At 71.7% G+C, this 57671-nt stretch carries 45 protein-coding genes, 5 pseudogenes and 1 riboswitch (2 of these 51 running past the window's edge); of the genes and pseudogenes, 36 read left to right on the top strand and 14 right to left on the bottom strand.

Going from position 1 to position 57671, the window contains the following annotated elements:
- The 4 genes in view from N5I75_RS26140 to N5I75_RS26155 are tightly spaced (at most 50 nt apart) and all read right to left on the bottom strand, a layout consistent with a single transcriptional unit that may run on beyond the window.
- A protein-coding gene (locus N5I75_RS26140) for an iron-siderophore ABC transporter substrate-binding protein (RefSeq protein ID WP_476681190.1) crosses the window boundary here: on the bottom strand, nucleotides 1-133 show its 5' portion. The gene continues 884 nt to the left of window position 1, outside the view; only the first 133 of its 1017 coding nucleotides appear in the window; it begins with the start codon at nucleotides 131-133; the stop codon falls past the left edge of the window.
- A 19-nt stretch (nucleotides 134-152) separates the two neighbouring features.
- Complete coding sequence (locus N5I75_RS26145; RefSeq protein ID WP_476681192.1) at nucleotides 153-971, bottom strand: ABC transporter ATP-binding protein; 819 nt, start codon at nucleotides 969-971, stop codon at nucleotides 153-155.
- Nucleotides 972-1021: 50 nt separating this feature from the next.
- Entirely contained in the window at nucleotides 1022-2059 is a 1038-nt protein-coding gene (locus N5I75_RS26150) for a FecCD family ABC transporter permease (protein WP_476681300.1), read from the bottom strand.
- 8 nt (nucleotides 2060-2067) lie between these two features.
- A complete protein-coding gene (locus N5I75_RS26155) occupies nucleotides 2068-3090 on the bottom strand; it encodes a FecCD family ABC transporter permease (RefSeq protein WP_476681194.1) in 1023 nt (340 codons plus the stop codon).
- A gap of 168 nt (nucleotides 3091-3258) precedes the next feature.
- Between N5I75_RS26155 and N5I75_RS26160 the strand changes: the two genes are divergently transcribed.
- Complete coding sequence (locus N5I75_RS26160) at nucleotides 3259-3816, top strand: MSMEG_1061 family FMN-dependent PPOX-type flavoprotein (protein ID WP_476681196.1); 558 nt, start codon at nucleotides 3259-3261, stop codon at nucleotides 3814-3816.
- A gap of 29 nt (nucleotides 3817-3845) precedes the next feature.
- Nucleotides 3846-4248: pseudogene (locus tag N5I75_RS26165) on the top strand (endonuclease V); the annotation flags it as partial.
- Nucleotides 4249-4275: 27 nt separating this feature from the next.
- Here N5I75_RS26165 and N5I75_RS26170 read toward each other — a convergent pair.
- On the bottom strand, nucleotides 4276-5511 hold the full coding sequence (locus N5I75_RS26170; protein WP_476681198.1) for a saccharopine dehydrogenase family protein: 1236 nt from the start codon (nucleotides 5509-5511) through the stop codon (nucleotides 4276-4278).
- A 179-nt stretch (nucleotides 5512-5690) separates the two neighbouring features.
- Between N5I75_RS26170 and N5I75_RS26175 the strand changes: the two genes are divergently transcribed.
- The 4 genes from N5I75_RS26175 to N5I75_RS26190 all read left to right on the top strand — a co-directional run bounded on the left by N5I75_RS26175 (nucleotide 5691) and on the right by N5I75_RS26190 (nucleotide 11944).
- Nucleotides 5691-6860, top strand: coding sequence for a CaiB/BaiF CoA transferase family protein (locus tag N5I75_RS26175; RefSeq protein WP_476681200.1), 1170 nt, complete (start codon nucleotides 5691-5693; stop codon nucleotides 6858-6860).
- A gap of 8 nt (nucleotides 6861-6868) precedes the next feature.
- Nucleotides 6869-8011 carry an acyl-CoA dehydrogenase family protein gene (locus N5I75_RS26180; protein ID WP_476681202.1) on the top strand — a complete coding sequence of 381 codons (1143 nt, stop codon included), beginning with the start codon at nucleotides 6869-6871 and terminating at the stop codon, nucleotides 8009-8011.
- 25 nt (nucleotides 8012-8036) lie between these two features.
- Nucleotides 8037-9251, top strand: coding sequence for an acetyl-CoA C-acetyltransferase (locus N5I75_RS26185; RefSeq protein WP_476681204.1), 1215 nt, complete (start codon nucleotides 8037-8039; stop codon nucleotides 9249-9251).
- A gap of 521 nt (nucleotides 9252-9772) precedes the next feature.
- Entirely contained in the window at nucleotides 9773-11944 is a 2172-nt protein-coding gene (locus tag N5I75_RS26190) for a 3-hydroxyacyl-CoA dehydrogenase NAD-binding domain-containing protein (RefSeq protein ID WP_476681206.1), read from the top strand.
- Nucleotides 11945-11970: 26 nt separating this feature from the next.
- Here N5I75_RS26190 and N5I75_RS26195 read toward each other — a convergent pair whose 3' ends face one another.
- Entirely contained in the window at nucleotides 11971-12753 is a 783-nt protein-coding gene (locus N5I75_RS26195; protein WP_476681302.1) for a MerR family transcriptional regulator, read from the bottom strand.
- Between the two features lie 249 nt (nucleotides 12754-13002).
- Here N5I75_RS26195 and N5I75_RS26200 point away from each other — a divergent pair, with 249 nt between their 5' ends.
- The 3 genes from N5I75_RS26200 to N5I75_RS26210 all read left to right on the top strand — a co-directional run bounded on the left by N5I75_RS26200 (nucleotide 13003) and on the right by N5I75_RS26210 (nucleotide 15726).
- Nucleotides 13003-14466, top strand: coding sequence for an amino acid permease (locus N5I75_RS26200; protein WP_476681208.1), 1464 nt, complete (start codon nucleotides 13003-13005; stop codon nucleotides 14464-14466).
- A gap of 44 nt (nucleotides 14467-14510) precedes the next feature.
- Nucleotides 14511-14792 carry a hypothetical protein gene (locus N5I75_RS26205; protein WP_476681210.1) on the top strand — a complete coding sequence of 94 codons (282 nt, stop codon included), beginning with the start codon at nucleotides 14511-14513 and terminating at the stop codon, nucleotides 14790-14792.
- Between the two features lie 94 nt (nucleotides 14793-14886).
- On the top strand, nucleotides 14887-15726 hold the full coding sequence (locus N5I75_RS26210) for an oxygenase MpaB family protein (protein ID WP_476681212.1): 840 nt from the start codon (nucleotides 14887-14889) through the stop codon (nucleotides 15724-15726).
- Nucleotides 15727-15991: 265 nt separating this feature from the next.
- Here N5I75_RS26210 and N5I75_RS26215 read toward each other — a convergent pair.
- Nucleotides 15992-17466 (bottom strand): annotated as a pseudogene (locus N5I75_RS26215) (M1 family metallopeptidase).
- Between the two features lie 236 nt (nucleotides 17467-17702).
- Between N5I75_RS26215 and N5I75_RS26220 the strand changes: the two are divergent.
- The 4 genes and pseudogenes from N5I75_RS26220 to N5I75_RS26235 all read left to right on the top strand — a co-directional run bounded on the left by N5I75_RS26220 (nucleotide 17703) and on the right by N5I75_RS26235 (nucleotide 24459).
- A complete protein-coding gene (locus N5I75_RS26220; RefSeq protein WP_476681214.1) occupies nucleotides 17703-19676 on the top strand; it encodes a Xaa-Pro dipeptidyl-peptidase in 1974 nt (657 codons plus the stop codon).
- A complete protein-coding gene (locus tag N5I75_RS26225; RefSeq protein WP_476681216.1) occupies nucleotides 19673-20956 on the top strand; it encodes a M14 family metallopeptidase in 1284 nt (427 codons plus the stop codon). The genes N5I75_RS26220 and N5I75_RS26225 overlap by 4 nt, the downstream gene beginning before the upstream one ends.
- 167 nt (nucleotides 20957-21123) lie before the next feature.
- Nucleotides 21124-22743: a BCCT family transporter gene (locus tag N5I75_RS26230; RefSeq protein WP_476681304.1), complete on the top strand. Its 1620-nt coding sequence runs from the start codon at nucleotides 21124-21126 to the stop codon at nucleotides 22741-22743.
- A gap of 79 nt (nucleotides 22744-22822) precedes the next feature.
- Nucleotides 22823-24459 (top strand): annotated as a pseudogene (locus N5I75_RS26235) (ABC-F family ATP-binding cassette domain-containing protein).
- A gap of 71 nt (nucleotides 24460-24530) precedes the next feature.
- On the opposite strand, the gene N5I75_RS26240 reads toward N5I75_RS26235, so the two are convergent.
- The gene (locus N5I75_RS26240; RefSeq protein ID WP_476681218.1) at nucleotides 24531-26903 is read right to left on the bottom strand and encodes a Tex family protein; all 2373 of its coding nucleotides are present in this window, start codon (nucleotides 26901-26903) and stop codon (nucleotides 24531-24533) included.
- Between the two features lie 102 nt (nucleotides 26904-27005).
- Nucleotides 27006-27881 carry an SCO6745 family protein gene (locus N5I75_RS26245; RefSeq protein ID WP_476681220.1) on the bottom strand — a complete coding sequence of 292 codons (876 nt, stop codon included), beginning with the start codon at nucleotides 27879-27881 and terminating at the stop codon, nucleotides 27006-27008.
- A 116-nt stretch (nucleotides 27882-27997) separates the two neighbouring features.
- On the opposite strand from N5I75_RS26245, the gene N5I75_RS26250 reads away from it, so the two are divergent.
- On the top strand, nucleotides 27998-28960 hold the full coding sequence (locus N5I75_RS26250; protein ID WP_476681222.1) for a GlxA family transcriptional regulator: 963 nt from the start codon (nucleotides 27998-28000) through the stop codon (nucleotides 28958-28960).
- A 346-nt stretch (nucleotides 28961-29306) separates the two neighbouring features.
- Nucleotides 29307-29942: a DJ-1/PfpI family protein gene (locus N5I75_RS26255; RefSeq protein WP_476681224.1), complete on the top strand. Its 636-nt coding sequence runs from the start codon at nucleotides 29307-29309 to the stop codon at nucleotides 29940-29942.
- On the opposite strand, the gene N5I75_RS26260 is transcribed toward N5I75_RS26255, so the two are convergent.
- Nucleotides 29929-30720, bottom strand: coding sequence for an enoyl-CoA hydratase/isomerase family protein (locus N5I75_RS26260; RefSeq protein ID WP_476681226.1), 792 nt, complete (start codon nucleotides 30718-30720; stop codon nucleotides 29929-29931). The two genes, N5I75_RS26255 and N5I75_RS26260, sit on opposite strands and share 14 nt — an antisense overlap.
- 257 nt (nucleotides 30721-30977) lie before the next feature.
- Between N5I75_RS26260 and N5I75_RS26265 the strand changes: the two are divergent.
- Nucleotides 30978-31489: pseudogene (locus tag N5I75_RS26265) on the top strand (ATP-binding protein).
- Between the two features lie 6 nt (nucleotides 31490-31495).
- Here N5I75_RS26265 and idi read toward each other — a convergent pair.
- The 3 genes from idi to galE form a co-directional block, all read right to left on the bottom strand.
- A complete protein-coding gene (gene idi, locus N5I75_RS26270) occupies nucleotides 31496-32089 on the bottom strand; it encodes an isopentenyl-diphosphate Delta-isomerase (protein WP_476681228.1) in 594 nt (197 codons plus the stop codon).
- A 177-nt stretch (nucleotides 32090-32266) separates the two neighbouring features.
- Nucleotides 32267-33202 carry a cation diffusion facilitator family transporter gene (locus N5I75_RS26275; protein WP_476681230.1) on the bottom strand — a complete coding sequence of 312 codons (936 nt, stop codon included), beginning with the start codon at nucleotides 33200-33202 and terminating at the stop codon, nucleotides 32267-32269.
- 191 nt (nucleotides 33203-33393) lie between these two features.
- On the bottom strand, nucleotides 33394-34386 hold the full coding sequence (gene galE / locus N5I75_RS26280; RefSeq protein ID WP_476681232.1) for a UDP-glucose 4-epimerase GalE: 993 nt from the start codon (nucleotides 34384-34386) through the stop codon (nucleotides 33394-33396).
- 265 nt (nucleotides 34387-34651) lie between these two features.
- On the opposite strand from galE, the gene N5I75_RS26285 reads away from it, so the two are divergent.
- From N5I75_RS26285 to N5I75_RS26375, 19 genes are all read left to right on the top strand, one after another.
- Nucleotides 34652-36430 carry a DUF5941 domain-containing protein gene (locus N5I75_RS26285; protein ID WP_476681306.1) on the top strand — a complete coding sequence of 593 codons (1779 nt, stop codon included), beginning with the start codon at nucleotides 34652-34654 and terminating at the stop codon, nucleotides 36428-36430.
- Nucleotides 36427-37179: a phosphocholine cytidylyltransferase family protein gene (locus tag N5I75_RS26290; RefSeq protein ID WP_394428921.1), complete on the top strand. Its 753-nt coding sequence runs from the start codon at nucleotides 36427-36429 to the stop codon at nucleotides 37177-37179. The genes N5I75_RS26285 and N5I75_RS26290 overlap by 4 nt, the downstream gene beginning before the upstream one ends.
- A complete protein-coding gene (locus N5I75_RS26295) occupies nucleotides 37167-38234 on the top strand; it encodes an iron-containing alcohol dehydrogenase family protein (RefSeq protein ID WP_476681234.1) in 1068 nt (355 codons plus the stop codon). Before N5I75_RS26290 ends, N5I75_RS26295 begins: the two co-directional genes overlap by 13 nt.
- Entirely contained in the window at nucleotides 38212-38991 is a 780-nt protein-coding gene (locus N5I75_RS26300; RefSeq protein ID WP_476681236.1) for a CDP-alcohol phosphatidyltransferase family protein, read from the top strand. The genes N5I75_RS26295 and N5I75_RS26300 overlap by 23 nt, the downstream gene beginning before the upstream one ends.
- Before the next feature lie 44 nt (nucleotides 38992-39035).
- Nucleotides 39036-39881 (top strand): glycosyltransferase family 2 protein, encoded by an 846-nt coding sequence (locus tag N5I75_RS26305; RefSeq protein ID WP_476681308.1) that lies wholly within the window; start codon nucleotides 39036-39038, stop codon nucleotides 39879-39881.
- A gap of 93 nt (nucleotides 39882-39974) precedes the next feature.
- On the top strand, nucleotides 39975-40910 hold the full coding sequence (locus N5I75_RS26310; RefSeq protein ID WP_476681238.1) for an ABC transporter permease: 936 nt from the start codon (nucleotides 39975-39977) through the stop codon (nucleotides 40908-40910).
- The gene (locus N5I75_RS26315) at nucleotides 40903-41688 is read left to right on the top strand and encodes an ABC transporter ATP-binding protein (RefSeq protein ID WP_476681240.1); all 786 of its coding nucleotides are present in this window, start codon (nucleotides 40903-40905) and stop codon (nucleotides 41686-41688) included. Before N5I75_RS26310 ends, N5I75_RS26315 begins: the two co-directional genes overlap by 8 nt.
- Before the next feature lie 362 nt (nucleotides 41689-42050).
- Nucleotides 42051-42962, top strand: a complete 912-nt coding sequence (hpnC, locus tag N5I75_RS26320; RefSeq protein WP_476681242.1) for a squalene synthase HpnC — start codon at nucleotides 42051-42053, stop codon at nucleotides 42960-42962.
- The gene (hpnD, locus tag N5I75_RS26325) at nucleotides 42959-43909 is read left to right on the top strand and encodes a presqualene diphosphate synthase HpnD (RefSeq protein WP_476681244.1); all 951 of its coding nucleotides are present in this window, start codon (nucleotides 42959-42961) and stop codon (nucleotides 43907-43909) included. The genes hpnC and hpnD overlap by 4 nt, the downstream gene beginning before the upstream one ends.
- A 166-nt stretch (nucleotides 43910-44075) precedes the next feature.
- Nucleotides 44076-45518: a hydroxysqualene dehydroxylase HpnE gene (hpnE, locus tag N5I75_RS26330; protein ID WP_476681246.1), complete on the top strand. Its 1443-nt coding sequence runs from the start codon at nucleotides 44076-44078 to the stop codon at nucleotides 45516-45518.
- A gap of 77 nt (nucleotides 45519-45595) precedes the next feature.
- Nucleotides 45596-46654 (top strand): polyprenyl synthetase family protein, encoded by a 1059-nt coding sequence (locus N5I75_RS26335; protein WP_476681310.1) that lies wholly within the window; start codon nucleotides 45596-45598, stop codon nucleotides 46652-46654.
- Nucleotides 46655-46756: 102 nt separating this feature from the next.
- Nucleotides 46757-48769 carry a squalene--hopene cyclase gene (gene shc / locus N5I75_RS26340; RefSeq protein WP_476681248.1) on the top strand — a complete coding sequence of 671 codons (2013 nt, stop codon included), beginning with the start codon at nucleotides 46757-46759 and terminating at the stop codon, nucleotides 48767-48769.
- Nucleotides 48766-49416, top strand: a complete 651-nt coding sequence (locus N5I75_RS26345; protein WP_476681250.1) for a phosphorylase family protein — start codon at nucleotides 48766-48768, stop codon at nucleotides 49414-49416. The genes shc and N5I75_RS26345 overlap by 4 nt, the downstream gene beginning before the upstream one ends.
- A gap of 5 nt (nucleotides 49417-49421) precedes the next feature.
- Nucleotides 49422-50444, top strand: coding sequence for an adenosyl-hopene transferase HpnH (hpnH, locus tag N5I75_RS26350; protein ID WP_476681252.1), 1023 nt, complete (start codon nucleotides 49422-49424; stop codon nucleotides 50442-50444).
- 7 nt (nucleotides 50445-50451) lie between these two features.
- A complete protein-coding gene (ispG, locus tag N5I75_RS26355) occupies nucleotides 50452-51618 on the top strand; it encodes a flavodoxin-dependent (E)-4-hydroxy-3-methylbut-2-enyl-diphosphate synthase (protein ID WP_476681254.1) in 1167 nt (388 codons plus the stop codon).
- Between the two features lie 49 nt (nucleotides 51619-51667).
- Complete coding sequence (gene dxs, locus N5I75_RS26360; RefSeq protein ID WP_476681256.1) at nucleotides 51668-53575, top strand: 1-deoxy-D-xylulose-5-phosphate synthase; 1908 nt, start codon at nucleotides 51668-51670, stop codon at nucleotides 53573-53575.
- Complete coding sequence (locus tag N5I75_RS26365; RefSeq protein ID WP_476681258.1) at nucleotides 53572-54957, top strand: aspartate aminotransferase family protein; 1386 nt, start codon at nucleotides 53572-53574, stop codon at nucleotides 54955-54957. The genes dxs and N5I75_RS26365 overlap by 4 nt, the downstream gene beginning before the upstream one ends.
- A gap of 89 nt (nucleotides 54958-55046) precedes the next feature.
- Complete coding sequence (locus N5I75_RS26370; RefSeq protein WP_476681260.1) at nucleotides 55047-55682, top strand: helix-turn-helix domain-containing protein; 636 nt, start codon at nucleotides 55047-55049, stop codon at nucleotides 55680-55682.
- Nucleotide 55683: 1 nt separating this feature from the next.
- Nucleotides 55684-55815, top strand: a complete 132-nt coding sequence (locus N5I75_RS26375; protein ID WP_476681262.1) for a DUF6126 family protein — start codon at nucleotides 55684-55686, stop codon at nucleotides 55813-55815.
- A gap of 9 nt (nucleotides 55816-55824) precedes the next feature.
- Here the strand turns inward: N5I75_RS26375 and N5I75_RS26380 are convergent, their stop codons facing one another.
- Complete coding sequence (locus tag N5I75_RS26380) at nucleotides 55825-56622, bottom strand: tyrosine-protein phosphatase (RefSeq protein ID WP_476681264.1); 798 nt, start codon at nucleotides 56620-56622, stop codon at nucleotides 55825-55827.
- 318 nt (nucleotides 56623-56940) lie between these two features.
- Nucleotides 56941-57127: riboswitch (cyclic di-AMP (ydaO/yuaA leader) on the top strand.
- A 5-nt stretch (nucleotides 57128-57132) separates the two neighbouring features.
- Here N5I75_RS26380 and N5I75_RS26385 point away from each other — a divergent pair.
- A pseudogene (locus N5I75_RS26385) lies at nucleotides 57133-57671 on the top strand (M23 family metallopeptidase); it runs 216 nt beyond the window's last position.

Below are 57671 nucleotides of genomic sequence, written 5' to 3' on the forward strand. Positions count from 1 at the left end.
TCTGCCCGGCGCTGTCGGCCTTGGCGTCGTCCGAGTCCGAGCCGCAGGCCGCGAGCGAACCGGCGAGCGCGAGGGCGACGGCGCCGACGAGGAAGCGGAGGCGGCCGGAGCGGGGGGTGGTGGGGGAGGACATGAGGGGCTCTCTCTTCTTGCTAGTGGTGCGGGGAGGCGGCGCGGATGTGGTGGCGCCCCATGGGGACGATGAGCGGGGTGCCGGACGCCGGGTCGGGGACGACGGCGCTGCGCAGCCCGAAGACCTTCTCGACGAGGGACTCGGTGACGATGTCCGAGGGCGCGCCCTCGGCGACGATCCGGCCGTCCTTCATCGCGACGAGGTGATCGGCGTAGCGGCAGGCGAGGTTGAGGTCGTGCAGGACCACGACGAGGGTGACGCCGCGCTCCCGGTTGAGGTCGGTCAGGAGGTCGAGGACGTCCAGCTGGTGGCTGATGTCGAGGTAGGTCGTCGGCTCGTCGAGCAGGAGGACGTCCGTCTCCTGGGCCAGGGCCATGGCGATCCAGACGCGCTGGCGCTGGCCGCCGGAGAGTTCGTCGAGGGAGCGTTCGGCGAGGTCGAGGACGTCGGTGGCGTGCAGCGCGGTGGCCACGGCCTCGTCGTCGGCGGGCGTCCACCGCCGGAACCAGCCCTGGTGCGGATAGCGGCCCCGGCCCACCAGGTCGGCGACGGTGATCGACTCGGGGGCGACCGGTGTCTGCGGCAGCACGCCGAGTACCGCCGCCACCTCCTTGGTGGACATCTCGTGCACGCTGCGCCCGTCGAGCAGGACCGTGCCCGCGGTCGGGGCGAGCAGCCGGGCCATCGAGCGCAGCAGCGTCGACTTGCCGCAGGCGTTCGGGCCGACCACGACGGTGATCCGGCCGGCCGGGATGTCGACATCGAGGTCGCGGACGATCCGGCGCTCGCCGTATCCGAGTTCGAGCCCACAGGCTTGCAGGGTGTGCGCGGAAGCCACGGAGGTCTCCTGGTGTGTGCGTGCGGGGGACGGTTGCGATGCGGGCACGGTCAGCCGCCCTGGCCCGCGCGGTTGGAGCGGGCGAGGAGCCACAGCAGGTACGGGGCGCCGATCACGCTCGTCACGATGCCGACCGGCAGCTGCGTGCCGGGGATCAGGTGCTGCCCGGCGAAGTCGGCGACGATGACGAGCAGTGCGCCCGTGGCGGCCGACGGCAGCAGCGCCGCGCCCTGGCCGGGGACCAGGCGGCGCGCGATGGGCGGCGACACGAAGGCGACGAACCCGACGGGCCCGGCGGCGGCCGTCGCCACGCCCGCGAGCGCGGTGGCGCAGGCGAGGAGGGCGAGCCGGTCCCGTTCGACGCGCGAGCCGAGCCCGCCCGCCGTGTCGTCGCCGAGCTGGAGCGCGGGCAGCGCCCGCGAAACCAGGACGGTCAGCGGCACGAGCAGCGCGGCGCCGACGAGCAGCGGCCAGAAGTGCGGCCAGGACCGCCCGTTGAGACTGCCCGCCAGCCACAGGAACGCGGTCTGCGCCTCGGTGACGTCGGAGCGGGTCATCTGGTACGAGATGACGCTCGACAGGCCCGTGCCGATGCCCAGGCCGACGAGGACGAGCCGGTACCCGCTCACGCCCTTGCGCCAGGCGAGCAGATAGACCGCCGCGCCGGTGGCCAGGGACCCGGCGAGCGCCACGAACGACAGCGGCGTCCCGCTCAGCCCGGCGAGCCCGCCCGCCAGGACGACGGCGGCGCCCGCGCCCGAGCTCACCCCGATCACGTCGGGGCTCGCCAGCGGATTGCGCAGCAGGGTCTGGAACACCGCGCCCGACAGGCCGAAGCAACAGCCGACGAGCAGCGCGAGCAGGGCGCGCGGCAGGCGCAGTTCGAGGACGACGAACCGCGTTCCGCTGTCGCCGCCGCCGAGCAGGGTGGTGAGGACATCCGGGACGGGGACCGTGTAGTCGCCGAAGCCGAGCGTCACGCACAGGGCGGCGAACGCGGCCAGGAGAAGACCCCCGCTGACGGCGGCGAACCGGACGCGTCCACGACGGCGCGCGGCGGACACCCGGGCCACGGCCCCCACGGGCATTGCGCTGCTCACAGCTCCACCGTCTTTCTGCGCCGCACGAGCAGGACGAACGGGATCGCGCCGAGCGCGGCCGTCATGACGCCGACCTGGACCTCGCCGGGCCGGGCGATCAGCCGTCCGACGACATCGGCGAGGAGCAGCGCGGCGGGCGCGAGCAGGGCGCTGTACGGCAGGATCCAGCGGTAGTCGGGGCCGGTGATCAGCCGCGCCGCGTGCGGAACGGCCAGGCCCACGAAGGCGATCGGGCCCGCGACGACCGTGGCGGCCCCGCACAGCAGGACGACGCACGCCGCGGCGCCGAGCCGCGCCAGGGCGATCCGCTGGCCGAGCCCGCGCGCGGTGTCGTCGCCGAGGGCCAGGGTGTTGAGCTGCGGGCCGAGCGCGAGCGCCAGGACCGCGCCGACCGCGATGAAGGGCAGCGCCTGCCACAGGACGCCGCCCTCGCGGCCGGTGAGCGAGCCGACCTGCCAGAACCGGAACTGGTCGAAGGTCCTGCTGTCGGTGAGCAGCATCGCGCTGGTCAGGGCGGAGAGCGCGGCGGCGACGGCGGCCCCGGACAGGGCCAGCTTCACCGGGGTCGCGCCTTCGCGGCCGAGGCTGCCGATCCCGTAGACGAGGACGGCGGCGAGGCACGCGCCGAGGAAGCCGAACCAGATGTACTGCCGCGGCTCGGTCAGGGCGAGCACGCTGATGGCGAAGACGACGAAGACGGAGGCCCCGGCGTTGACGCCCAACAGGCCGGGGTCGGCGAGGGGGTTGCGGGCCACGCCCTGCATGACGGTGCCCGCGAGGCCGAGCGCGAGGCCCGCGAGGAGCCCGGCCGCCGTGCGGGGCATCCGGACCTCGCGCACGACGAGCTGCGCGCGGACGCCGCGGTCGGGGCGGAAGAGGCCGTCGACGACATCGGGGAGCGGCACATGCCCCGAGCCGACGCCGAGGCTGAGCGCCACGGCGGCCCCAAGGACGAGGGCGACCCCGCCAAGGCCGAGGAGCAACCGCCCCGTTCTTCGTCCTGCCACGCTGACCTGCACTGGTTCCGTTCCCGTGATCGCTGTTCGGCCGCGCAACGGCCGACACCGGAACGAAGAGTTCCAGGCGTAAGGTGAGGCTAACCTAACACCCGATAATGTTTACACGGCAACTACCCTGACGATCACCCCGCGCCGCCGTCGGGGGCCCGTACGAAACATGGAGTCGGCTTGCTGCACACCACGGACACCGCGGACACCACGGACACCGGCTACGTGGAACTGGGCTCCGCGGAACAGCTGCGCGAGATGCTCGGCGAGCCGCACCCCATCGTCATCGACAAGGTCCACCCGCGCCTGGAGGAGCTGGACCGCGACATCATCGCCCGCTCCCCGTTCTGCCTGCTCTCCACCGCCGACGCCCACGGCAACTGCGACGTGTCGCCGCGCGGGGACGGCCCCGGCTTCGTCCACATCGTCGACGACACCACGCTCGCCCTCCCCGACCGGCCCGGCAACCGGCGCGGCGACAGCTTCCACAACATCCTGGAGAACCCGCACGCGGGCCTGCTGTTCCTGATACCCGGCGCGACCCAGGTCCTCCGCGTCAACGGCCGGGCCCGCATCCTCACCGACGCGCCCTTCTTCGACGCCATGACGGTCAAGGACCAGCGCCCCGCCCTCGCGCTGCTCCTCGACATCGACGACATCTACCTGCACTGCCCGCAGTCGCTGCGCCGCTCGGGCCTGTGGAAGCCGCAGACGTGGGAGCGGCTCGCCGGCTCGTAGGCTTGCCGGATGCGGATGAGCACGGGGTGCTGGAGGCATTGAGGACCGACCCCGGTCTCGTCGTCCGCGACGGCTACGGGCTCGCCCACCCGCGCCGCTTCGGCCTGGCGAGCCGTCTGGGCGTCGTCACCGGGCTGCCGACGATCGGCGTCGCCAAGAACCCGTTCGCCTTCACGCACGGCGCCCTGGGGTGCGGGCGGGGGGAGCGCCGCCGCGCTGCTCGACGGCGACTCCGGAGGCGAGGAGGTCGGCCGCGCCCTGCGCACCCGCGACGGCGTGAAGCCCGTGTACGTCTCCGTGGGCCACCGCGTCTCCCTGGCGAACGCCTGCGCGCACACGCTCGCCCTCACCCCCGCCTACCGCCTCCCGGAGACAACCCGCAGGGCCGACCGGCTGTGCCGGGACGCGCTGCTCGCCCACGCGCGCGCGTGAGCGCCGTGCGGTGGCCATGAGCGCCGTCTACCGCCGCGCGGCGACCCGGAAGGTGATGCCCGCCTTCTGCAGACGGTCGATCAGGGCGTCCCCCATCGCCGCCGCCGTGGTCACCTGCCCGGCGCTGTACGGGAGTTCGTCCTGCGCCAGGCACATCGCGGACTCCGCCAGCATCTTCGCCGTCTCGCCGTACCCGGGGTCGCCGCCGGACACCTCCGTGTAGACCCGGCGCCCGCCGCCCTCGCCGACGAACCGCACCGAGAACCAGCTCTTGGCGCGGCGCGCCTCGTCGGGCCCGTCGCCGGGTTGCAGCCGCCCGCCCAGCCAGCGCCGTACGGGCGGCACCTGCGCGGCGGCGAACAGCGCCCCGGCGACCGCGACGCCGCCCACCGCGAACGGCAGCGTGCGCATCGCCGCGTAGTGCCGGTAGCGGAAGTCGGGGCCGTAGCGCTCCAGGGCCCGCGCCGAGCGCTGCACCACCTGCGGGTCGATCGTCGGCAGCGGCACCGCCCACGCCCCGACCTCCTTGGCGAAGCGCGGCCCGGCCGTCGGCGCGTACGCGGCGCGGCCCACGAGACGCGGCTCGTGGCGGCGGCGCTCCTGGTGCGCGGCGAGCATCTGCCGGGCGCGCCCGAACTGGTTGAGGGCGGTGGCGAACGTGCCGCCCGAGACCGTCGCGTTCGTCCGTACGAAACCGTCGACCCGCAGCGGCACGCCCTCCGGCAACTGCCGTACCGTGAAGTACGCGCCGAGGTCGTGCGGGATCGAGTCGAAGCCGCACGCGTGCACCAGGCGGGCGCCCGTCTCCCGCGCGCGTGCGTCGTGCCGCACGTACATGAGGTCGACGAACTCGGGCTCGCCGGTGAGGTCCACGTAGTCGGTGCCCGCCTCGGCGCACGCCGCCACCAGCGCCTCCCCGTACCGCAGGTACGGGCCGACGGTCGTGGCGACGACCCGCGTACGGGAGGCGAGTTCGCGCAGCGACACCGCGTCGGCCACGTCCGCGCGTTCCAGCGGGAGCACCGCGCACGCCGGATCGATGCCGGTGAGCCGCTCGCGCAGCCGCTCCAGCCTGCTCATGTCGCGCCCGGCGACCGCCCAGCGCAGCCCCTCCGGGGCGTGCGCCGCGAGGTACTCGGCGGTGAGCATCCCGACGAAGCCGGTCGCGCCGAACAGGACCACGTCGTACGCCCTGTCCGCGCCCTTGTCCGCGCCCTTGTTCGTGCGGCGTCCGGAGTCGTCCGCGCTGCCAGACCTGTTCATGACACCCCTTACGTCGGTGGGGGCGAGGCTAGCGCGCGGGGGCGCCGGGGTCAGCGCCGGGCCTTCGCGCGTCGCAAATTGACTGAGCGCTTGCTCGCTGGGGGGTTGTGCTGACCGGGGCGGCTTCATAGCATCACTGGTGTTACATCAGTTGTGTCACAGACTGGGGGCGTGGCGGGATGGCAGTGGCAGCCACGGAAGCCGGCGGCGGCCCGCTCGCCGGGGTGCGCGTGGTCGAGCTGGCCGGGATCGGCCCGGGACCGTTCGCCGCGATGCTCCTGGCCGACCTCGGCGCCGACGTCGTACGGGTGGACAGACCCGGCGGCGCGGGGCTCGCGATCGACCCCGCGTACGACGTCACCAACCGCAACAAGCGGTCCGTGATCGTCGACCTGAAGAGCGCGGACGGCGCCGAGGCGGTGCTGCGCCTCGCCGAGCGCGCCGACGTCCTGATCGAGGGCTACCGGCCCGGCGTCACCGAGCGGCTCGGTGTCGGCCCGGACGCCTGCCACGCCCGCAACCCGAAGCTGGTCTACGGCCGGATGACCGGCTGGGGCCAGGACGGGCCGCTCGCCCAGCGCGCCGGGCACGACATCGGGTACATCGCGGTCACCGGCGCCCTTTCCATGATCGGCAAGCCCGACGAGCCGCCGACCGTCCCCGCCAACCTCGTCGGCGACTACGCGGGCGGCGCCCTCTACCTCGTCGTCGGCGTCCTCGCGGCCCTCCATCACGCGCGCGCGACCGGCGCAGGACAAGTCGTCGACGCCGCGATCGTCGACGGCACATCGCACCTCGCCGCGATGATCCACGGCATGCTCGCGGCTGGCGGCTGGCAGGACCGGCGCGGCGCCAACCTCCTCGACGGCGGCTGCCCCTTTTACGGCACCTACGAGACCGCCGACGGCCGGTACATGGCGGTCGGCGCCCTCGAGCAGCGGTTCTACGACGAGTTCATGGCGCTCATGGGCCTCACCGAGACCGCGCCCGCCCGCGGCGACCTGGCCCGCTGGGGCGAGCTGCGCGACGCCGTCGCCGCCCGCTTCAAGCAGCGTACGCGGGACGAATGGACCGAGGTCTTCGCGGGCTCCGACGCCTGCGCCGCGCCCGTCCTCTCCCTGCGCGAGGCCCCGGACCACCCGCACCTCGCCGCCCGCGCCACCTTCGTCGGCCACGACGGCATCACGCAGCCCGCGCCCGCGCCGCGCTTCTCCGACACGCCGACCGCCGTGCGCTCCGGCCCGGCCCAGCCGGGTGCCCACACGGCGGAGGTGGCCCGCGACTGGGACGTACCGGACCTGATGACCGACACCTCCAGCACCTCTGGCACCCCTACGAAAGGCAGTTGATCGCGAGCATGGAGCGACGCCTGTTCAGCGCCGAGCACGAGGCGTTCCGCGAGACCGTCCGCACCTTCCTCGCCAAGGAGGTGACCCCGCACTACGAGCAGTGGGAGAAGGACGGCATCGTCGCGCGCGAGGCCTGGCTCGCCGCCGGACGCCAGGGCCTGCTCGGCCTCGCCGTCCCCGAGGAGTACGGGGGCGGCGGCAACGACGACTTCCGCTACAGCGCCGTCCTCGCCGAGGAGTTCACGCGCGCGGGCGCCGCGGGCCTCGCCGTCGGCCTGCACAACGACATCATCGGCCCGTACCTGACCTCCCTTGCCACCGAGGAGCAGAAGCGGCGCTGGCTGCCCGGCTTCTGCGACGGTTCCACGATCACCGCCATCGCGATGACCGAACCCGGCGCCGGCTCCGACCTCCAGGGCATCCGCACGACGGCGGACGACAAGGGCGACCACTGGCTGCTCAACGGCTCCAAGACCTTCATCTCCAACGGCATCCTCGCCGACCTAGTCGTCGTCGTCGCCAAGACCACGCAGGACGGCGGCGCGCACGGCCTCTCCCTCCTCGTCGTCGAGCGCGGCATGGACGGCTTCACGCGCGGCCGCAACCTCGACAAGATCGGCCAGAAGGCGCAGGACACGGCCGAGCTCTTCTTCGACGACGTACGCGTCCCCAAGGAGAATCTGCTCGGTGAGCTCAACGGCGCCTTCATCCACCTCATGACCAACCTCGCCCAGGAGCGCATGGGCATCGCCGTCGCCGCCATCGCCGCCGCCGAGCACCTCCTGGAGATCACCACGACGTACGTCAAGGAGCGCGAGGCGTTCGGGCGGCCGCTCGCCAAGCTGCAGCACATCCGGTTCGAGATCGCCGAGATGGCCACCGAGTGCGCCGTCACCCGTACGTTCCTCGACCGCTGCATCGAGGACCACGCGGCCGGCACGCTCGACGCCGTGCACGCCTCCATGGCGAAGTGGTGGGCGACCGAGCTGCAGAAGCGCGTCGCCGACCGCTGCCTCCAACTCCACGGCGGATACGGGTACATGACCGAGTACCGCGTCGCGAAGGCGTTCACCGACGGGCGCATCCAGACCATCTACGGCGGCACCACCGAGATCATGAAGGAGATCATCGGCCGCTCGCTGCTGTCCTGATCACACCTCGTTGAAAGGCACTTCCGTGACCACTGACGCGTACGTCTACGACGCGATCCGCACCCCGCGCGGGCGGGGCAAGGCCACCGGCTCCCTGCACGGCACCAAGCCGATCGACCTCGTCGTCGGCCTCATCCACGAGATCCGGGCCCGCTTCCCCGGCCTGGACCCCGCCGCGATCGACGACATCGTGCTCGGCGTCGTCGGCCCCGTCGGCGACCAGGGCTCCGACATCGCCCGTATCGCCGCGATCGCGGCCGGACTGCCCGACACGGTCGCCGGGGTGCAGGAGAACCGCTTCTGTGCGTCGGGCCTGGAGGCCGTCAACCTCGCCGCCATGAAGGTCCGTTCCGGCTGGGAGGACCTCGTCCTCGCCGGTGGCGTCGAGTCGATGTCGCGGGTGCCGATGGCGTCCGACGGCGGGGCCTGGTTCGCCGACCCCATGACCAACTACGACACCGGGTTCGTGCCGCAGGGCATCGGCGCCGACCTCATCGCGACGATCGAGGGGTTCTCGCGGCGCGACGTGGACGAGTACGCGGCGCTCTCCCAGGAGCGGGCCGCCGCCGCGGTGAAGGACGGGCGGTTCGACCGGTCGGTGGTCCCGGTCAAGGACCGCAGCGGGCTGACGGTGCTCGACCGGGATGAGTTCCTGCGGCCGGGGACGACGGCCGACTCGCTCGCCAAGCTGAAGCCGTCCTTCGCCGACATCGGTGAACTCGGCGGGTTCGACGCGGTCGCGCTGCAGAAGTACCACTGGGTCGAGAAGATCGACCACGTCCATCACGCGGGCAACTCCTCCGGCATCGTCGACGGGGCCTCCCTCGTCGCCATCGGGTCCCGGGAGGTCGGCGAGCGGTACGGGCTCGCGCCGCGCGCGCGGGTCGTCTCCGTCGCGGTCTCCGGTTCCGAGCCGACCATCATGCTGACCGGGCCGGCGCCCGCGACCCGCAAGGCGCTCGCCAAGGCGGGCCTGACGATCGACGACATCGATCTGGTCGAGATCAACGAGGCCTTCGCGGCGGTGGTGCTCCGCTTCGTCCGGGACATGGGTCTGTCGCTCGACAAGGTCAATGTGAACGGCGGGGCGATCGCGCTCGGGCATCCGCTCGGTGCGACCGGGGCGATGATCCTGGGCACGCTCGTCGACGAGCTGGAGCGGCGGGACCTCCGGTACGGGCTGGCGACGTTGTGCGTCGGGGGTGGGATGGGGATCGCGACGATCGTGGAGCGGGTGTAGCGCCGTAGGGGTGGGCGTGCGTTGCCGGGTGCGGCGTACGTCGTGGCTGGTCGCGCAGTTCCCCGCGCCCCTGGAGCATGCGGCTTCGCCGCCATGCCCGGACGGGCGTCTGCCATGTCGTGCCGCGTCGCCGGCTGCCCCGCCCTCGTGGCTGGTCGCGCAGTTCCCCGCGCCCCTGAGATGCGCACTCCGTGCGCCATCCCAGGAGACGCGGCGGCGCGTCACCGGGGAAGGCCCGGCGAAGCCGCAAGCCTTCAGGGGCGCGGCTAACTGCGCGCCGAGCCACGGCGGCGCCGCAGTCGATCAACCGCCCAGGGGCGCGGGAGCCGCAGTCGGACAACCGCCCAGGGGCGCGGGGAACTGCGCGCCAAGCCACGGCGGTGCCGCAGTCGAACGACCGCCCAGGGGCGCGGGGAACTGCGCGACCAGCCACGACGCACCCGCACTCGGCGACGAGACACCACCACCCCTCCCCGACCCCAACAGAAAACTTCCCGCACGAGAGCACACGGAGAACTCACATGACCGCCAGCACAACCATCCGCTGGGAACAGGACGACACCGGCATCGTCACCCTCGTCCTGGACGACCCCAACCAGTCCGCGAACACCATGAACCAGGCGTTCAAGGACTCCATCGCCGCGATCGCGGACCGCGCGGAGGCCGAGCGGGACTCCATCCGCGGCATCATCTACACCTCCGCCAAGAAGACCTTCTTCGCGGGCGGCGACCTGAAGGACATGATGAAGGCGGGCCCGCAGGACGCGCAGGCCGTCTTCGAGACCGGACTCGGCATCAAGAACTCCCTGCGCCGCATCGAGACCCTCGGCAAGCCGGTCGTCGCGGCGATCAACGGCGCGGCCCTGGGCGGCGGCTACGAGATCGCCCTGGCCAGCCACCACCGGGTGGCGCTGGACGCACCCGGGTCGAAGATCGGCCTCCCCGAGGTCACCCTGGGCCTCCTTCCGGCCGGCGGCGGAGTCACCCGTACCGTCCGCCTCATGGGCATCGCCGACGCCCTCCTGAAGGTCCTCCTCCAGGGCACCCAGTACACCCCGCAGCGTGCCCTGGACAACGGCCTGGTCCACGAGATCGCCGCGACCCCGGACGAGATGATCGACAAGGCCCGCGCCTTCATCGACGCCAACCCCGAGTCGCAGCAGCCCTGGGACAGGCCGGGCTACCGCATCCCGGGCGGCACCCCGGCCAACCCCAAGTTCGCCGCGAACCTCCCCGCGTTCCCGGCCAACCTGAAGAAGCAGCTGAACGGCGCCCCCTACCCGGCCCCGCGCAACATCCTCGCGGCCGCCGTCGAGGGCTCCCAGGTGGACTTCGAGACGGCCCTGACCATCGAGGCCCGCTACTTCACCGAGCTGGTCACGGGGCAGACCGCGAAGAACATGATCCAGGCGTTCTTCTTCGACCTCCAGGCCGTCAACAGCGGAGCCAACCGCCCGAAGGGCATCGAGCCCCGCAAGGTCCGGAAGGTGGCCGTCCTCGGCGCCGGGATGATGGGCGCGGGCATCGCCTACTCCTGCGCCCGCGCGGGCATCGAGGTCGTCCTCAAGGACGTCTCCGACGAGGCCGCCGCCAAGGGCAAGGGCTACTCCGAGAAGCTGTGCGAGAAGGCGGTGAAGCGCGGCCGCACCACCCAGGAGAAGGCGGACGCGCTGCTCGCCCGCATCACCCCGACCGCCGAGCCGCAGGCGCTCGCCGGCTGCGACGCGGTCATCGAGGCCGTCTTCGAGGACCCGTCCCTCAAGCACAAGGTGTTCCAGGAGATCCAGCACGTCGTCGCCGCCGACGCCCTGCTCTGCTCCAACACCTCGACCCTCCCGATCAGCCTCCTCGCCGAAGGCGTCGAGCGCCGCTCGGACTTCATCGGCCTGCACTTCTTCTCGCCGGTCGACAAGATGCCGCTCGTCGAGATCATCAAGGGCGAGCAGACCGGGGACGAGGCGCTCGCCCGCGCCTTCGACCTCGTACGGCAGATCAACAAGACGCCGATCGTCGTCAACGACTCGCGCGGCTTCTTCACGTCCCGGGTCATCGGCCACTTCATCAACGAGGGCGTCGCCATGGTCGGCGAGGGCATCGAGCCCGCCTCCGTCGAGCAGGCCGCGGGCCAGGCGGGCTACCCGGCCAAGGTCCTCTCCCTCATGGACGAGCTGACCCTCACCCTGCCCCGCAAGATCCGCAACGAGACCAAGGCGGCGATCCTCGAAGCGGGCGGCGAGTGGACCCCGCACCCCGCCGAGGGCGTCATCGACCGCATGGTCGACGAGTTCGGCCGTCCCGGACGCAGCGGCGGCGCGGGCTTCTACGAGTACGGCGAGGACGGCAAGCGCGCCGGGCTCTGGCCGGGCCTGCGCGAGCACTTCACCAAGGCGGGGTTCGAGATCCCCTTCGAGGACATGCAGGAGCGCATGCTCTTCTCGGAGGCGCTCGACACCGTACGCCTCCTGGAGGAGGGCGTCCTGACCTCCGTCGCCGACGCCAACATCGGCTCCATCTTCGGTATCGGCTTCCCCGGCTGGACCGGCGGTGTCCTGCAGTACATCAACGGCTACGAGGGCGGCCTCACCGGCTTCGTCGCCCGCGCGCGCGAGCTGGCCGAGCGCTACGGCGACCGGTTCCTGCCGCCCGCGCTGCTCGTGGAGAAGGCCGAGCGCGGGGAGACCTTCAAGGACTGACCGGCCGTCGGCATGGGGGAGGCGTTTCAGCCCTCGGCGCGGAACGCCTCCCGCAGCTCCTCCTTCAGCGACCGCTGGAACGCGGTGACCAGCGCCTGCACCACCATCGGCTGCATATGGGCCGAGAGCGACTTCATCGCCGCCAGGTGCTCGGGGTCGGACTCCTGCTCCCGGTAGGGGCCCCACACCTCGTCGCGGAACAGCCGCGACAGCTCGTGCGCCGCCTGCCGGGTGTGCTCCATGAGGACGGTGCGCGCGGCGAGGATCGTCTCGTGCTCGATGGGCACGCCGAGCAACTGCACGCCGAGGCGGAGCAGGCCGATGTCCACGCGGTAGGTGTCGGCGTCCTCCTCGTACGCGATGACGCCCATGGCGGAGAGCCGGTCGAGGTCGGTCCCGGTGAGGGCGCGGCCCGCCCTGCGCTCCAGCTCGGCGAGGTCCATGTCCTCCGCCGCGTCCGGCGCCCAGCTCGCCACCACCGCGCGGTGGATGGCCAGGTCGTGGGCGCTCAGGTCGGGCGGCAGCTGCTCCAGGTACCGCTCGATCGCGGCGAGCGTCATGCCCTGGTGCTGCAACTCCTCGATCAGCGCGAGCCGCGACAGATGGTCCTGCCCGTAGTGGCCGACCCGGCGCGGGCCGATCACCGGCGGCGGCAGCAGCCCGCGCGTGCTGTAGAAGCGGATCGTGCGGACGGTGACGCCCGCGTGGGCGGCCAGTTCGTCGACGGTCAGCGTGGGGGAGGAGGCCGCCTCGGCGCCCTCGCCGTCCTCGCCGTCCGTCGTGCGGTCCGTCGTGATGTCGATGGTCATGTCCGCCTCGGGCTCGATCGGGTTCAACAGTATTGCTGACACACCGATGTTGTGAAAGTGCCCGGCGCGACCCCTTACCTCTTTGTGAGAAGAACCGCTATGTGATCTGTGCCACCGCATCCATGGTGATCTCTGGGGGAAGGTGCACCGTCGGTCCGCGCACTGTCAGGGGTGCGACGGGCCGCTCTCAGTACATCCGGACCCCGCGCGGCTTCCTGTCGCCGGGCACCACAGAGTGGACACCCCCACGTGAGCAAGGACGCCGTGAACACGGCCGTGGACGCATCCCCCACTGATGCGTCCCGGACGCCCGCCGACGCGGGCGACGCCGGTTACAGCAAGGACCTCAAGGCCCGCCACGTCAACATGATCGCGATCGGTGGCGCGATCGGCACCGGACTCTTCCTGGGTGCGGGCGGCCGCCTCCACTCGGCGGGCCCCGCCCTCGTCTTCGCGTACCTGGTCTGCGGGATCTTCGCGTACCTGGTGGTGCGCGCCCTCGGCGAGATGGTCGTCTACCGGCCCTCGTCCGGGTCCTTCGTGTCGTACGCGCGTGAGTTCCTCGGCGAGAAGGGCGCCTACGTCGCCGGCTGGATGTACTTCCTGAACTGGTCGATGACCGGTATCGCGGACATCACGGCGATCGCGCTCTACACGCAGTACTGGAGCTTCTTCACCTCGATCCCGCAGTGGGTGCTCGCCCTGATCGCCCTCGCGGTCGTGCTCAGCGTGAACCTCGTCTCGGTGAAGTACTTCGGCGAGATGGAGTTCTGGTTCGCGATCGTCAAGGTGGCCACGCTCGTCGCCTTCCTCCTTGTCGGCGTCTTCCTGCTCGCCACGCAGCACCCGGTCGACGGCCGGACACCCGGGCTCAGCATGATCACCGACCACGGCGGGTTCATGCCGAGCGGCTTCATGTCGGTGGTGCTCGTCATGCAAGGCGTCGTGTTCGCGTACGCGGCCCTGGAGCTGGTCGGCGTCGCCGCCGGCGAGACGGCCGAGCCGCAGAAGGTCGTCCCGCGCGCGGTGAACTCGATCATGTGGCGTGTCGCCCTGTTCTACTGCGGCTCGGTCCTCGTGCTCGCCCTGCTGCTGCCCTCGACGTCGTACTCCTCGAACGAGAGCCCCTTTGTCACCCTCTTCAGCAAGCTGGGCGTCGGCGGCATCGGCGACATCATGAACCTCGTCGTGCTGACCGCGGCCATGTCCTCGCTCAACTCCGGCCTGTACTCCACCGGCCGCATCCTGCGCTCCATGGCGATGTCCGGTTCCGCGCCCAGCTTCACCGCCCGCATGAACCGCAGCCAGGTGCCCTACGGCGGCATCCTGCTCACCGCGGGCGTCGGCGTCCTCGGCGTCGGCCTCAACTACCTGCTGCCGCACGACGCCTTCGAGATCGTCATCGAGGTCTCCTCCATCGGCATCATCGGCACCTGGGTCATGATCATGGTCGCGCACCTGGCGTTCGTCCGCCGGGCCAAGCAGGGCCTGGTCGAGCGCCCGAAGTTCCGCCTGCCGTGGTCGCCGGTGACCGAGATCGTCACCATCGCCTTCCTGCTCCTCGTCCTCGGCCTCATGTGGAACGACGCGGAGACCGGCCGCAAGACGCTCTCCCTCGTCCCGATCGTGGCGCTGCTGCTCGTCGTCGGCTGGTTCGGCGCGCGCCGCCGCATCGCCCGCGAGGCGACGCGTGAGACGCCCGGGAAGCAGTGACGGCGCCTGGCGTCGCCGGTGTGCCGATCGGGTAGGACACAGGCATGGCGCTGGTTCCGTGGGACGTTCACCTCAAGGCGGGTCACCTGGCGGTCTTCGCGGCCACGGCGGCATCGGCGCTCCTCACGTCGATCCGCCGCCGTCCTCGCCTCCCAGCGCCTGAGCCCCCGGCCGCGCCGCCGCCCCCGCCCCACCTGCGGGCCCACGTGGTGCCGCCGCACCCCGGCCCGTCCGGCACCAGCCACAACGCGGCGGTGACGGACCTGTGCACCTGCGTGGCCGAGCTCGCCTCCGATCTGGCGAAGCGGTACGGCGGGGAGATCTGACCCGCGCCGGGGGCGGCGTCCGGCGCGTTCCGGCGGGGGGCGCACACTGGTAGGGCCACGCACCACCATCCCCGTACGCCCCGCAGGACATTCCATGAAGCAGCACGACCCGGACCCGGCCCCGCCGCCCGTCGGCGGGATCCTCTGGGAGACCGCCGGTGAGATACGCGCGCTGCTCGCCCTGCCGGCCGCGTTCGTGCTCCAGGTCGCGCACCCCGCCGTCGGTGCCGGGGTCGACGAGCACTCGGTGTTCCGGACCGATCCCTGGGGGCGTGGGCAGCGCTCCCTCGCCTCTGTGCTGCTGTGGGTCTACGGGGGTGAGGAGGCCGCCGCGGAGGGGCGCCGGCTGCGGCGCCTGCACCGGGCCGTACAGGGCACCGACCCGCACGGTCGCCGGTACCACGCGCTGACGCCGGCGTACTACGCCTGGGTCCACGCGACGGGCTATCCCGTGGCCCGGTACGCGCGCCGCTACTTCGCGCGGCTCTTCACGCCGGAGGAGGACGAGCGGTTCTTCGCGGAGTGGCTTCAGGTCGGCCGGATACTCGGCATCCATGACCGGGACATGCCGCAGTCGACGGCGGAGTTCTGGCCGTACTACCGCAAGGTGCTCCATGAGGAGGTCGGGCGGAACGCGGTGGTCGACGAGCTGACGGCCCGGGACCGCGCGGTTCCGCCTCCGCGGGGGCATCCTGTTCTGCGCCTGTTGTGGCCGGCCCTGCGTCCTCTGCTCACGCGGGTGATGGCGTTCCTGGCGGTGGGGCTGTTGCCGCCGGAGGCGCGCGCGGCGGTCGGGCTGGGGTGGACCCCGCGTCAGGAGCGCCGCCTGCGCCGGTTCGCGGTGCTGGTGCGCGGGATCGCTCCGCTTCTTCCCGAGCGCCTCCGGTACCTCCCGCTCGCCCACCGGGCGAGGACGGCCACCCGCCTGCCATGACCGGCCCGCCCACCGGGTGCGCCTCGCGTCGTGGCTGGTCGCGCCGTTCCCCGCGCCCCTGGGGCATGCGGCTGCGCCGCAGCCCCGTGGGCCCCTGAGATGGCGCACGCAGTGCGCATCTCAGGGGCGCGGGGAACGGCGCGAGCGACCACGACGAGAGCCGTACCCGAAAGACGGGCGGAAGAATGCCGCACGCAGTGCGCATTCCAGGGGCGCGGGAACGGCGCGACCAGCCACGACGCACCCGCACCCCACCCGCACGCGCTCAGCGCTCCGTATGCACCCCGTTCGTGGCGGCGATCTTCCTCCAGGACTTGGGCTGCGCAGGCGCCGGCGAGGCGTTCAGCGCGGACGCGGCCGGCTTCACCGGCTGGTACAGCCACGTGTCGAACAACCCGGCCAGCGGCTTCCCGGAAACCTTCTCCGCGTACCGCACGAAGTCGGAGACACTCGCGTTGCCGTACGCGTGCACCGTCGGCCAGCCCTTCAGGATCTTGAAGAACTTCTTCTCCCCGACCGCGTTGCGCAGCGCCTGTATCGCCACCGCCCCCGGTCGTACACCGCGGCGGCGAACTGGTTCTCGGCCCCCGGATCCCCCGGCTTGACCTGCCAGAACGGGTCGTCCGCCGGGTGCTGCGCGTACACGTAGTCGGCCAGCTCCTGGGCCGTGCCCTCGCCCTCCTTCTCACTCCACAGCCACTGGCTGTAGCGGGCGAACCCCTCGTTGATCCAGATGTCCTTCCAGTCGTCGACGGAGACGCTGTCCCCGTACCACTGGTGCGCCAGCTCATGGACGACGACCGAGACGTTCGAGCCGTTGGCGAACTGCTTCGGCGAGTAGAACGGCCGCGTCTGCGTCTCCAGAGCGAAGGAGGAGGGGACGTTCGGGACGTAGCCGCCGAGCGCCTCGAAGGGGTACTTCCCGAACACGGTCTCCAGCCACTCGGCGACCTCGGCGGTCCGCTCCACGCTGGCCTTCGCGGCACCCTCGTTCGCGCCGAGGTCCTTGCTGTACGCGTTGACGACCGGCAGACCGCCCGCCGTCGTGTCCGTCGTGATGTCGAACCTGCCGACCGCGAGCGTCGCGAGATACGTGGCCTGCGGCTTGCTGGAGCGCCAGTTGAACCGGGTCCAGCCGAGCTTCGAGCTCTGCGACTGCAGCGTGCCGTTGGAGATGGCCTGCGTACCGTCCGGCACGGCGACCGACACGTCGTACGTCGCCTTGTCGCGCGGATGGTCGTTCGACGGGAACCACCAGGCGGCCGCCTCCGGCTCGTTCGCGGCGACGCCGCCGTCCGGCGTGCGCTGCCAGGACGTGAAGCCCCACAGCTGCACCTCGGACGGTTTGCCCGCGTACTTCACGACGACCGTGAACGGGGTGCCCTTGGGCAGCCCGGCGGCGGGCGTCACCTCCAGCTCCTGCACACCCGCCTTGGCGAACTTCGCCTGTCTGCCGTTGACCCGGACCTCGCTCGCGGTGAGCCCGAAGTCGAGGTCGAACCGGGAGAGGTCCTGCGTGGAGGAGGCGAGGATCGTCGCCGTGCCCTCCAGGAGGTCCGTCCTCGGCTGGTACTTGAGCCGCAGGTCGTAGTGGGAGACGTCGTAGCCGCCGTTGCCGTACGTCGGGTAGTAGGGGTCGCCGATACCCGCGGCGCCCGGCGTGAAGTCGGCGGCCGATGCCGGGATCGCCAGCACGAGGGAGGCCGCGAGCGCGCCGGGGGCGATGAGTCTGCGGTACACGAAAGCTCCAAGTCGTCGGGGCAGGACAAGACTTGATCTCCTCGGGCCAGGTCGTGCCGGGCCAATGTCGATCTCGTCCGCGAGCCTATTCAGCACCTTGCGCCCCGGTCATGTCCATGGCCCCCACTGTCACACGATCGCCATTCGGCCGACATGTGCCTTTGTGTCCCACACGCCTGTCACCGATCGTCACCGCCCTCTGTCGCACAGGAGTTGACCCGTGTAGCTTCCGCGCCATGCCGATACCTGCCAGACGCACCCGCCAGCTCTGGAGAACGTACGCAGCGGCGGCCGTCGCCGCGCTGCTCGCCGTTCTCGTCGTCCCCGGCGCCGCCAGGGCGGCCGCACCCGCTCCCCGCGAGTCGCAGCCGGTCTACTCGTACGAGAACGCGATCCGTGAGTCCGTCTGGGTCGACACCCGCGTCGACGGCGACGACGACGGGAGGACCGACCGGGTCGCCGTCGACATCGTGCGCCCGCGCGAGGCCGCCGCGCAGGGCCGCAAGGTGCCCGTGATCATGGACGCCAGCCCGTACTACTCCTGCTGCGGGCGCGGCAACGAGTCGCAGCTGAAGACGTACGACGCGCAGGGCAACGTCGTTCAGATGCCGCTCTACTACGACAACTACTTCGTGCCGCGCGGTTACGCCTTCGTCGCCGTCGACCTCGCCGGGACCAACCGCTCCGACGGCTGCGTCGACGTGGGCGGGCGCTCCGACGTGCAGTCCGCCAAGGCCGTCGTCGACTGGCTGAACGGCCGCGCCAAGGGGTACGCGAGCCGTACGGGTTCCGAGCGCGCCACGGCGTCCTGGACCAACGGCCGCACCGGCATGATCGGCAAGAGCTACGACGGCACCATCGCCAACGGCGTCGCCGCGACCGGCGTCAAGGGCCTGGAGACGATCGTCCCGATCAGCGCGATCTCGTCCTGGTACGACTACTACTTCCAGCAGGGCGCCCCGCTCTACGACTCGGGCCCCGAGTGGCTGTCCGACTACGTCGAGAGCGAGGAGGCGCGCGCCCGCTGCGCCGCCGTGCAGCAGCGCCTCGTCGACGAAGCGCCCCGCAGCGGCGACTGGACGGAGCTGTGGGAGGAGCGCGACTACGTCAAGGACGCGCACAAGGTGAGGGCCAGCGTCTTCGTCGTCCACGGCATGCAGGACCTCAACGTCCGCGCCAAGCACTTCGGCCAGTGGTGGGACGCCCTCGCGAGATACGGCGTCGACCGCAAGATCTGGCTCTCGCAGACCGGCCACGTCGACCCGTTCGACTTCCGCCGCGACGTCTGGGTCGACACGCTGCACCGCTGGTTCGACCACGAACTCCTCGGCTACGACAACGGCGTCGACCGCGAGCCCATGGCCGACATCGAGCGCGCCCCGGACCGCTGGAGCACCGACAAGGTGTGGCCCGCGCGCGGGGCGACCACGACCGCCCTGCGGCCGGCCGGGGGCAGCGCGCCCGGCGTCGGCACCCTCGGCCTCAAGGCAGGCCGCGGCACCGAGACCTTCACTGACGACCCGGCGCTGAGCGAGACCGACTGGGCCGCCCGCATCGACACCTCGACACCCGAGAAGGCCGGGTTCATCAGCCGCCCCCTCGGCAAGGACCTGCGCCTGTCCGGCTCCTCGAAGGTGACGGTCACCGCGACCCCGACCACCACCAGCGCCCATCTGAGCGCCGTCCTGGTCGACCTCGGCCCGGCCACCATCCGCGACTACGCGGGCGCCGGCGAGGGCATCACGACGCTCACCGACCGCAGCTGCTGGGGCGCGAGCACCACCGGTGACAGCTCCTGCTTCAAGAACACGCGGGCCAAGACCGCCGACGTCGACTCGACGGTCTTCAGCCGCGGCTGGGCCGACCTCGGCACCTACGCCGACCCCGGCAAGGGCCGCCCGCTGACCCCCGGCAAGAAGTACACGATCACGCTCCAGCTCGCCGCGAGCGACCACATCGTGCCCAAGGGCCACCGGCTCGCGCTGATCGTCGCCGGGACCGACAAAGACCTCATCGACCCCCCGTCGACCAAGCCGACGCTCACCGTCGACCTGGCGCGCACCGCGGCCCGCGTCCCCGTCGTCGGCGGCGCCAAGGCGTTCGCGGCGGCCACCGCCGGGTCGCGGCACGCCGCTCCGCACGCGACCGGCGCCGCGGGCCTCAGCCCGTTCCGGCAGGACAGCCCCGTCCCGGGAGGCGGCGAGCGATGACGTCCCACAAGCGCACCCTGGCCCTCGCCACCGCCGTCGCGGCGCTCGCCGCGCCCCTCGTGGCGTCCGCCCCCGCGCAGGCCACCGGCACCCCGCCGCGCACCGGCTTCGAACAGACGCACGGTGCCCGCTGGACCAGCCAGCCCGAGGAGCAGCGCCTGCTCGCCGAGGTCGACAGGGCGTCCGCCAGGGTCTCCGTCTCGCGCATCGGCACGACGAAGCAGGGCCGGCCGCTGCAACTCGTCCAGGTCGGTGCCCGGCACGCCGCCACCACCGTGCTGCTGATCTGCAGCCAGCACGGCGACGAACCGTCGGGCCGCGAGGCGTGTCTCACCCAGATCCGCAACCTCGCGTACGCCAAGGACAAGGCGACCCAGCGCTTCCTGGCCCGCACGACGCTCCTGGTCGTGCCCACCGCCAACCCGGACGGGCGCGCCGCCGACACCCGCGGCAACTCCGACGGCGTCGACATCAACCGCGACCACATCGCGCTCCGGACGGCCGAGGCGCGGGCGATGGCGGCCGTCGTCCGCGACCGCGAGCCGAACGTCATCTACGACCTGCACGAGTACGGGGCCACCCCCGAGTTCTACGACAAGGACCTCTTCGACCTCTGGCCGCGCAACCTCAACACGAACGCCCGCGTCCACGACGAGGCCGAGACGCTCTCCCTGGACTACGTCCGGCCCGCCGCGAACGCCGCCGGGCACTCCACGGGCACGTACGGCATCTGGACCGACCCGGTCACCGGGGAGCCGGTCAAGCAGACCGCGGGCGACGGACAGGAGCGCATCCTGCGCAACATGTCCGGCATCAAGCACGCGATCGGCCTGCTCATCGAGAGCCGCGTCGACCCCGGCACACCCGCCGAGGAGGCCGACGAGTCGCTGAACAACCGGCGCCGCCGCGACTCGCAACTGCACGCCCTGCGCGGTCTGTTCCGCTTCACGGGGGAGCGGGCCGTGCGGATCGCGGCCGCGACGGACGCCGCCCGCCTCGCCGGGTTCCGCGACACCAGGCCCGTCTACGTGGGCGGCGCCGACAACGACCCGGCCGAACCCGCCGAGATCATCCAGGACCCGCCCTGCGGCTACCGGCTCACCCAGGGCCAGTACGCCGAGTACAAGGACGAGTTGGCCCTGCACGGCATCACCGTACGGCGCACGGGCGACGGGGCGTACGTGCCGCTGCGCCAGTCCCAACGGGCCCTCGCCGTGCTGTTCCTCGACGCGCGGGCGCCCTACCACGTGACCGAGGGGGCGCCCGACACGAGTTGCTGAACAGCCGGGGCGCCCGACACCAACGGTTGAACAGCTGATGAACGGGTGTGGGACGCGTCCGGTGTGGTAGGTCCTGAAGAGTGTCAACTCCGCAGAAACCCCCCACCGACGCGTCCGCCCCCGACGAGGACGCGACAGGCGGCCGGAGCCCCGCCACCGACCGCATCGTGTTCGGCGTCACCGCCGTGCTCACCCTGGCCTTCGTGGTCTGGGGCTCCGTCGCGACCGACAACCTGGAGTCCGTCTCCACCAGCGCGCTGAACGGCCTCATCCACAACGGCGGCTGGGCGTTCATGCTCGCCGCCACCGGCTTCGTCGTCTTCGCGCTGTGGCTGGCGATCAGCCGCTACGGGAAGATCACGCTGGGCAAGGAGGGCGAGGAGCCGGAGTTCCGCACCGTCTCCTGGGTCGCCATGATGTTCAGCGCCGGCATGGGCATCGGCCTCATGTTCTACGGCGTGAGCGAGCCGCTCGCGCACTTCACGACGCCGCCGCCGGGCACCGATCCGGCGGACGCGGCGAACGCCATGGAGACCGCCATGGCGACGACCCTCTTCCACTGGACGCTGCACCCCTGGGCGATCTACGCGGTCGTCGGACTCGCCATCGCCTACAGCACGTTCCGGCGGCGCAGGCGGCAGACCATCTCCTCCGTCTTCGTGCCGCTCATCGGCGAGAAGCACGCGCACGGGGCGTGGGGCCGCGTCATCGACATCATCGCTATCTTCGCCACGCTCTTCGGCTCGGCGGCGTCGCTCGGGCTCGGCGCGCTGCAGATCGGCTCCGGGTTCGAGGAGCTGGACTGGATGGACAAGGCGGGCACCGGCCTGCTCGTCTCCATCATCGCCGTCCTGACCGTGGCGTTCGTGGCCTCCGCCGTCTCCGGGGTGGAGAAGGGCATCCAGTGGCTGTCGAACATCAACATGGTGCTCGCGCTCATCCTGGCCGTCTTCGTCTTCGTCGCGGGCCCCACGATCATCGTCCTCGACCTCCTCCCCACCTCGATCGGCGCCTACCTCGGCGACCTGCCCCAGCTCATCGGCCGCACCGAGGCCTCCAGCGGCAAGGGCGTCGCCGACTGGCTCGGCAGCTGGACGGTCTTCTACTGGGCCTGGTGGATCTCCTGGACGCCCTTCGTCGGCATGTTCATCGCCCGCATCAGCCGGGGCCGCACCATCCGCCAGTTCGTCGGCGGCGTCATCCTCGTCCCCTCCACCGTCAGCCTGCTCTGGTTCGCGATCTTCGGCGGTACGGCGATGAAGATGCAGGAGCGCGGGCAGCTCACCGGGGCCACCACCCAGGAGGCGCAACTCTTCGGCGTCCTGAACGAGTTCCCCCTCGCCACGGCCACCAGCCTCCTGGTCATGATCCTGGTCGGCATCTTCTTCGTCTCCGGCGCCGACGCCGCCTCCATCGTCATGGGCACGCTCTCCCAGAAGGGCGCGCTGGAACCCGGCCGGTTCGTCGTCATCTTCTGGGGCGTGGTCACCGGCGCGGTCGCCGCCGTCATGCTCCTCATCGGCGACGGCTCCGGCAACGCGCTGACGGGGCTGCAGAACCTCACGATCCTCGTCGCCGCGCCGTTCACCCTCGTGATGATCGGCATGTGCGTCTCCCTCATGCGGGACCTGCGCCACGACCCGCTCATCGTCCGCGGGGACATGGGCCTGGAGGTCGTCGAGGCGGCGGTCGTCGCGGGCCACGAGAAGTACGGCGGCGACTTCGAGATCACGATCGGCCCGGGCGACGGCCCGGAGAGGGAGGGCGACCCGATCGGCAAACACTGAGCCCGGCGGGGCGGTCCCGGTTTCCCGCCCGGGGTGCGGGCCCGGGCCGCCCGGTGTCCCGATTAGGATCACAGCCCTGATGACTGCCACCCTCGTAGCCAAGAACCTCGCCGCCGGACACGGGGACCGCGCCCTGTTCGCCGGGCTCGATCTCGTCGTCGCGCCCGGCGACGTGATCGGGCTCGTCGGTGCCAACGGCGCCGGCAAGTCCACGCTCCTGCGGATCCTCGCCGGGCTCGCCGCCCCGAGGAGGGCGAGCTGCGCCTGTCCCCGCCGACCGCCACCGTGGGCCACCTCCCGCAGGAACCGGAGCGCAGGCCCGGCGAGACCGTGCGCCAGTTCCTCGCCCGCCGCACCGGCGTCGACGAGGCCCAGCGCGCCATGGACGAGGCCACCCAGGCGCTCGTCGAGGAGGCCCCGGGCGCCGACGACGCCTACGCCACCAGCCTGGAGCGCTGGCTGAACCTCGGCGGCGCCGACCTCGACGAGCGCGCCGAGGAGGTCGTCGAGCAGCTCGGCCTGACCGTCGGCCTCGACCAGCCGATGACCTCGCTCTCGGGCGGTCAGGCCGCCCGCGCGGGCCTCGCCTCGCTCCTCCTCTCCCGCTACGACGTCTTCCTCCTGGACGAGCCGACCAACGACCTCGACCTCGCGGGCCTGGAGCGCCTGGAGACGTTCGTGCGCGGCCTGCGCGCCGGCACCGTCGTCGTCAGCCACGACCGCGAGTTCCTCACCCGCACGGTCACCAAGGTCCTGGAGCTCGACCTCGCCCAGCAGCAGATCAACCTCTACGGCGGCGGCTACGACGCCTACCTGGAGGAGCGCGACGTCGCCCGCCGCCACGCGCGCGAGGAGTACGAGGAGTACGCCGACAAGCGCTCCGCGCTGGAGGGCCGCGCCCAGATGCAGCGCTCCTGGATGGACAAGGGCGTCAAGAACGCCCGCCGCAAGGCGAGCGACAACGACAAGATCGGCCGCAAGTTCCGCAGCGAGGCCAGCGAGAAGCAGGCCGCGAAGGCCCGCCAGACCCAGCGCATGATCGAACGGCTCGACGTCGTCGACGAACCCCGCAAGGAATGGGAGCTGCGCATGGAGATCGCGGCGGCCCCGCGCTCGGGCTCGGTCGTCGCCTCGCTCAGGGACGCGGAGCTGCGGCGCGGCGACTTCCGCTTCGGCCCGGTGACGCTCCAGGTCGACTGGGCCGACCGCATCGCGATCACCGGCGTCAACGGCTCGGGCAAGTCGACCCTGCTCGGCGCCCTCCTCGGCCGCATCCCGCTCGACGCGGGACACGCGACGCTCGGCTCCGGCGTCGTCGTCGGCGAGGTCGACCAGGCCCGCGCCCTGTTCCACGGTCCGGAGGCGCTGCTCGACGCGTTCTGCGCGGCCGTCCCCGAGACGGAACCGGCCGAGGTCCGCACCCTGCTCGCCAAGTTCGGCCTGAAAGCGGACCACGTCCTGCGCCCGGCCGCGACCCTCTCACCCGGCGAACGCACCCGCGCCGCCCTCGCCCTCCTCCAGGGCAAGGGCGTCAACCTCTTGGTCCTGGACGAGCCGACCAACCACCTGGACCTGCCCGCCATCGAACAACTGGAGTCGGCCCTGGACTCGTACAAGGGCACGCTCCTCCTGGTCACGCACGACCGCAGAATGCTGAACGCGGTCCACACGACGAGGCGCATCGAAGTGGACGCGGGGAAGGTGAGGGAGGCCTAGGGGCGCGGGGAACTGCGCGCCCAGCCACGAACCGGCGCACAGTCTCCCACTTTCCGTCACAACGACGGCGCCTAGGCCAGCCCCGCCTTGCGCAGAGCATCGAGCATCGCCGAGTTGGCCGGCGCGGGAGCGGGCCGCCCCTTGCTCCCACCCTGGCCGCCGCCCGAGCCGCCCCGATTCTGCCGCGACTTCTGCTGAGGCGGCCGCTGCCGACCGCCTCGCTCACCCCGCTCCGCACCGGCCCCCTTCTCATCGTCAAGACGAAGCGTCAGCGAGATCCGCTTGCGCGGCACATCGACATCCAGCACCTTCACCTTGACGATGTCCCCGGGCTTCACGACATCGCGCGGGTCCTTCACGAACGTCCGGGACAGGGCGGACACATGCGCGAGGCCGTCCTGGTGCACGCCGATGTCGATGAACGCCCCGAACGCGGCGACGTTCGTCACGACGCCCTCCAGGACCATCCCCGGCTCCAGGTCGCCGATCTTCTCGACGCCCTCCTTGAAGGTGGCCGTCTTGAAGGCGGGCCGCGGGTCGCGCCCCGGCTTCTCCAGCTCCTTCAGGATGTCGGTCACGGTCGGCAGACCGAACGTGTCGTCCACGTAGTCCGCCGGCCTGAGCGAGCGCAGCGTCCCCGTGTCGCCGATCAGCGAGCCGACCTGGCCGCCCGTCGACTTCGCCATGCGCCGCACCAGCGGGTACGCCTCGGGGTGCACGGCGGAGGCGTCCAGCGGGTCGTCGCCGCCGCGGATGCGCAGGAAGCCCGCGCACTGCTCGTACGCCTTCGGGCCGAGCCGGGCCACGTCCTTGAGGCCCTTGCGGTTGCCGAAGGGGCCGTGGGCGTCGCGGTGCGCCACGATGTTCTCGGCGAGCCCGGCGCCGATGCCGGACACGCGCGCGAGCAGCGGGGCGGAGGCGGTGTTCACGTCCACGCCGACGCCGTTCACACAGTCCTCGACGACGGCGTCCAGGGAGCGCGAGAGCTTCACCTCGGACAGGTCGTGCTGGTACTGGCCGACGCCGATCGACTTCGGGTCGATCTTCACCAGCTCGGCGAGCGGGTCCTGCAGGCGCCGGGCGATGGAGACGGCGCCGCGCAGCGACACGTCCATGTCGGGCAGCTCCTGCGAGGCGAACGCCGACGCCGAGTACACCGAGGCGCCCGCCTCGCTCACCATCACCTTGGTGAGGTTCAACTCCGGGTGCTTGGTGATGAGTTCACCGGCGAGCTTGTCGGTCTCGCGGGACGCCGTGCCGTTGCCGATGGCGATCAGGTCGACCGCGTGCTCCTTGGAGAGCCGCGCCAGCTTGGCGATCGCCTCGTCCCAGCGGTTGGCCGGGACGTGCGGGTGGATGACGTCCGTCGCCACGACCTTGCCGGTCGCGTCGACCACGGCGACCTTCACGCCCGTACGGAAACCGGGGTCGAGGCCGAGCGTCGCGCGCGTGCCCGCGGGGGCGGCGAGCAGCAGGTCGCGCAGGTTCGCCGCGAAGACTTTGACGGCCTCGTCCTCGGCGGCCGTACGCAGACGGAGGCGCAGGTCGATGCCGAGGTGCACCAGGATGCGAGTGCGCCAGGCCCAGCGGACGGTGTCCGCGAGCCACTTGTCGGCGGGGCGCCCCTGGTTCCGGATGCCGAACCGGTCGGCGATGATCGGCTCGTACGAGGACGAGGCCGAGCCCGAGGGGCCTTCCTGGGCGGGCTCCTCGGGCTCCAGGACGAGTTCGAGCACGTCCTCCTTCTCGCCGCGCAGCATCGCGAGGACGCGGTGCGAGGGCAGCTCCTTGAAGGGCTCGGCGAAGTCGAAGTAGTCGGCGAACTTGGCGCCCGCCTCCTCCTTGCCGGACTTCACCTTCGCGGCGAGGCGCCCGCGCGTCCACATGCGCTCGCGCAGTTCGCCGATGAGGTCGGCGTCCTCGGAGAAGCGCTCGGTGAGGATCGCGCGGGCCCCGTCGAGCGCGGCCTGCGGGTCGGCGACGCCCTTGTCGGCGTCGACGAACGCCGCGGCGGCGGCGAGCGGCTCCACCGACGGGTCGTTGAACAGGCCGTCCGCCAGCGGCTCCAGGCCCGCCTCGCGCGCGATCTGCGCCTTCGTCCGCCGCTTCGGCTTGAACGGCAGGTAGATGTCCTCCAGGCGCGCCTTGGTGTCGGCGGCGCGGATCTGCGCCTCCAGTTCCTCGGTGAGCTTGCCCTGCTCGCGCACGGACTCCAGGATCGACGCGCGCCGGTCCTCCAGCTCGCGCAGGTACCGCAGGCGCTCCTCCAGGGTGCGCAGCTGGGCGTCGTCGAGGGACTCCGTCGCCTCCTTGCGGTAGCGGGCGATGAAGGGCACCGTCGAGCCGCCGTCAAGCAGCTCGACGGCGGCCTTCACCTGCCGCTCCCGTACGCCGAGTTCCCCGGCAATCCTGCCTTCGATGGACCCAACAGTGGGTGTCGCCACGATCCCGTACCGCCTATGTCGACTGAGGTTGCGCGGCAATTGTGGCAGGTGACGCCGACAACGGGGGATCAAGGGCGAGCCCGGCGCGCTCCGGGCCGTCCCTCAGGCCGACTTGCCGATGAGGTCGGCCGGGAACGCGCCGTTGCCGAGCGCGGCACCGGCGAACACGGTGGCCAGCTCGGTCAGGCGGGCCACGCCCTCGTCGCCGAGGTGCTCGTACGGGGCCCGGTCGAGGAGGTCCGTGCGCGCCTCGACGGCCTTGCGCAGCTCCGCGCCCTCCTCGGTCAGCGTCAGCTCCTCGTCCTGGGTGAGCACGCCCCGCGCGCGCAGCCGCTCGGCGCCCTGGTCGAACTCGTCCGGGGTCCAGCCGCGCGTGGCGAGCAGCCACTTCGGTGCCATGCCCTTGCCGGTCGCGACATGGCTGACCAGCGCCTCCACCGGGTCGAGTTCGGCGGCGAGCAGCGCGGCGAGGTGGCCGTCGCCGCGGTGCTCGCGCAGCAGCGTCGTCGCGTGCCAGTACGCGAGGTGCGGCTCCTCGGGGACCGGCAGGTCGGCGTGGGCGGCGTACAGCGGGCGGGCGTGGCGGGTGCAGGCCTCGGCGGCGCGCAGGGCGAGCGTGGCGGCCTCGGCCATCTCGGCGGAGGCGAGCGCCTCCTCGCCGAGCAGGCGGCGCAGGGTGGAGTCGACGGCACGCGCGCGTGCCGCGAGGACCGTCTCGGGGGACGCGACCTGCCAGACGGCGGGCACGTGCCGGGCGACCAGCTCGTGCTTGAAGTTGTAGAAGGTGGCGGTCACCGTTCCGGCGCCGACGGCGCCCATGGCGGCGGAGCGGGCCGCGAAATAAGCGGCATTGCGGTCCTCGACGCCCACCTTGGCCAGCTCGATGCCCAGGTCGGGCGAGAAGTAGAGCGTCGAGTGCAGCGGGTTGAGGACGTTGTGGCAGCGACGGGCGGCGCGCAGGCGCGGGTCAGGGCTCATGCCCGCATGTTACTGACCGGTTGGTACGCGGAGGGAGTCCGATGGTACGCCGATGGCAGGAAAGGAGGGCTGTTCGTCATTGCGGCCATCCGCGCGGGCGCCGAAGAATGAGGCACATGCCGCCCCGCACCGTCCTCGTCCTCCTCTATGACGGCGTCCAGAGCCTGGACGTCACGGGCCCCGTCGAGGTCTTCGCCGGTGCCACGCTCGCCGCGCGCCCCGGCCCCGCCGGGTACCGCGTCGTCACGGCCTCGCTCGACGGCGCCGCCGTGCGGACGTCGAGCGGGCTGACGCTGGTCCCCGACCACGCCCTCGCCGACGCCCCGGCCCCGCACACCGTCCTCGTCCCCGGCGGCGAAGGCACACGGCAGCCCGATCCACGGCTGACCGACTGGCTGCGGGCACACGCGCCGGAGGCCGCGCGGATCGTCTCGGTGTGCACGGGCGCGCTCCTCCTCGCGCGGGCGGGCCTGCTCGACGGGCGCAGGGCCACGACGCACTGGGCGTTCTGCGCGCTCCTCGCCCGCGATCACCCCGAGGTCGACGTCGACCCGGACCCCATCTACATACGCGACGGCAATGTGGCCACCTCGGCCGGGGTCACCGCGGGCATCGACCTGGCGCTCGCGCTCGTCGAGGAGGACCACGGCCGGGACATCGCGCTGACCATCGCCCGCCACCTCGTGGTCTTTCTGCGGCGACCGGGCAACCAGGCCCAGTTCAGCGCCCAGCTCGCCGCCCAGACCGCCCGGCGCGAACCGCTCCGCGACGTCCAGCGGTGGATCACCGAGCACCCCGCCGACGACCTGTCCGTCGAGTCGATGGCGGCCCGCGCCCGCCTCTCGCCGCGCCACTTCGCCCGCGCCTTCCGCGCGGAGACGGGCCTCACCCCCGGTACGTACGTGGAGCGCGTCCGCGTCGAGCACGCCCGGCGCCTCCTGGAGGACACGTCGGACGGCGTCGAGGAGGTCTCCCGCGCCAGCGGCTACCGCACGCCCGAGGCGATGCGCCGCGCCTTCCTCAAGACCCTCGGCACCCCACCGGCGGAGTACCGCCGCCGCTTCCACGCCCCTGTATGACATGCCCGCGCGTATGACATGCCCGCCCGTATGCGGCGCCCGCCGTATGTGACGACCCGCCCGTGGGACACGCCCGCCCGTCTGCGGCGCCCGCCCGTATGAGACGACCGCCCGTAGGAGACGACCCGCCCGTTGAGACGACCCGCCCGTAGGACATGCCCGCCCGTATGCGGCGCCCGCCGTATGTGACGACCCGCCCGTGGGACACGCCCGCCCGTCTGCGGCGCCCGCCCGAAGGACACGCCCGCCCGTATGAGACGCCCGCCCATCTGCGGCGCCCGCCCCTATGAGATGACCCGCCCGTGTGACACGCCCCGCCCCCATGACTCGCCCCGAGAGGAACACCGTGCAGATCGCCGTTGTCCTGTTCGACCGGTTCACCGCGCTCGACGCCGTCGGGCCCTACGAGACGCTCGGCCGTCTCCCGGACGCGGAGCTCGTCTTCGTCGCCGAGGAGGCCGGGCCCGTCCGCAGCGACACGGGCGCCCTCGCCCTCGTCGCGGACAAGACGCTCGCCGAGGTGGAGCGCCCCGACATCGTCGTGGTCCCGGGCGGCCCCGGGCAGAGCGACCAGATGGCGAACGCCACCCTGCTCGACTGGCTGCGCACCGCCGACGCCACCAGCGCGTGGACCACCTCGGTCTGCACGGGCTCCCTGCTGCTGGCCGCCGCCGGGCTGCTCGACGGGCGCCGCGCCACCTCGCACTGGCTCGCCCTGGACGTGCTGAAGCAGTTCGGCGCGCGGCCGACGGGGGAGCGCGTCGTCCTCGACGGCAAGTACGTCACCGCGGCCGGGGTGTCGTCCGGCATCGACATGGGCCTGACCCTGCTCGGCAGGATCGCGGGCGACGAGCACGCCCAGGCCGTGCAGCTGCTGACCGAGTACGACCCGCAGCCGCCCTATGACGCGGGCTCACCGCTGAAGGCGCCCGCGCACCTCGTCGAGGAGTTCCGCACGAAGAGCCGCTTCATCCTGACGTGACAGCGGTGACTGCCGTGCCCGGTGTGCCGGATGCGACCGGCACCGTCCACTCGAAGCGCGGCGCCCGGCGCTCCAGGAACGCGGCGACCCCCTCCGCGGTGTCGCCGCTGCCGCGCGCCTGCCCGGCCCAGTACGCGTCCCGGTCGGTGCGGCCCGCAGTGAACTCCTTGGCCGCCGCCTGGGTGAGCTGCGAGCGCCCGGCGAGCACGCGCGTGAACTCCGCGACGCGCTCGTCGAGCCCCGCCGCGGGCAGGACCTCGTCGACCAGACCGGTGCGCAGCGCCCGCTCCGTGCCGATCAACTCGCCCGAGAACAGCAGGTACTTGGCGGTCGCCGGGCCGACGAGCGCGGCCAGGCGCCGGGTCGAGGACGCCGGGTAGACGATGCCGAGCTTCGCCGGGGTCACCCCGAACCGGGCGTCCTCGGCGGCGAACCGCAGATCGCACGCCGCCGCGAGCTGGCAGCCGCCGCCCACGCAGAAGCCGCGGATCACGGCGAGCGTCGGCTTGGGGAACGCGGCGAGCGCCTCCTCCGCCGCGCCGGCCAGGTGCTGCGCCGCGCCCGCGCCCGAGGCGAGCGTGGAGATGTCGGCCCCGGCGCAGAAGGTGTCACCGGCACCGGTCAGGACCAGGACCCGGACGGCGGGGTCGGCCGCGAGAGAGGTGAGCAGCGGCGGCAGGGCGGCCCACATCGGGTCGGTCATCGCGTTCCGCTTGGCCGGGTGATCGATGACGACGGTGGCGACCCCGTCGGTGACGCCGTGCGTGAGCTGAGCCATGCGCCGGATGCTATCCGGCGCCCCCATCGGACGATGAGGCAGCGCGATCACACACCGTGAACCTCGTACAACAAGCTGAAGAAGTCCTCAAAGTCGAACAACAGGGACAAGATCAGTCGCTGAATCGACCTGGCGACACGCCAGCAGTCAGATTCCGCCGATAATCGCCCAGTTCTGGTCAGTTCTCCGGTCCGGACCTGTCCGTTGCCAACACTCGAAGCGTGGTGACAATCGAGCGCAGAGGCGGCGACCGGACGATGAGTGACGACGGGTCGGGGGCCCGCGCACTCCCTCAGGACAGTGACGGAGCACCTCCCGGGTACGCGGCGCACGCGCCGCTGCCGTACGAGGGGGTCTGGCGGTTCACCGCCCAGGCGGTCGACGCCTCGGTGCGCAGGCCCGGCGGGCGGTGCGGGAACTGCTCGCGCGGCAGGGCGTGCCCGCGAGCGACGATCTGGTGCACGGCTGCTCGTGATCGTCTCCGAGCTCGTCACCAACGCGGTGAAGCACGCCGCCCTGCTCTCGCCCATGCTGGCGGTGGAGGTCGCCGTCGGCGCGGAGTGGGTCCGGGTCTCCGTGGAGGACGACCACCCCTACCGCCCGACGGCGCTGGAGGCGACCAGCGGGCAGACCGGCGGCGCGGCTGCTGCTCGTCCGGGAGATCACGGCGGAGGCGGCGGCGTCTGCGACGTCGAGCCGCAGCCACCAGCGGAGCGGGGGCAAGGTCATCTGGGCCGCCCTGCCCCTCAAGCCCGCCGACCCGCGCTGAGCGCTCCTACCAGCCCGCCGACGGGCCCGTCAGTTCGCGGACGGCGGGGCGCGCCGCGTCGAGCACGGTCATGAACCACGCGGAGAACGGGTCGGCGGCGTGCCGCGCGGCCAGCTCCTCGGCGGTCACGAACGCCGTCGCCCCGACCTCCTCCGCGTCCGGGGCGAGCGGGGCCTGCACCATGCCGACGAACAGGTGGTTGAACTCCTGCTCGACGAGGCCGGACTCGGGGTCCGGGTGGTTGTAGCGCACCGTGCCGGCCTCCGCCATCAGCGACGGCGAGACACCCAGCTCCTCGAAGGTGCGCCGGGCGGCCGCCGCGAACGGGGCCTCGCCCGGGTACGGGTGCCCGCAGCAGGTGTTCGACCAGACACCGGGGGAGTGGTACTTGCCGAGCGCCCGCTGCTGCAGCAGCAGCCGCCCCTGCTCGTCGAAGAGGAACACCGAGAACGCCCGGTGCAGCCGGCCGGGCGGCTGGTGCGCCGCCAGCTTCTCCGCGGTGCCGATCGTCCTGCCGTCCTCGTCGACGAGTTCCAGCAAGATCTCTTCTCCGGTGCCGTTCGACGAGCTCTTCGCCGCGGTGGCAGGTGTGATCGGCATACGCATCCTTCGCTTCGGTCCTCGGGTCCCAAGTCTGCCGTACGCGGCGGACAGTCCCCGACTCCACCACGTCCCGCATGTTCCGCCCGGCGGCGCGGCCCGGCAATACGAGGTCGCACGAGGAATCCGTACGAGGGAGTTCGCGCCGCCCGCGTTGACGTCAGGGCGGCTCGCCCGTCAGTGGCAGAGGCGCGCCTCGTGCTCCGCGTGCCCGCTGGGCTCCAGCTGGAAGGTGCAGTGCTCGACGTCGAAGTGGTCGCCGAGGCAGCCCTGCAGCTCGTGCAGCATCTTCTCGTTGCCGATGGTGGAGAGCACGTCCTGGCTGACGACCACGTGCGCGGAGAGCACCGGCATACCCGAGGTGATCGTCCACGCGTGCAGGTCGTGCACGTCCTCGACACCGGGCAGCGCCAGGACGTGGCGGCGCACCTGCGCCATGTCGACCCCCTTGGGGGCCGCTTCGAGCAGCACGTTCAGCGTCTCGCGAAGGAGCTTCACCGTCCGCGGGACGATCATGAGGCCGATGACGAGCGACGCGATGGGGTCGGCGGCCTGCCAGCCCGTGGTCAGGATGACGGCGGCCGAGATCAGCACCGCGAGCGAGCCGAGCGCGTCGGCCGCCACCTCCAGGAAGGCGCCGCGCACGTTCAGGCTCTCCTGCTGGCCCTTGACCAGCAAGGACAGCGAGATCATGTTCGCGACCAGGCCGATGAGGCCGTAGACGATCGTCAGGCCGCCCGCCGTCTCGGCCGGCTCCATGAACCGCTGGATCGCCTCGTACAGGACGTAGCCGCCGACGCCGAGCAGCAGCAGGCAGTTGGCGAGCGCGGCGAGGATCTCGGCGCGCGCGTAGCCGAAGGTCCGCTGCTCGCTGGCCGGCCGGTTGGCGAAGTGGATGGCGAGCAGGGCCATCGCCAGGCCGAGCGCGTCCGTCGCCATGTGCGCGGCGTCGGCGATCAGGGCGAGCGAGTCGGCGAGGACGCCACCGACGATCTCCACCACCATCACGGTCAGCGTGATGGAGAGCGCGATGCGCAGCCTGCCCCGGTGGGCGGCGGCGGCCGTTCCGGTCGTCGGCCCGTGGCTGTGCCCGTGGTCGTGTCCGGCCCCCATGGATCCGCCTTCCGTCTCGGTGCGCCCCGCCGTCCCGGTACGGGGCGGCGATCACAGTGAACTACGGGAGGGGGGTATCTGCAAACACTGCAGTGAACACCGTTGTCATTGGCCTCAGCACTGCCCTGACCTGCGCAAACGCCTCAATGGATGCAAGAGGCAGCTACGCAGGTCAGGTCGCCGGCGCGGGGTCACGCGCCGGACGCCTCCGGGTGGCGCAGGCACCAGCCGGCCCAGGCCGACTCGACCATCTCGCGCACGGTGCGCGTGGCCGTCCAGCCCAGCTCCTCCCCGGCCAGCGCCGAGGAGCCGACGGCGCGCGGCGCGTCCCCCGGGCGGCGCGGCTCGACGAGCGCGGGCCTGCGGTCCCCGGTGACGTCCGCGATCACGTCGATCAGCTCCCGCACCGAGACGCCGTGGCCCGTGCCGATGTTCAGCGTGAGGTCGCCGCCCGCGTCCGGCCGCGCCAGCCTGCGGGCCGCCGCCAGGTGCGCCTCGGCGAGATCGGCGACGTGGATGTAGTCGCGTACGCACGTGCCGTCCTGTGTCGGATAGTCATCGCCGAAGATCCGCGGGGCCTCGCCCCGGGTGAGCCGGTCGAAGACCATCGGGATCACGTTGAAGACGCCGATGTCGGCGAGGTGCGGCTCGCTCGCGCCCGCCACGTTGAAGTAGCGCAGGCAGACCGTAGCCATCCCGTGCGCGTGCCCGGCGGCCCGCACCAGCCACTCGCCCGCGAGCTTCGTCTCGCCGTACGGGTTCACGGGCACGCACGGCGTCGACTCGGTGATGAGATCGGTCACCGGGATGTCCGGATTGCCGTAGACGGCGGCGGACGAGGAGAAGACGAAGCGGCGCACGCCCGCCTCCGCGACCGTCTCCAGGAGCGTGGCGAGCCCGCCCACGTTGTCCCGGTAGTACGGCTCGGGCTTCTCGACCGATTCGCCGACCTGCTTGTGCGCGGCGAGGTGGACGACCCCGCTCACCCCGTGCTCGGCGCAGACCCGCCGCAGCAGGCCGGCGTCGTGGGCCGAGCCCCGTACGAGCGGGATCTCGGCGGGCAGCCGGTCGGGCACCCCCGACGTCACATTGTCGAGGACGACGACGCGCTCCCCGGCGTCCGTCATGGCCCGCGCCACATGTGCCCCGATGTATCCGGCTCCGCCGGTGATCAGCCATGTCATGACGCACCACCCTAAGCCGGGCGCCGCCCGGCGCTGGTTTGTGGCGCGGGCCCTTGATCGTCAATGATGCACGGGCGGCCTGGACCCAGCAGTCCGCGTGGGACAGGGGCGGATCGGGGCGTGAACGGGCGGTGAACGTCCGCTTGCCCGCATCCGATAGCCTCTGCCGACATGCCGCCCGGCCACCCCCAGGTGTGGAGCTTTGGGCGCCTCCACCGTGCATGAGCCCGGCGCGCTCGCGTCGGCACCCAAGGAGTGAGTTCGTCTGTCGACCGCCATTGTCACCGGTCAGCCGGTTCCCGGGTCGTCCCTGGAGGGCGATCTGCGGGCACTGGGCTTCGACGTTCGACTCGCCCCGGACGCGGCCGACGCCGAAGCGGCGCTCGCCGGCGTCCCCGGCGACCAGCGGGTCGCGGTCGTCGACGCGGGCTTCGTGGGCCACGTCCACGCCCTGCGCCTCGGCCTCACCGACCCCCGCTTCACCGCGTCCGCGATCCCCGGCGCCGTCACCACGAAGCCGGACGGCCGCGAGGCCCTCCGGCGCGCGGTCGCGGACACCGGGATCGCGCCCGACGCCGTCGCCAAGAGCCTGGAGGCGGCCGGCACCGACGTGCACCGCCCCGAGCTGGGCGAACTCGTCGCCGCCGTGCCCGCCGACCCGCAGGCCCGCAACGAGGCCCGCCAGTCCGTCGCCGCCGTCGACGACGAGGCGATCCGGCTGCGGACGGCGGTCAAGGCGCGGGACGGCTTCTTCACCACGTACTGCATCAGCCCCTACTCGCGCTACATCGCGCGCTGGTGCGCCCGGCGCGGCCTGACCCCGAACCAGGTCACCACCGCCTCGCTGCTCGTCGCCCTGATCGCGGCGGGCTGCGCGGCCACGGGGACCCGGCCCGGCTTCGTCGCCGCCGGTGTGCTGCTGCTCTTCTCCTTCGTCCTGGACTGCACCGACGGGCAGCTCGCCCGCTACTCGCTGCAGTACTCGACGCTCGGCGCCTGGCTGGACGCGACCTTCGACCGCGCGAAGGAGTACGCGTACTACGCGGGCCTCGCGCTCGGCGCGGCGAACGCGACGGGCGACAGTGACGATGTATGGGCCCTGGCGCTCGGCGCGATGGTGCTCCAGACCTGCCGCCATGTCGTCGACTTCTCCTTCAACGAGGCGAACCACGACGCGACCGCGAACACCAGCCCCACCGCCGCGCTCTCCGACAAGCTCGACAGCGTCGGGTGGACGGTCTGGGTGCGCCGGATGATAGTCCTGCCGATCGGCGAACGCTGGGCGCTGATCGCGGTCCTCACAGCGGTGACCACGCCGCGCATCACCTTCTACGTCCTGCTGATCGGCTGCGCGCTCGCCGCCTGCTACACCACCGCCGGACGCCTCCTGCGCTCGCTGACCCGCAAGGCGCAGCGCACCCCGCGCGCCGCCCAGGCCCTCGCCGACCTGGCCGACACGGGCCTCCTCGAAGGCGGCACCATCCGCAAGCTGCGCGGCGGCGGCTACGCGGCCCCGCTGTTCGCCGCCGTGGCCGCCGCCCTCCTCGTCATCGACGTGGCCGTCTCCGACTACGGGAACTGGGACTACTTCGGAGCCGCCTGCGTCTACGCGCTCCTCTCCTCCCTCGCCGTCTCCGGGCCCCTCACCGGCCCCCTCGACTGGCTGGTCCCGCCGCTCTTCCGCGCCGCCGAGTACGGCACCGTCCTCCTGATCGCCGCCAAGGCGGACGTCCAAGGAGCGCTTCCCGCGGCATTCGGGCTGGTCGCGGCCGTCGCCTACCATCACTACGACACGGTGTACCGCATCCGCGGCGGTACGGGAGCGCCCCCGCGCTGGCTGGTGCACGCCATCGGCGGGCACGACGGCAGGACCCTCCTGGTCACCTTGCTGGCCGCGCTGCTCACACCGACAGATTTCACGCTCGCGCTCACGGTGCTCGCCGTGGTCGTGGCACTCGTGGTGCTCGCCGAGAGCATCCGCTTCTGGGTCGCCTCCGCCCGTCGTGGGGCGCCCGCCGTACACGATGAAGGAGAACCCGCATGATCGGCCTCGTCCTGGCCGCCGGCGCCGGCAGCCGGCTCCGCCCCTACACCGAGACGCTCCCCAAGGCGCTCGTGCCCGTCGCGGGCGAGGGAACCGAGAACGAGCTCTCCGTCCTCGACCTCACCCTCAAGAACTTCGCCGAGATCGGCCTCGAGGAAGTCGGCATCATCGTCGGCTACCGCAAGGAGGTCGTCGCCGAGCGTAAGGCCGCCCTCGAGGAGAAGTACGGCCTGAAGCTGACGCTCATCGAGAACGACATCGCCGAGAAGTGGAACAACGCCTACTCGCTGTGGTGCGGCCGTGACGCCATCAAGCACTCGGTGATCCTCGCCAACGGCGACACCGTGCACCCCGTCTCCGTCGAGAAGACGCTGCTCGCCGCCCGCGGCGACGGCAAGAAGATCATCCTCGCCCTCGACACGGTCAAGGACCTCGGCGAGGAGGAGATGAAGGTCGTCGTCGACCCCGCCAAGGGCGTCCAGAAGATCACGAAGCTGATGGACCCGGCCGAGGCCACCGGCGAGTACATCGGTGTCACCCTCATCGAGGGCGAGGCCGCCGACGAGCTGGCCGACGCCCTCAAGGCCACCTACGAGCGCGACCCGCAGCTGTACTACGAGGACGGCTACCAGGAGCTCGTCAACCGCGGCTTCAAGGTCGACGTCGCCCCCATCGGCGACGTGAAGTGGGTCGAGATCGACAACCACGACGACCTCGCCAAGGCCAGGGAGATCGCGTGCCAGTACTGACGAGGCTGATTCCCTCGCCGGTCGTCGTCGACATCCGGCCGGGGGCGCTCAACGACCTGGCCGGGGTCCTCGCCGACCAGAGGATCTCGTCGTCCACGGGGCGCCTGGCCATCGCGATCAGCGGTGGCTCGGGCGCCGCCCTGCGCGCCCGCCTGGAGCCCTCGCTGCCCCGCGCCGACTGGTTCGAGGTCGGCGGCGGCACCCTCGACGACGCCGTGCAGCTCGCCGACGACGTCAAGAAGGCCGGCCGCTACGACGCCATCGTCGGCCTCGGCGGCGGCAAGATCGTGGACTGCGGCAAGTTCGCCGCCGCGCGCGTGGGCCTGCCCCTGGTCGCCGTCGCGACGAACCTGTCGCACGACGGCCTGTGCTCGCCCGTGGCGACCCTCGACAACGACGCGGGCCGCGGCTCGTACGGCGTGCCGAACCCCATCGCCGTCGTCATCGACCTCGACGTGATCCGGGAGGCGCCGGTCCGCTTCGTGCGCTCCGGCATCGGTGACGCGCTGTCGAACATCTCCGCGGTCGCGGACTGGGAGCTGGCCGCGCGTGAGCGCGGCGAGGACATCGACGGCCTTGCCGCCGCCATGGCCCGCCAGGCCGGCGAGGCCGTCCTGCGCCACCCCGGCGGCGTCGGCGACGACGCCTTCCTCCAGGTCCTCGCCGAAGGGCTGGTCCTGACCGGTATCGCCATGTCGGTCTCCGGCGACTCGCGGCCCGCCTCCGGCGCCTGCCACGAGATCAACCACGCCTTCGACCTCCTCTACCCCAAGCGCGCCGCCAGCCACGGCGAGCAGTGCGGCCTCGGCGCGGCCTTCGCGATGCACCTGCGCGGCGCCCACGAGGAGTCCCGCCACATGGCTGCCGTGCTGCGCCGCCACGGCCTTCCCGTGCTGCCCGAGGAGATCGGCTTCAGCGTGGAGGAGTTCGTCAAGGTCGTGGAGTTCGCTCCGCAGACCCGCCCCGGCCGCTACACGATCCTCGAACACCTGAACCTCACCACCGACCAGATCAGGGACGCATACGCCGACTATGCACAAGCCATCGGTAGCTGAGCTCCGCCCGGTCGTCCACCCCGCCGGGGTGAAGGACCGACGCAGCGGCGAGCACTGGGGCGGACGGCTCTACATGCGCGAGATCTCGCTGCGCATAGACCGCCACCTGGTGAACACCAAGGTCACGCCCAACCAGCTGACCTACCTGATGACCGTCTGCGGCGTCCTCGCCGCCCCCGCCCTGCTCGTGCCGGGCATCTGGGGCGCCGTCCTCGGCGTCGTCGCGGTCCAGCTGTACCTGCTGCTCGACTGCGTCGACGGCGAGATCGCCCGCTGGCGCAAGCAGTACTCCCTCGCCGGGGTCTGGATGGACCGCGTCGGCGCGTACCTCACCGACGCCGCCGTCCTGGTCGGCTTCGGGCTGCGCGCCGCCGATCTCTTCGGCACGGGCCGGATCGACTGGCTGTGGGCCTTCCTCGGCACGCTCGCCGCGCTCGGCGCCATCCTCATCAAGGCCGAGACCGACCTCGTCGGCGTGGCCCGCGCGCAGAGCGGCAAGGAGCAGGTCAAGGAGTCCGCCTCCGAGATCCGCGCCTCCGGCATGGCGCTCGCCCGCAAGGCCGCCTCCGCGCTCAAGTTCCACCGGCTGATCCTCGGCATCGAGGCCAGCCTGCTGATCCTGGTCCTCGCGATCGTGGACCAGATCCGGGGCGACCTGTTCTTCACCCGCCTCGGCGTGGCCGTCCTCGCGGGCATCGCGCTGCTCCAGACGCTGCTGCACCTGGTGTCCATCCTCGCGTCGAGCAGGCTGAAGTGAGCAGCCCGGCACGGGGCGCCAAGGTCGGCGCGGTGATCATCACCATGGGCAACCGCCCCGCCGAGCTGCGCGCCCTCCTCGACTCGGTCGCCAAGCAGGACGGCGACCCCGTCGAGGTGGTCGTGGTCGGCAACGGCTCCCCGGTGCCGGACGTCCCCGAGGGCGTACGGACCGTGGAGCTGCCCGAGAACCTCGGCATCCCGGGCGGGCGCAATGTCGGCATCGAGGCGTTCGGCCCCTCGGGGTCGGACGTCGACATCCTGCTCTTCCTCGACGACGACGGCCTGCTGCCGCTGACCGACACGGCCGAGCTGTGCCGCGAGGCGTTCGCCGCCGACCCGAAGCTCGGCATCATCAGCTTCCGCATCGCCGACCCGGACACCGGCGAGACCCAGCGCCGCCACGTGCCCAGGCTGCGCGCCGCCGACCCGATGCGCTCCTCGCGCGTGACCACGTTCCTGGGCGGCGCCAACGCCGTCCGTACGCGCGTGATCGCCGAGGTCGGCCCGCTGCCCGAGTCCTTCTTCTACGCCCATGAGGAGACCGACCTCGCCTGGCGGGCCCTCGACGCGGGCTGGATGATCGACTACCGCGCGGACATGGTCCTGAACCACCCGACGACGGCGCCCTCCCGGCACGCGGTCTACCACCGCATGGTGGCCCGCAACCGGGTCTGGCTCGCCCGCCGCAACCTGCCCGCGCCGCTGGTCCCCGTGTACCTCGGCGTGTGGCTGCTCCTCACCCTCGCCCGCCGCCCCTCGGGCCCCGCCCTCAAGGCGTGGTTCGGCGGCTTCAAGGAGGGCTGGACCGCGCCCTGCGGCCCCAGGCGACCCATGAAGTGGCGTACGGTGTGGCGGCTGACCCGACTGGGCCGGCCACCTGTCATCTGACAAGCTCACGTCTGAGAGCATGCGGCCCAACGCGGGCCGTGGCTCTTCCCCCCGCCCGACCAGGCTGTGCTTTTGAAGACGAAAGTTCCCCTTGTGAGTGAGACAACGCATGACGGACCGGTCGCGGTGACCGCGGCCCCGTCGCCCGACGACGGGCTCTCCCCGGCCGAGCTCGCCGCCAAGTACGGCTTGTCCGTCAGCGGAGCCCGCCCCGGCCTGTTCGAGTACGTACGACAGCTGTGGAGCAGGCGCCACTTCATCGTCGCCTTCTCCCAGGCGAAGCTGACCGCCCAGTACAGCCAGGCCAAGCTCGGCCAGGTCTGGCAGGTGGCGACGCCCCTGCTGAACGCCGCGGTCTACTTCTTCATCTTCGGCCTGCTGCTCGGCGCCAGGAAGGGCATCCCGCACGACATCTACGTGCCCTTCCTCGTGACCGGCGTCTTCGTCTTCACCTTCACGCAGAGTTCGGTCATGGCCGGTGTCCGGGCGATCTCAGGCAACCTGGGCCTGGTGCGGGCGCTGCACTTCCCGCGGGCCTCGCTGCCGATCTCGTTCGCGCTGCAACAGCTCCAGCAGCTGCTCTTCTCGATGATCGTGCTCGTCCTGGTCATGGTGGGCTTCGGGATCTACCCGGCGCTCTCCTGGCTGCTCGTGCTGCCCGCGCTGCTCCTGCAGTTCGTCTTCAACACGGGCCTCGCGCTGATCTTCGCCAGGGCCGGCAGCAAGACGCCCGACCTGGCGCAGCTGATGCCCTTCGTCATGCGGACCTGGATGTACGCCTCCGGCGTCATGTTCAGCATCCCCGCGATGCTGGCGGACAAGAACGCGCCGACCTGGCTCGCGGACGTCCTCCAGTGGAACCCCGCCTCGCTCTACATGGACCTGATCAGGTTCGCCATGATCGACGACTACGGGTCCTCGTACCTGCCGCCGCACGTCTGGGCCTTCGCGGCCGGCTGGGCGGTCGTCATCGGGGCCGTGGGCTTCATCTACTTCTGGAAGTCTGAGGAGCGGTACGGCCGTGGCTGAACTCGACAAGGCGGCCGGGGCCCGGGTGCCCACGGTCATCGCGGACGACCTGCACATCGTGTACCGGGTCAACGGCACACGGACCGGCAAGGGCAGCGCCACCTCGGCGCTGAGCCGCATACTCAAGCGCGGCGACGAGCGGGGCGTGCGCAAGGTGCACGCCGTGCGCGGCGTCTCCTTCACCTCCTACCGGGGCGAGGCCGTCGGCCTCATCGGCTCCAACGGCTCGGGCAAGTCGACGCTGCTGCGCGCCATCGCCGGTCTGCTGCCCGCCGAGAAGGGCAAGGTCTACACCGACGGCCAGCCCTCGCTGCTCGGCGTGAACGCGGCGCTGATGAACGACCTGACGGGCGAGCGCAACGTCATCCTCGGCGGCCTGGCGATGGGCATGTCCCGCGAGGAGATCAAGGAGCGCTACCAGCAGATCGTCGACTTCTCGGGCATCAACGAGAAGGGCGACTTCATCACCCTGCCGATGCGCACCTACTCCTCCGGCATGGCGGCCCGCCTGCGCTTCTCCATCGCGGCCGCCAAGGACCACGACGTCCTGATGATCGACGAGGCCCTGGCCACGGGTGACCGCTCCTTCCAGAAGCGCTCCGAGGAGCGCATCCGCGAGCTGCGCAAGCACGCGGGCACGGTCTTCCTGGTCAGCCACAACAACAAGTCGATCCGCGACACCTGCGACCGCGTCCTCTGGCTGGAGCGCGGAGAGCTGCGTATGGACGGTCCGACGGCGGAGGTACTGAAGGAGTACGAGAAGTTCACGGGCAGGTAACCGCCCGCCTTCCCGGCCGCGTCTCATGAGGCCCCACCGGATCCCTCCGGGCGGGGCCTCCAATATGTCTGTAAGTACCAATTAATTGACCGGAACAGCGACGATCACGGTCAACGATCGGTCAACTTCCTTGTACGCGAGGAATCTTGGCGTCAATCGGTGTGTTCTTGTGATGCGCGGAACACCCCGCGGTGGCGGCCATCGTTGTACAACGTAAGCTGTACCGGGTCTTATTGGGCGGCGTGTCCGAAATAGGATGTAATAGGTCCGCAGTGTAGAACGGGAGACGTGACGGCAATGGCTACGGAAACTCTCCAGGTCCACGAGGCTTTCGCCGTCGTTCCGGAGACGGACCGCGCCCGGTGAGCGCAGCCCCCCGTGTGCGCCCGGAGCCCTTGGACGGCCCGGCGGGCGCCACCCTCGACAAGGCCGCCCACGAGAACTTCCCCGTGGCCCCCTTCTTCCTGCCGCGCGCCTGGCGCGACGACCTGATGGCCGTCTATGGATTCGCACGCCTGGTCGACGACATCGGCGACGGCGACCTCGCCCCGGGCGGCGCGGACGCCCGTCTGCTCGGCGTGTCACCCGAACGGGCGGACGACCGCCTCGCGATGCTCGACGCCTTCGAGGCCGACCTGCACCGCGTGTTCGAGTCGACGCCCCGTCACCCGCTCCTCGCCGCCCTGCAGCCCACGGTCCGGCGCCGCTCGCTCACCCCCGAGCCGTTCGTCCGGCTCATCGAGGCCAACCGCCAGGACCAGATCGTCAGCCGCTACGAGACCTACGACGACCTCGTCGCGTACTGCGAGCTGTCCGCCAACCCGGTCGGCCGCCTCGTCCTCGCCATCACCGGCACCGCGACCCCCGAGCGGATCCGCCGCTCGGACGCGGTCTGCACCGGTCTGCAGATCGTCGAGCATCTGCAGGACGTCGCCGAGGACCTGGGGCGTGACCGCATCTACCTCCCCGCCGAAGACATGAAAGAGTTCCACGTCCAGGAGTCGGATCTGGCCGCCGCGACCGCGGGCGCATCGGTGCGCGCGCTGGTCGCGTTCGAAGCGGAACGCGCCCTCCGGCTCCTGAATGAAGGCACCCCCCTGGTGGGTAGCGTCCACGGCAGGCTGAAGCTGCTGCTTGCCGGGTTCGCGGGTGGGGGGAAGGCGGCGATCCACGCGATCACCGCCGTTTCGTACGACGTCCTTAACGGACCGCCCAAGCCCACCAAGCTCCAGCTGCTGCGCGAGGTGGGAGCGACTCTGCGAGGAGAGGGGTGAGCAGAACCGTGGAGTCTGACCAGAACGTGTCGGCACCGGTGCTCGCCGCATACAGCTACTGCGAGACCGTCACAGGCCAACAGGCCCGCAACTTCGCCTACGGCATCCGGTTGCTCCCGACCGCCAAGCGACGTGCCATGTCGGCGGTGTACGCGTTCTCGCGCCGCGTCGACGACATCGGCGACGGCACCCTCGCGCCCGACGTGAAGGCGTCCCGCCTGGAGGAGACCCGGGCGCTGCTCGGCCGGGTGCGGGACGGCAAGGTCGAGGAGGACGGCACCGACCCGGTGGCCGTCGCGCTCGCGCACGCCGCGGGCCGCTTCCCGATCCCGCTCGGCGGGCTCGACGAGCTGATCGACGGCGTCCTGATGGACCTGCGCGGCGAGACCTACGAGACCTGGGACGACCTGAAGGTGTACTGCCGGTGCGTCGCCGGCGCCATCGGCCGGGTCTCCCTCGGCGTCTTCGGCACCGAACCCGGGGCGCGCGAGGCCGAGCGGGCGTCCGAGTACGCCGACACGCTCGGGCTCGCCCTCCAGCTCACCAACATCCTGCGTGACCTGCGCGAGGACGCCGGTGACGGGCGCACCTACCTGCCCGCCGAGGACCTCGCCAAGTTCGGCTGCTCGGCCGGGTTCGACGGACCCCTCCCGCCCGCCGGTTCGGACTTCACCGGGCTCGTGCACTTCGAGGTCCGCCGGGCCCGCGCGCTCTTCGCTGAGGGGTACCGCCTCCTGCCCATGCTGGACCGGCGCTCCGGTGCCTGCGTCGCCGCCATGGCCGGGATCTACCGGCGCCTGCTCGACCGCATCGAGCGCGAGCCGGAGGCGGTGCTCCGCGGACGGGTCTCGCTGCCCGGCCACGAGAAGGCGTACGTCGCCGTGCGCGGCCTGTCCGGGCTCGACGCGCGCACCATCTCGCGCGCCACGGTCAGGAGGCGCGCCTGATGGGCATTCCGGTGTCCTCTGCCGGCTCCGCGGCCAAGTGGCGGGCAACCCTCCACACCGGCGCGGCGTCCCTGCATGCAACGGCCGGCCCGGCGTTCGTCACACCCGTCGAACCCCGCCGCACACAGGCCGTACGCACCATCGACAGCATCGAGGGAGAGGGCGCATGAGCACCGCCGACACGGCGCCGCAAGCGCGCGACGCGGACCAGGCCGGGTCCCGAGGCCGGCCCGCCGCGGTGGTGATCGGCGGCGGGCTCGCAGGGGTCACCGCCGCGCTCTCGCTCGCCGACGGCGGCATGGACGTCACGCTCCTCGAAGGGCGGCCCCGCCTCGGCGGTCTCGCCTTCTCCTTCAAGCGCGGCGACCTCACCGTCGACAACGGACAGCACGTGTACCTGCGCTGCTGCACCGCCTACCGCTGGTTCCTTGACCGCATCTCCGCCACGTCGCTCGCGCCCCTGCAGGAACGTCTCGACGTCCCCGTGCTCGACGCCGACACGAACCGGCTCGGCCGTCTGCGCCGCACCGCGCTGCCCGTACCGCTCCACCTGGCCAAGAGCCTGGCCCTGTACCCGCACCTGTCCCTGGCCGAGCGCGCGGGCGTCGGCCGCGCGGCCCTCGCCCTCAAGAGCCTCGACCCCGCCGACCCGGCACTCGACGACCAGGACTTCGGCTCCTGGCTGGCCCGGCACGGTCAGTCGCCGCGCGCCGTCGAGGCGCTGTGGGACCTCATCGGCGTAGCGACCCTGAACGCGGTGGCGGGCGAGTCCTCCCTCGGTCTGGCCGCCATGGTGTTCAAGACCGGGCTGCTCTCCGATCCTGGCGCCTCCGACATCGGCTGGGCCCGGGTACCCCTCGGTGAACTCCACGACACCCTGGCCCGCAAGGCGCTCGACTCCGCCGGGGTACGCACCGCACTCCGTACACGCGCCACCTCCATCTCCCGTACGGAGAACGGGCGTTGGCGCGTGGAAGTTCCCGAAGGGGTCGGGAGCGCGGACGGATCCGGCCAGGTTCTCACCGCCGACACCGTCGTGCTCGCCGTACCGCAGCGCGAGGCGTACGACCTGCTGCCCGAGGGCGCGCTCGACGACGCGGGGCGCCTGTTGAAGATCGGCACCGCTCCCATCCTCAACCTGCACGTCGTCTACGACCGCAAGGTGCTCAAGCAGCCGTTCTTCACCGCGCTCGGCTCCCCGGTCCAGTGGGTCTTCGACCGCACCGAGGCGTCCGGGGTGACCGAAGGGCAGTACCTGGCCGTGTCGCAGTCGGCCGCGCAGGACGACATCGACGAGCCCGTCGCCGTACTGCGCGAGCGCTACCTGCCCGAGCTGGAGCGCCTGCTTCCCGCCGCGCGCGGCGCCAAGGTGCACGACTTCTTCGTCACCCGGGAGCGGACGGCGACCTTCGCGCCGACCCCCGGCGTCGGCGCCCTGCGGCCCTCGGCCCGCACCAATGCCCCCGGCCTCTACCTGGCCGGCGCGTGGACCGCCACCGGGTGGCCCGCGACCATGGAAGGCGCCGTCCGCAGCGGCAGCAGCGCCGCCGACGCGGCCCTCGCCGCGCTCGACCGCCCCCGCGGCCATCTGTTCCGGGAGGCGGCGTGAGCACCGAACCCGCCCCGGCAGCACCTGCCCCGGCTCCCACGCCGACATCGGTTAACCAAGGAGAAACTGTGCCACCTGTGCCCTCGGCCGGAACGGCTGCCGACGCGGTGGACGTGACCGCCCTTCTGGAGCGCGGCCGCACCCTGGCCACGCCGGTGCTCAAGAAGGCCGTGGACCGCCTCGCGCCGCCCATGGACACCGTCGCCGCGTACCACTTCGGCTGGATCGACGCGGCCGGCAACCCCGCCGACGGCGACGGCGGCAAGGCCGTGCGCCCCGCGCTCGCCGTGCTCTCCGCGCAGGCCGCGGGCGCCGCCCCCGAGGTCGGCGTGCCCGGCGCCGTGGCCGTTGAGCTCGTGCACAACTTCTCGCTGCTCCACGACGACCTGATGGACGGCGACGAGCAGCGCCGCCACCGCGACACGGTGTGGAAGGTGCACGGCCCCGCCCAGGCCATCCTGGTCGGCGACGCCCTGTTCGCGCTGGCCAACGAGGTGCTCCTGGAGCTGGCCTCCGTCGACGCGGGGCGCGCCACGCGCCGCCTCACCGCCGCGAGCCGCGCCCTGATCGACGGCCAGGCGCAGGACATCTCCTACGAGCACCGCGAGCGCGTCACCGTCGAGGAGTGCCTGGAGATGGAGGGCAACAAGACGGGCGCCCTGCTCGCCTGCGCCTCCTCCATCGGCGCCGTCCTCGGCGGCGCGAACGACAGCGACGCCGACGCGCTGGAGAAGTACGGCTACCACCTGGGCCTCGCCTTCCAGGCCGTCGACGACCTGCTCGGCATCTGGGGCGACCCCGAGTCCACCGGCAAGCAGACCTGGAGCGACCTGCGCCAGCGCAAGAAGTCGCTGCCGGTCGTCGCCGCGCTCGCCGCGGGCGGCCCGGCCTCCGAGCGGCTCGGCGAACTCCTCGCCGCCGACGCCAAGAACAGCGACTTCGACACCTTCTCCGAGGCGGAGTTCGCCGCCCGCGCCGCCCTCATCGAGGAGGCCGGCGGGCGCGAGTGGACCACCGAGGAGGCGCGGCGCCAGCACACCGTCGCCCTGGAAGCCCTGGACTCCGTCCAGATGCCCGACCCGGTGCGCGCCCAGTTCGCGGCGCTCGCCGACTTCGTCGTCGTACGGAAGAGATGATCATTATCGGCCGCATATGACGCGCGTCGCCGGCCGGTGCCTCTCCAGGGCATCGGCCGACGGTTACCCAGCAGAGATGAACCACTGCACGAAGGGATAGCCATGACAGCGACGACCGACGGAAGCACCGGAGCCGTAGCTCCCGCGCCGACCTCGGCCACCACTGCCCACCTGACCGGCACCACCCCCGAGGCGACCGGGGCACCAAGCGCCGCCGACCGAGCCATACAGCGCGCCACGGACTTCCTGCTCGCCCGGCAGGACGCCCAGGGCTGGTGGAAGGGCGACCTCGACACCAACGTGACGATGGACGCCGAGGACCTGCTGCTTCGCCAGTTCCTGGGGATCAGGGACAAGGCCACCACCGACGCCGCCGCCCTCTTCATCCGCGGGGAGCAGCGCGAGGACGGCACGTGGGCCAGCTTCTACGGCGGACCGGGTGAGCTCTCCGTCACCATCGAGGCCTACGTCGCCCTGCGGCTCGCCGGGGACGCCCCGGACGCCCCGCACATGGCGCGGGCCTCCGCGTGGGTCCGCGAGCGCGGCGGCATCGCCGAGAGCCGCGTCTTCACCCGGATCTGGCTCGCACTCTTCGGCTGGTGGAAGTGGGAGGACCTCCCCGAACTGCCGCCGGAGCTCATCTACTTCCCGAAGTGGATGCCGCTCAACATCTACGACTTCGGATGCTGGGCGCGGCAGACCATCGTGCCGCTCACCATCGTGTCCGCGAAGCGCCCGGTGCGGCCCGCGCCGTTCCCCCTCGACGAGCTGCACACCGACGCGGGCGACCCGAACCCGGCCAAGCCCCTTGCCCGCGTGGCGAGTTGGGACGGCGCGTTCCAGCGGCTCGACAAGGTCATGCACGGCTACCGCAAGGTCGCCCTCAAGCGGCTGCGCAAGGCCGCGGTCAACACCGCCGCCCGCTGGATCATCGAGCGCCAGGAGAACGACGGCTGCTGGGGCGGGATCCAGCCGCCCGCGGTCTACTCCGTGATCGCCCTGCACCTGCTCGGCTACGACCTCGAACACCCCGTGCTGAAGGCCGGGCTGGCCTCCCTCGACCGGTTCGCCGTGTGGCGCGAGGACGGGGCCCGGATGATCGAGGCGTGCCAGTCCCCGGTGTGGGACACCTGCCTCGCCACCATCGCCCTGGCCGACGCCGGACTCCCCGCCGACCACCCGAGCCTGGTCAGGGCCGCCACGTGGATGCTGGACGAGCAGATCGACCGCCCCGGCGACTGGTCGGTGCGCAGGCCGCGCCTGGAGTCCGGCGGCTGGGCCTTCGAGTTCGAGAACGACAACTACCCCGACATCGACGACACCGCCGAGGTCGTCCTCGCCCTGCGCCGCGTGGACCACCCGGACAAGGCGCGCGTCGAGAAGGCCATCCGGCGCGGCGTGCGCTGGAACCTGGGGATGCAGTCGAGGAACGGGGCGTGGGCCGCGTTCGACGTCGACAACACCAGCCCGTTCCCCAACCGGCTGCCGTTCTGCGACTTCGGCGAGGTCATCGACCCGCCCTCGGCGGACGTCACCGGGCACGTCGTGGAGATGCTCGCCATCGAGGGCGAGACCAACGACCCGCGCACCCGCCGCGGCATCGAGTGGCTCCTCGCCGACCAGGAGGAGAACGGCGCCTGGTTCGGCCGCTGGGGCGTCAACTACGTGTACGGCACCGGATCGGTGGTCCCCGCGCTCACCGCGGCCGGGCTGCCCACCACGCACCCCGCGATCCGCCGCGCCGTCACCTGGCTGGAATCCGTGCAGAACGACGACGGCGGCTGGGGCGAGGACCTGCGCTCCTACCGCTACGAGGACTGGAAGGGGCGGGGCGCCTCCACCGCCTCGCAGACCGCCTGGGCGCTGCTCGCGCTGCTCGCGGCGGGGGAGCGGGAGTCCAGGGCCGTCGAGCGGGGCATCGCGTTCCTCACCGCCACCCAGACCGAGGACGGCACCTGGGACGAGCCGTACTTCACGGGGACCGGCTTTCCCTGGGACTTCTCCATCAACTACCACCTGTACCGGCACGTCTTCCCGCTCACCGCGCTCGGCCGCTACGTCCACGGCGAGCCGTTCGCCGACCTGGCCGCACGCCCGGTCAAGGGAAGCGGATGACCAGGGACGCGGCGGCCGCCCCGCTGCTCGTCGCGTGCGCGCTCGGCATCGAGCGCGTCGCCCTGCGCACCGGGGGCCGCGGCGGGGCCGGCGCGCCCATGACCCTGCTCCGTACGGGCATGGGGCCGAAGGCCGCCGAACGGGCCATGACCCGCGCCCTCGAAGGTGCCGCCCTGCGCGACGCCGCCGTGGTCGCCACCGGTTTCTGCGCCGGGCTCGCGCCCGGCATGCACCCCGGTGACCTGGTCGTGGCCGAGGAGACCCGCGACGCCCACGGGAGCACCCCGTGCGTGTCCCCGGATCTCCTGGTGAAAGAGCTGGTCAGAGCGGTGCCGGGGCGCACCGTGCACACCGGTCCGCTCACCGGCTCCGACCATGTGATCCGCGGTCACGAGCGCGGCGAGCTGCTCGCCACCGGCGCGATCGCCGTCGACATGGAGTCCGCGGCGACCCTGCGCGCGGCCACGGCTGCCCCCGGCGGCGACGGACGTCCGGTTGCGGCCGTCCGGGTGGTCGTCGACGCTCCAGAACATGAACTCGTCCGGATCGGCACGCTGCGCGGTGGTCTGTCGGCCTTCCGTGTGCTTCGTTCCGTCCTTCCTGCTTTTTTCGAATGGCACCGTTCTTTGCTGCTCCCTCGGAGGTGAGCCAGATGGCCATGCCGCTTCGCCAGTCCATCAAGGTTGCGACGTATCTCGCTGAACAGAAGATCCGCAGGCGGGACAAGTTCCCGCTCATTGTCGAGCTGGAGCCGCTCTACGCCTGCAACCTCGCGTGCGAGGGGTGCGGAAAGATCCAGCACCCGGCGGGCGTGCTCAAACAGCGCATGCCCGTCGCCCAGGCGGTGGGTGCCGTCCTGGAGTCCGGTGCGCCGATGGTGTCCATCGCGGGCGGCGAGCCGCTGATGCACCCGCAGATCGACGAGATCGTGCGCCAGCTGGTGGCGAAGAAGAAGTACGTCTTCCTGTGCACCAACGCGATGCTGCTGCGCAAGAAGATCGACAAGTTCAAGCCCTCGCCGTTCTTCGCGTTCACCGTGCACATCGACGGCATGCGCGAGCGCCACGACGAGTCGGTCGCCAAGGAAGGCGTCTTCGACGAGGCGGTGGAGGCGATCAAGGAGGCCAAGAAGCGCGGCTTCCGGGTCACCACCAACTCGACCTTCTTCAACAACGACACCCCGCAGAACATCATCGAGGTGATGAACTACCTCAACGACGACCTCGCCGTCGACGAGATGATGATCTCGCCCGCCTACGCCTACGAGAAGGCCCCCGACCAGGAGCACTTCCTCGGCGTCACGCAGACCCGCGAGCTGTTCAAGAAGGCGTTCGCGGGCGGCAACCGGCGGCGCTGGCGGCTCAACCACTCGCCTTTGTTCCTCGACTTCCTTGAGGGCAAGGTCGACTTCCCGTGCACCGCGTGGGCGATCCCGAACTACTCCCTCTTCGGCTGGCAGCGGCCCTGCTACCTGATGAGCGACGGCTACGTGCCCACGTACCGGGAGCTGATCGAGAAGACCGACTGGGAGGCGTACGGGCGCGGCAAGGACCCGCGCTGCGCCAACTGCATGGCGCACTGCGGCTACGAGCCGACGGCCGTGCTCGCCACCATGGGCTCCCTGAAGGAGTCCCTGCGGGCGATGACCGAGACCGTCGCCGGGAACCGTGGGTGACGACGCCGTGAATGCCGGAGAGCCTGTCTCACTGGGCCTCCCCGAGGTACCGGTCCGGCCCCTGGCCGAGCGGCGCGCGAGCCGCCGGATCCAGGTCGGACCGGTGGCCGTGGGAGGCGGCGCGCCGGTGTCCGTGCAGTCGATGACGACGACACGGACCTCGGACATCGGGGCCACGCTCCAGCAGATCGCCGAGCTGACCGCGTCAGGCTGTCAGATCGTGCGGGTGGCGTGCCCCACGCAGGACGACGCGGACGCGCTCGCGACGATCGCGCGCAAGTCGCAGATCCCGGTGGTCGCGGACATCCACTTCCAGCCGAAGTACGTGTTCGCGGCGATCGAGGCGGGGTGTGCGGCGGTCCGGGTGAACCCGGGCAACATCAAGCAGTTCGACGACAAGGTCAAGGAGATCGCCAAGGCGGCCCGTGACCACGGCACCCCGATCCGCATCGGCGTCAACGCGGGCTCGCTCGACCGCCGGCTGCTCGCGAAGTACGGCAGGGCGACCCCGGAGGCGCTCGTCGAGTCGGCGCTGTGGGAGGCGTCCCTCTTCGAGGAGCACGGCTTCCGCGACATCAAGATCTCCGTCAAGCACAACGACCCGGTCGTCATGGTCAACGCCTACCGGCAGCTCGCCGCCGCCTCCGACTACCCGCTCCACCTCGGCGTCACGGAGGCGGGCCCCGCGTTCCAGGGCACCATCAAGTCGGCTGTCGCGTTCGGGGCGTTGCTCTCCGAGGGCATCGGTGACACCATCCGCGTCTCCCTGTCCGCGCCGCCCGCCGAGGAGGTGAAGGTCGGCATCCAGATCCTGGAGTCGCTCGGCCTGCGGCAGCGGCGCCTGGAGATCGTCTCCTGCCCCTCCTGCGGACGGGCGCAGGTGGACGTCTACAAGCTGGCCGACGAGGTCACCGCGGGGCTCGACGGCATGGAGGTGCCGCTGCGCGTCGCCGTCATGGGATGCGTGGTGAACGGTCCCGGCGAAGCCCGCGAGGCCGACCTCGGCGTCGCCTCCGGCAACGGCAAGGGCCAGATCTTCGTCAAGGGCGAGGTCATCAAGGTCGTCCCCGAGTCGAAGATCGTCGAGACGCTGATCGAGGAGGCGATGAAGATCGCCGAGCAGATGGAGAAGGACGGCGTCGCGTCGGGTACGCCCGGCGTCACCGTGAGCTGAGTCCGTGCATGCGGAATCCGTGCATTCGGAACGGGAAGGGGGCTCGAACGTGACGATTCTGGAGACGATCCGGGGGCCGCGCGACCTGAAGGCGCTGAGCGAGGAAGAGCTCGGCGAACTGGCTGCCGAGATCAGGGAGTTCCTGGTCCACGCGGTCGCCAGGACCGGCGGCCACCTCGGACCCAACCTGGGCGTGGTGGAGCTGACCATCGCACTGCACCGGGTCTTCGAGTCGCCCGTCGACAAGCTGGTCTGGGACACCGGCCACCAGAGCTACGTGCACAAACTCCTGACAGGACGGCAGGACTTCTCCAAGCTGCGCGGCAAGGGCGGCCTCTCCGGCTACCCCTCGCGCGAGGAGTCCGAGCACGACATCGTCGAGAACAGCCACGCCTCCACCGCCCTCGGCTGGGCCGACGGCCTCGCCAAGGCGCGCCAGGTCCAGGGGGAGCGCGGCCACGTCGTCGCCGTCATCGGCGACGGCGCGCTCACCGGCGGCATGGCCTGGGAGGCGCTCAACAACATCGCCGCCGCCAAGGACCGCCCGCTGATCATTGTCGTCAACGACAACGAGCGCAGTTACGCGCCCACCATCGGCGGCCTCGCCAACCACCTGGCCACCCTGCGCACCACCGACGGCTACGAGAGGGTCCTCGCCTGGGGCAAGGACGTCCTCCTGCGCACGCCCGTGGTCGGCCCCACGGTGTACGAGTCCCTGCACGGCGCGAAGAAGGGGTTCAAGGACGCGTTCAACCCGCAGGGCATGTTCGAGGACCTCGGCCTGAAGTACGTGGGGCCGATCGACGGGCACGACGTGGGCGCCATGGAGTCCGCGCTGCGCCGTGCCAAGCGCTTCCACGGCCCCGTCCTCGTGCACTGCCTGACCGAGAAGGGCCGCGGCTACGAGCCCGCGCTCGCCGACGACGCCGACCGCTTCCACACCGTCGGCGTCATGGACCCGCTGACCTGCGAACCGCTCGCCCCCTCCAACGGTCCGTCCTGGACCTCGGTCTTCGGCGAGGAGATCGCGAGGATCGGCCGGGAGCGCGAGGACGTCGTCGCGATCACCGCGGCCATGCTGCACCCGGTGGGCCTGACGAAGTTCGCGCAGGAGTTCCCGGGCCGCGTCTGGGACGTCGGGATCGCCGAGCAGCACGCCGCCGTCTCCGCCGCGGGGCTCGCGACGGGCGGCCTGCACCCGGTGGTCGCCGTCTACGCGACCTTCCTCAACCGCGCCTTCGACCAGCTCCTCATGGACGTCGCCCTGCACCGCTGCGGCGTCACCTTCGTGCTCGACCGGGCCGGGGTGACCGGCGTCGACGGCGCCTCGCACAACGGCATGTGGGACATGTCCGTCCTCCAGGTCGTCCCCGGCCTGCGGATCGCCGCGCCGCGCGACGCCGACCAGCTCCGCGCGCAGCTGCGCGAGGCCGTCGCCGTCGACGACGCCCCGACCCTGCTGCGCTTCCCCAAGGAGTCCGTGGGGGCGCCGGTGCCCGCCGTCGACCGGGTCGGCGGCATCGACGTCCTGCACCGGGCCGAGCACGCGCGCGTGCTGCTCGTCTCCGTCGGCGTGATGGCCCCGGTCAGCCTCCGGGCCGCCGAACTCCTCGAAGCGCGCGGCATCGCCTGCACGGTCGTGGACCCCCGGTGGGTCAAGCCGGTCGACCCGGACCTCGCGCCGCTCGCCGCCGCGCACGACCTCGTCGCCGTCGTCGAGGACAACTCCCGTGCGGCGGGCGTCGGTTCGGCCGTCGCGCTCGCTCTCGGCGACGCCGACGTCGACGTGCCCGTACGGCGGTTCGGCATACCCGAGCAGTTCCTGGGCCACGCGAAACGGGGCGAGGTGCTCGCGGACATCGGCCTGACCCCGGTCGAGATCGCCGGTCGCATCAGTACGAGCTTGAACCCGAAGGCCAGCACGTCAGCACAGGCCGGCAAGGAGAACCACGTATGACCAAGGAGTTCGACCTCGGCAAGCTCCTCGCCGAGCGCGGCGGCGAACGGTACGAGCTGCACACCAGGCACCTCAACCACCAGCTGCCGAAGATGCTCCACACCATCGGCTTCGACAAGGTGTACGAGCGGGCCGAAGGCGCGCACTTCTGGGACGCGGACGGCAACGACTACCTGGACATGCTCGCCGGGTTCGGCGTCATGGGCCTCGGCCGCCACCACCCGGTCGTGCGCAAGGCGCTGCACGACGTGCTCGACGCCTCGCTCGCCGACCTCACCCGGTTCGACTGCCAGCCGCTGCCCGGCCTGCTCGCCGAGAAGCTGCTCACCCACAGCCCGCACCTGGACCGCGTCTTCTTCGGCAACAGCGGCACCGAGGCGGTCGAGACCGCGCTCAAGTTCGCCCGCTACGCCACCGGCAAGCCGCGCGTCCTGTACTGCGCGCACGCCTTCCACGGCCTGACCACGGGATCGCTCTCGGTCAACGGCGAGGACGGCTTCCGCGACGGGTTCGCGCCGCTGCTGCCCGACACGGCCGTGCCGCTCGGCGACCTCGACGCCCTGGCGAAGGAGCTGAAGAAGGGCGATGTCGCCGGGCTCATCGTCGAGCCGATCCAGGGCAAGGGCGTGCACGAGGCACCGCCCGGCTACCTGCGCGCCGCACAGGAGCTGCTCCACAAGCACAAGGCGCTGCTCATCGCCGACGAGGTGCAGACCGGGCTCGGCCGCACCGGCGACTTCTACGCCTACCAGCACGAGGACGGCGTCGAGCCCGACCTCGTCTGCGTGGCGAAGGCGCTCTCCGGCGGCTATGTGCCCGTCGGCGCGACCATCGGCAAGGACTGGATCTTCAAGAAGGTCTACTCGTCCATGGACCGCGTCCTGGTCCACTCCGCGAGCTTCGGCGCCAACGCGCAGGCCATGGCGGCGGGCCTCGCCGTCCTCTCCGTCATGGAGGACGAGGAGACGGTGGCCCACGCGCGCGTGATGGGCGAACTGCTCGCCGCCAAGCTCACCGCGCTGATCGACCGGTACGAGCTGCTGAGCGACGTGCGCGGGCGCGGCCTCATGATCGGCATCGAGTTCGGCCGGCCCAAGTCGCTCAAGCTGCGCAGCCGCTGGGCCATGCTCCAGGCCGCGCGCAAGGGCCTGTTCGCGCAGATGGTGGTCGTGCCGCTGCTCCAGAAGCACCGCATCCTGACGCAGGTCTCCGGCGACCACCTCGAAGTGATCAAGCTGATCCCGCCACTGGTGATCGACGAGGCCGACGTCGACCGCTTCGTGGAGGCGTTCACGGCTGTGATGGACGACGCGCACAGCGGCGGTGGCCTGATGTGGGACTTCGGCAGGACACTGATCAAGCAGGCGGTCGCCAACAGGTAGCCGGTGCCCTGCACGGTCTGTTTCAAAGGCGAGTTTGTCTCTGAGGCAAGAAATTTGCCTCTCGGGCAGGGCTCTGGCTCAATCGGAGTATGAGCCCTGCCCTGCCGGAGGAGGCTCCGGCCCCCGCCGAGCTGCCCGCCGTCGCACCCCAGCTGCGCGCCCTGCGCCGCCGCGCGGCCCTCACCCTGGAGGCCGCCGCCCGCTCCGCGGGGCTCTCACCCGCGCATCTGTCCCGCCTGGAGACGGGCCGGCGCCAGCCGTCGCTGCCGATGCTGCTCGCGCTCGCCCGCATCTACGGTACGACGGTCTCCGAACTCCTGGGCGAGACCCCCGCCGACCGTGACGCCGTGGTCCGTGCCGACGCCATGGAGGCCACCGAGGCCGGCGGCTGGACCTACTTCCAGGCCGGTTCCCCGGGGCGCGGCATGCAGGCCCTGCGGGTCCACGTGCCGTACGGCTCGCAGGGCGACATCGTCCGCGTCCACCCCGGCGAGGAGTGGCTCTACGCCCTCGAAGGCCGGCTCGACCTGCGCCTCGGCGACACGTCCTACCGGCTGGAACCCGGTGACAGCGCCCACTTCGACTCGCTCACCCCGCACCGGATCGCCGCCGCGGACCGGGGCGGGGCCGAGCTCCTCTTCGTCCACACCCTGTTGCAGAGCCCCACCGCCGCGCTGTGCCTCGGCCCGGCGGCCGGCCCGACCCGAGAGGCCCGAGAGGTCTGACATGGCTGAGAACCGGAACATCGAGGACAAGCTGCCCCGCGGCATCTGGGTGCGGGTCCTCGTCTACGTCTTCGCGGGCCACGCCCTGGCCGCCTTCATCTACATGCTCTTCACGCTGGGCGCGAACCAGTAGGGGCTCTTCTCAGTCGAGGAGGCGCTCGCGCAGCCGGTCGCGGTCGGCCGCGCCGAACCCGAGCCCCTCCTCGAAGTAGCGGTCCGTCGTGCCCCAGGTCTCCTCGATGGTCTCGAACGCCGCGCGCAGATAGTCGGCGCGGGCGTCGAAGAGCGGGCCGAGCAGCTCCATGACCTCGGGGGAGTAGGTGTCGGCCGTGGTGCCGCTGCGCCGCACCTTGTAGCGGCGGTGCTTGGCGTTCGACTCCAGGTAGTCCGCCTCGATGGCGTCCCGCTCGACGCCGACCGCGAGCAGTGTCACGGCGATCGACAGACCCGCGCGGTCCTTGCCCGCCGCGCAGTGCATGAGCGCGGGCACGCTGTCCTCGGCGAGCGCGTGCAGGACGCGGCTGTGCTCGGCGGTGCGCCCGGAGATGATCGCGCGGTACGAGGTGATCATGCGATTGGCCGCGCGGCCCTCGGAGAGCAGGGAACGCAGCTGGTCTATGTTCCCGTCGCGCACCATCTTCCAGAACTCGGCGCCGTCCGCCGGGTCGGTCAGCGGCAGGTTCACATTGCGCACGCCGGGCAGTTCGACGTCGGCGCCGTCGAGGCGCCGGTCCGCGTCGTTGCGGAAGTCGAAGATTGTGTGCAGGTTCAGCCCGGCGAGGAACGCGGCGTCCTCGGCGGTGGCGTGGGCGAGGTGGCCGCTGCGGTAGAGCACACCCGGACGCACGCGCCGGCCGTCCACGGTCGGAAGGCCGCCCACGTCACGGAAGTTGCGCACTCCGGTCAGCTCGGGCTCGGTGGACGGGACGTGCTGCGTCACGGGGGCTCCTCCCGGGTCGAATGCGCCCGCGTTGCTCGTGTCAGCGGGCGCCGGTCAGACGATACGACACGGCCCGCGAGGCACACCCCGACGGGAAGGGTGAGCAGGCTCATAACCGTGACCGTCCGTGGCGATCAACCGGCATTGCATTCTGCGGAATTCCTAAGCGGCGCAACGGCGGAAAAGGTCCCCCATTGACGCTGGGTGACACAGGAAACCCTTAGACGATCAAGAAATCGGGCCCTCCGGCGAATTCGCTGTTTGTCGCCGCCTTTGCCACTGCATTACGGTCACCATTCACTCCGGACGGAACGCCTAATCCTGCCGCCGCCCGGATTCCCGTACAACGACCCGTGACGGCAGGAGCGGGGGACCCACAGGCAGAACGCCGCCAGGGAATTCCCCCATGCGGCTAGGGGTGAAGCCGTGTCCCGTGCACCGGGGCGCGGCCGGGCAGCTCCAGCCCGAACCCGACAGCTCACCTCGTAGGCGACGGAGAGGAAGACCGGCATGCCCGCTCAGGGAAAGCACCGTCGCTCGAAGACCCAGCGCATCACCCGCGCCGCCGCCGTCGTCTCGGCCGGCGGGGCCGCGCTCGCCCTGCCGCTGATCGGCGCCGCCGGCGCCCACGCGGCGACCGGCGACACCACCGCGCAGACCTACACGGTCAAGTCCGGTGACACGCTCTCCAAGATCGCCGACGTGCAGAAGGTCGACGGCGGCTGGAAGAAGCTGTACGAGGCCAACAAGAGCGTCGTCGGCTCGGACGCGAACCGCATCAAGCCCGGCATGAAGCTCACGCTGAACGGCGCCGGGCAGAAGGCCTCCACCACGACCGCCACGAGCACGACCACGAACAGCTCCGGCTGGGTCAAGCCCGTCGACGGCTCGACCGGCACGGCCTACCACGCCTCCGGCTCGATGTGGTCCAGCGGCTACCACACCGGCACCGACTTCGTCGTGCCCACCGGCACCGCCATCAAGGCCGTCGGCCCGGGCACCGTCGTCTCGGCCGGCTGGGACGGCGCGTACGGCAACGAGGTCGTCAT

The sequence above is a fragment of the Streptomyces sp. R818 genome (assembly GCF_056172735.1).

Coding starts and splice junctions, on each gene's coding strand:
- N5I75_RS26150 (WP_476681300.1), bottom strand. CDS start 2,059: ATGCCCGTGGGGGCCGTGGCCCGGGTGTCCGCCGCGCGCCGTCGTGGA.
- N5I75_RS26170 (WP_476681198.1), bottom strand. CDS start 5,511: ATGAACAGGTCTGGCAGCGCGGACGACTCCGGACGCCGCACGAACAAG.
- N5I75_RS26175 (WP_476681200.1), top strand. CDS start 5,691: ATGGCAGTGGCAGCCACGGAAGCCGGCGGCGGCCCGCTCGCCGGGGTG.
- N5I75_RS26180 (WP_476681202.1), top strand. CDS start 6,869: ATGGAGCGACGCCTGTTCAGCGCCGAGCACGAGGCGTTCCGCGAGACC.
- N5I75_RS26190 (WP_476681206.1), top strand. CDS start 9,773: ATGACCGCCAGCACAACCATCCGCTGGGAACAGGACGACACCGGCATC.
- N5I75_RS26195 (WP_476681302.1), bottom strand. CDS start 12,753: ATGACCATCGACATCACGACGGACCGCACGACGGACGGCGAGGACGGC.
- N5I75_RS26205 (WP_476681210.1), top strand. CDS start 14,511: ATGGCGCTGGTTCCGTGGGACGTTCACCTCAAGGCGGGTCACCTGGCG.
- N5I75_RS26210 (WP_476681212.1), top strand. CDS start 14,887: ATGAAGCAGCACGACCCGGACCCGGCCCCGCCGCCCGTCGGCGGGATC.
- N5I75_RS26220 (WP_476681214.1), top strand. CDS start 17,703: ATGCCGATACCTGCCAGACGCACCCGCCAGCTCTGGAGAACGTACGCA.
- N5I75_RS26225 (WP_476681216.1), top strand. CDS start 19,673: ATGACGTCCCACAAGCGCACCCTGGCCCTCGCCACCGCCGTCGCGGCG.
- N5I75_RS26245 (WP_476681220.1), bottom strand. CDS start 27,881: ATGAGCCCTGACCCGCGCCTGCGCGCCGCCCGTCGCTGCCACAACGTC.
- N5I75_RS26250 (WP_476681222.1), top strand. CDS start 27,998: ATGCCGCCCCGCACCGTCCTCGTCCTCCTCTATGACGGCGTCCAGAGC.
- N5I75_RS26260 (WP_476681226.1), bottom strand. CDS start 30,720: ATGGCTCAGCTCACGCACGGCGTCACCGACGGGGTCGCCACCGTCGTC.
- idi (WP_476681228.1), bottom strand. CDS start 32,089: ATGCCGATCACACCTGCCACCGCGGCGAAGAGCTCGTCGAACGGCACC.
- N5I75_RS26275 (WP_476681230.1), bottom strand. CDS start 33,202: ATGGGGGCCGGACACGACCACGGGCACAGCCACGGGCCGACGACCGGA.
- galE (WP_476681232.1), bottom strand. CDS start 34,386: ATGACATGGCTGATCACCGGCGGAGCCGGATACATCGGGGCACATGTG.
- N5I75_RS26290 (WP_394428921.1), top strand. CDS start 36,427: ATGATCGGCCTCGTCCTGGCCGCCGGCGCCGGCAGCCGGCTCCGCCCC.
- N5I75_RS26300 (WP_476681236.1), top strand. CDS start 38,212: ATGCACAAGCCATCGGTAGCTGAGCTCCGCCCGGTCGTCCACCCCGCC.
- N5I75_RS26305 (WP_476681308.1), top strand. CDS start 39,036: ATGGGCAACCGCCCCGCCGAGCTGCGCGCCCTCCTCGACTCGGTCGCC.
- hpnE (WP_476681246.1), top strand. CDS start 44,076: ATGAGCACCGCCGACACGGCGCCGCAAGCGCGCGACGCGGACCAGGCC.
- shc (WP_476681248.1), top strand. CDS start 46,757: ATGACAGCGACGACCGACGGAAGCACCGGAGCCGTAGCTCCCGCGCCG.
- N5I75_RS26345 (WP_476681250.1), top strand. CDS start 48,766: ATGACCAGGGACGCGGCGGCCGCCCCGCTGCTCGTCGCGTGCGCGCTC.
- hpnH (WP_476681252.1), top strand. CDS start 49,422: ATGGCCATGCCGCTTCGCCAGTCCATCAAGGTTGCGACGTATCTCGCT.
- N5I75_RS26365 (WP_476681258.1), top strand. CDS start 53,572: ATGACCAAGGAGTTCGACCTCGGCAAGCTCCTCGCCGAGCGCGGCGGC.
- N5I75_RS26370 (WP_476681260.1), top strand. CDS start 55,047: ATGAGCCCTGCCCTGCCGGAGGAGGCTCCGGCCCCCGCCGAGCTGCCC.
- N5I75_RS26375 (WP_476681262.1), top strand. CDS start 55,684: ATGGCTGAGAACCGGAACATCGAGGACAAGCTGCCCCGCGGCATCTGG.